53 protein-coding genes and 2 pseudogenes (1 of these 55 running past the window's edge) are annotated in these 57,671 nt (G+C 47.0%); 27 read left to right on the forward strand and 28 right to left on the reverse strand.

What is annotated here, in order from left to right; all coding sequences use genetic code 11:
- Nucleotides 1-324: the end of a response regulator transcription factor gene (locus NDI48_06280; GenBank protein MEP0830816.1), read on the forward strand. The gene continues 354 nt to the left of window position 1, outside the view; 324 of the gene's 678 nt are visible here — the last part of the coding sequence; the start codon falls outside the window, past its left edge; it ends in the stop codon at nt 322-324.
- A gap of 761 nt (nt 325-1,085) precedes the next feature.
- Entirely contained in the window at nt 1,086-1,481 is a 396-nt protein-coding gene (locus NDI48_06285) for a response regulator (GenBank protein ID MEP0830817.1), read from the forward strand.
- A 25-nt stretch (nt 1,482-1,506) separates the two neighbouring features.
- Here the strand turns inward: NDI48_06285 and NDI48_06290 are convergent, their stop codons facing one another.
- On the reverse strand, nt 1,507-2,985 hold the full coding sequence (locus NDI48_06290) for a YdiU family protein (protein MEP0830818.1): 1,479 nt from the start codon (nt 2,983-2,985) through the stop codon (nt 1,507-1,509).
- A gap of 62 nt (nt 2,986-3,047) precedes the next feature.
- Here NDI48_06290 and NDI48_06295 point away from each other — a divergent pair, with 62 nt between their 5' ends.
- A complete protein-coding gene (locus NDI48_06295) occupies nt 3,048-3,305 on the forward strand; it encodes a chlororespiratory reduction protein 7 (protein ID MEP0830819.1) in 258 nt (85 codons plus the stop codon).
- Between the two features lie 2 nt (nt 3,306-3,307).
- Here NDI48_06295 and NDI48_06300 read toward each other — a convergent pair whose 3' ends face one another.
- Nucleotides 3,308-3,868 (reverse strand): DUF2854 domain-containing protein, encoded by a 561-nt coding sequence (locus tag NDI48_06300; protein ID MEP0830820.1) that lies wholly within the window; start codon nt 3,866-3,868, stop codon nt 3,308-3,310.
- 369 nt (nt 3,869-4,237) lie between these two features.
- Here NDI48_06300 and NDI48_06305 point away from each other — a divergent pair, with 369 nt between their 5' ends.
- Entirely contained in the window at nt 4,238-4,498 is a 261-nt protein-coding gene (locus NDI48_06305) for a hypothetical protein (GenBank protein ID MEP0830821.1), read from the forward strand.
- A 44-nt stretch (nt 4,499-4,542) separates the two neighbouring features.
- Nucleotides 4,543-4,728, forward strand: coding sequence for a hypothetical protein (locus NDI48_06310; GenBank protein MEP0830822.1), 186 nt, complete (start codon nt 4,543-4,545; stop codon nt 4,726-4,728).
- 91 nt (nt 4,729-4,819) lie between these two features.
- On the opposite strand, the gene NDI48_06315 is transcribed toward NDI48_06310, so the two are convergent.
- The 3 genes from NDI48_06315 to NDI48_06325 form a co-directional block, all read right to left on the reverse strand.
- Nucleotides 4,820-5,251, reverse strand: a complete 432-nt coding sequence (locus tag NDI48_06315; GenBank protein ID MEP0830823.1) for a response regulator transcription factor — start codon at nt 5,249-5,251, stop codon at nt 4,820-4,822.
- Nucleotides 5,252-5,809: 558 nt separating this feature from the next.
- A complete protein-coding gene (locus NDI48_06320; GenBank protein ID MEP0830824.1) occupies nt 5,810-6,082 on the reverse strand; it encodes a hypothetical protein in 273 nt (90 codons plus the stop codon).
- Nucleotides 6,083-6,185: 103 nt separating this feature from the next.
- Nucleotides 6,186-7,946 carry a S8 family peptidase gene (locus NDI48_06325; protein ID MEP0830825.1) on the reverse strand — a complete coding sequence of 587 codons (1,761 nt, stop codon included), beginning with the start codon at nt 7,944-7,946 and terminating at the stop codon, nt 6,186-6,188.
- 415 nt (nt 7,947-8,361) lie between these two features.
- On the opposite strand from NDI48_06325, the gene NDI48_06330 reads away from it, so the two are divergent.
- Complete coding sequence (locus NDI48_06330; GenBank protein ID MEP0830826.1) at nt 8,362-9,828, forward strand: glycoside hydrolase family 13 protein; 1,467 nt, start codon at nt 8,362-8,364, stop codon at nt 9,826-9,828.
- A gap of 98 nt (nt 9,829-9,926) precedes the next feature.
- Here NDI48_06330 and NDI48_06335 read toward each other — a convergent pair whose 3' ends face one another.
- Together NDI48_06335 and NDI48_06340 are read right to left on the reverse strand one after the other, a co-directional pair.
- A complete protein-coding gene (locus NDI48_06335; protein ID MEP0830827.1) occupies nt 9,927-10,328 on the reverse strand; it encodes a fasciclin domain-containing protein in 402 nt (133 codons plus the stop codon).
- A 393-nt stretch (nt 10,329-10,721) separates the two neighbouring features.
- On the reverse strand, nt 10,722-11,135 hold the full coding sequence (locus NDI48_06340; GenBank protein ID MEP0830828.1) for a fasciclin domain-containing protein: 414 nt from the start codon (nt 11,133-11,135) through the stop codon (nt 10,722-10,724).
- 48 nt (nt 11,136-11,183) lie between these two features.
- On the opposite strand from NDI48_06340, the gene NDI48_06345 reads away from it, so the two are divergent.
- Nucleotides 11,184-11,456 (forward strand): hypothetical protein, encoded by a 273-nt coding sequence (locus tag NDI48_06345; protein ID MEP0830829.1) that lies wholly within the window; start codon nt 11,184-11,186, stop codon nt 11,454-11,456.
- Between the two features lie 186 nt (nt 11,457-11,642).
- Here NDI48_06345 and NDI48_06350 read toward each other — a convergent pair whose 3' ends face one another.
- The 3 genes from NDI48_06350 to NDI48_06360 form a co-directional block, all read right to left on the reverse strand.
- Nucleotides 11,643-12,623 carry an ABC transporter ATP-binding protein gene (locus NDI48_06350; protein ID MEP0830830.1) on the reverse strand — a complete coding sequence of 327 codons (981 nt, stop codon included), beginning with the start codon at nt 12,621-12,623 and terminating at the stop codon, nt 11,643-11,645.
- Between the two features lie 133 nt (nt 12,624-12,756).
- On the reverse strand, nt 12,757-15,138 hold the full coding sequence (locus tag NDI48_06355) for a transglycosylase SLT domain-containing protein (protein ID MEP0830831.1): 2,382 nt from the start codon (nt 15,136-15,138) through the stop codon (nt 12,757-12,759).
- 747 nt (nt 15,139-15,885) lie between these two features.
- A complete protein-coding gene (locus NDI48_06360) occupies nt 15,886-17,124 on the reverse strand; it encodes a pentapeptide repeat-containing protein (protein MEP0830832.1) in 1,239 nt (412 codons plus the stop codon).
- A 73-nt stretch (nt 17,125-17,197) separates the two neighbouring features.
- On the opposite strand from NDI48_06360, the gene NDI48_06365 reads away from it, so the two are divergent.
- Both NDI48_06365 and NDI48_06370 read left to right on the forward strand, forming a co-directional pair.
- A complete protein-coding gene (locus tag NDI48_06365; protein ID MEP0830833.1) occupies nt 17,198-17,422 on the forward strand; it encodes a hypothetical protein in 225 nt (74 codons plus the stop codon).
- Nucleotides 17,423-17,433: 11 nt separating this feature from the next.
- On the forward strand, nt 17,434-18,402 hold the full coding sequence (locus NDI48_06370; protein MEP0830834.1) for a putative 2-dehydropantoate 2-reductase: 969 nt from the start codon (nt 17,434-17,436) through the stop codon (nt 18,400-18,402).
- A 57-nt stretch (nt 18,403-18,459) separates the two neighbouring features.
- Here the strand turns inward: NDI48_06370 and NDI48_06375 are convergent, their stop codons facing one another.
- Nucleotides 18,460-18,942, reverse strand: a complete 483-nt coding sequence (locus tag NDI48_06375) for a hypothetical protein (GenBank protein ID MEP0830835.1) — start codon at nt 18,940-18,942, stop codon at nt 18,460-18,462.
- Between the two features lie 38 nt (nt 18,943-18,980).
- Between NDI48_06375 and NDI48_06380 the strand changes: the two genes are divergently transcribed.
- Complete coding sequence (locus NDI48_06380; protein MEP0830836.1) at nt 18,981-19,730, forward strand: cyclase family protein; 750 nt, start codon at nt 18,981-18,983, stop codon at nt 19,728-19,730.
- Nucleotides 19,731-20,098: 368 nt separating this feature from the next.
- Nucleotides 20,099-20,695, forward strand: coding sequence for a 2OG-Fe(II) oxygenase (locus NDI48_06385; GenBank protein ID MEP0830837.1), 597 nt, complete (start codon nt 20,099-20,101; stop codon nt 20,693-20,695).
- A 31-nt stretch (nt 20,696-20,726) separates the two neighbouring features.
- Here the strand turns inward: NDI48_06385 and NDI48_06390 are convergent, their stop codons facing one another.
- A complete protein-coding gene (locus tag NDI48_06390) occupies nt 20,727-22,277 on the reverse strand; it encodes a GTP-binding protein (GenBank protein MEP0830838.1) in 1,551 nt (516 codons plus the stop codon).
- A 162-nt stretch (nt 22,278-22,439) separates the two neighbouring features.
- On the opposite strand from NDI48_06390, the gene NDI48_06395 reads away from it, so the two are divergent.
- On the forward strand, nt 22,440-22,961 hold the full coding sequence (locus NDI48_06395; protein MEP0830839.1) for a DUF937 domain-containing protein: 522 nt from the start codon (nt 22,440-22,442) through the stop codon (nt 22,959-22,961).
- A gap of 111 nt (nt 22,962-23,072) precedes the next feature.
- Here NDI48_06395 and NDI48_06400 read toward each other — a convergent pair whose 3' ends face one another.
- Both NDI48_06400 and NDI48_06405 read right to left on the reverse strand, forming a co-directional pair.
- A complete protein-coding gene (locus NDI48_06400) occupies nt 23,073-24,077 on the reverse strand; it encodes an Hpt domain-containing protein (GenBank protein ID MEP0830840.1) in 1,005 nt (334 codons plus the stop codon).
- Nucleotides 24,078-24,564: 487 nt separating this feature from the next.
- Entirely contained in the window at nt 24,565-25,425 is an 861-nt protein-coding gene (locus NDI48_06405) for an alpha/beta hydrolase (GenBank protein ID MEP0830841.1), read from the reverse strand.
- Nucleotides 25,426-25,720: 295 nt separating this feature from the next.
- On the opposite strand from NDI48_06405, the gene NDI48_06410 reads away from it, so the two are divergent.
- Together NDI48_06410 and NDI48_06415 are read left to right on the forward strand one after the other, a co-directional pair.
- The gene (locus NDI48_06410; protein ID MEP0830842.1) at nt 25,721-26,029 is read left to right on the forward strand and encodes a WGxxGxxG-CTERM domain-containing protein; all 309 of its coding nucleotides are present in this window, start codon (nt 25,721-25,723) and stop codon (nt 26,027-26,029) included.
- Nucleotides 26,030-26,060: 31 nt separating this feature from the next.
- A complete protein-coding gene (locus NDI48_06415) occupies nt 26,061-26,369 on the forward strand; it encodes a hypothetical protein (protein MEP0830843.1) in 309 nt (102 codons plus the stop codon).
- 198 nt (nt 26,370-26,567) lie between these two features.
- Here NDI48_06415 and NDI48_06420 read toward each other — a convergent pair whose 3' ends face one another.
- On the reverse strand, nt 26,568-27,200 hold the full coding sequence (locus NDI48_06420; GenBank protein ID MEP0830844.1) for a phosphoribosylanthranilate isomerase: 633 nt from the start codon (nt 27,198-27,200) through the stop codon (nt 26,568-26,570).
- 158 nt (nt 27,201-27,358) lie between these two features.
- Between NDI48_06420 and psaK (NDI48_06425) the strand changes: the two genes are divergently transcribed.
- From psaK (NDI48_06425) to NDI48_06440, 4 genes and pseudogenes are all read left to right on the forward strand, one after another.
- Entirely contained in the window at nt 27,359-27,637 is a 279-nt protein-coding gene (gene psaK, locus NDI48_06425) for a photosystem I reaction center subunit PsaK (protein ID MEP0830845.1), read from the forward strand.
- Between the two features lie 150 nt (nt 27,638-27,787).
- Nucleotides 27,788-28,066, forward strand: coding sequence for a photosystem I reaction center subunit PsaK (gene psaK / locus NDI48_06430; GenBank protein ID MEP0830846.1), 279 nt, complete (start codon nt 27,788-27,790; stop codon nt 28,064-28,066).
- 242 nt (nt 28,067-28,308) lie between these two features.
- Complete coding sequence (locus NDI48_06435; GenBank protein ID MEP0830847.1) at nt 28,309-29,508, forward strand: site-2 protease family protein; 1,200 nt, start codon at nt 28,309-28,311, stop codon at nt 29,506-29,508.
- A 164-nt stretch (nt 29,509-29,672) separates the two neighbouring features.
- A pseudogene (locus NDI48_06440) lies at nt 29,673-29,804 on the forward strand (Uma2 family endonuclease).
- A gap of 49 nt (nt 29,805-29,853) precedes the next feature.
- Here NDI48_06440 and NDI48_06445 read toward each other — a convergent pair.
- From NDI48_06445 to glnA, 4 genes are all read right to left on the reverse strand, one after another.
- Nucleotides 29,854-30,606 carry a lipoate--protein ligase family protein gene (locus NDI48_06445; protein MEP0830848.1) on the reverse strand — a complete coding sequence of 251 codons (753 nt, stop codon included), beginning with the start codon at nt 30,604-30,606 and terminating at the stop codon, nt 29,854-29,856.
- 123 nt (nt 30,607-30,729) lie between these two features.
- Entirely contained in the window at nt 30,730-31,236 is a 507-nt protein-coding gene (locus NDI48_06450) for a YbjN domain-containing protein (GenBank protein MEP0830849.1), read from the reverse strand.
- Nucleotides 31,237-31,450: 214 nt separating this feature from the next.
- A complete protein-coding gene (locus NDI48_06455) occupies nt 31,451-32,353 on the reverse strand; it encodes a ferritin-like domain-containing protein (GenBank protein ID MEP0830850.1) in 903 nt (300 codons plus the stop codon).
- A gap of 405 nt (nt 32,354-32,758) precedes the next feature.
- A complete protein-coding gene (gene glnA / locus NDI48_06460; GenBank protein ID MEP0830851.1) occupies nt 32,759-34,180 on the reverse strand; it encodes a type I glutamate--ammonia ligase in 1,422 nt (473 codons plus the stop codon).
- 626 nt (nt 34,181-34,806) lie between these two features.
- Between glnA and NDI48_06465 the strand changes: the two genes are divergently transcribed.
- The 4 genes from NDI48_06465 (at nt 34,807) to NDI48_06480 (ending at nt 38,682) form a co-directional block, all read left to right on the forward strand.
- Nucleotides 34,807-35,127 (forward strand): hypothetical protein, encoded by a 321-nt coding sequence (locus tag NDI48_06465; GenBank protein MEP0830852.1) that lies wholly within the window; start codon nt 34,807-34,809, stop codon nt 35,125-35,127.
- 158 nt (nt 35,128-35,285) lie between these two features.
- Nucleotides 35,286-35,795 (forward strand): allophycocyanin subunit beta, encoded by a 510-nt coding sequence (apcB, locus tag NDI48_06470; GenBank protein MEP0830853.1) that lies wholly within the window; start codon nt 35,286-35,288, stop codon nt 35,793-35,795.
- Nucleotides 35,796-35,961: 166 nt separating this feature from the next.
- Nucleotides 35,962-36,807: a tetratricopeptide repeat protein gene (locus tag NDI48_06475; GenBank protein MEP0830854.1), complete on the forward strand. Its 846-nt coding sequence runs from the start codon at nt 35,962-35,964 to the stop codon at nt 36,805-36,807.
- Nucleotides 36,808-36,942: 135 nt separating this feature from the next.
- Entirely contained in the window at nt 36,943-38,682 is a 1,740-nt protein-coding gene (locus NDI48_06480) for a HAMP domain-containing protein (protein ID MEP0830855.1), read from the forward strand.
- Between the two features lie 428 nt (nt 38,683-39,110).
- On the opposite strand, the gene NDI48_06485 is transcribed toward NDI48_06480, so the two are convergent.
- The 3 genes from NDI48_06485 to menA form a co-directional block, all read right to left on the reverse strand.
- Nucleotides 39,111-40,538 carry a 2-succinylbenzoate--CoA ligase gene (locus NDI48_06485; protein MEP0830856.1) on the reverse strand — a complete coding sequence of 476 codons (1,428 nt, stop codon included), beginning with the start codon at nt 40,536-40,538 and terminating at the stop codon, nt 39,111-39,113.
- The gene (locus NDI48_06490; GenBank protein ID MEP0830857.1) at nt 40,523-41,479 is read right to left on the reverse strand and encodes an o-succinylbenzoate synthase; all 957 of its coding nucleotides are present in this window, start codon (nt 41,477-41,479) and stop codon (nt 40,523-40,525) included. The genes NDI48_06485 and NDI48_06490 overlap by 16 nt, the downstream gene beginning before the upstream one ends.
- Before the next feature lie 85 nt (nt 41,480-41,564).
- Complete coding sequence (menA, locus tag NDI48_06495; GenBank protein ID MEP0830858.1) at nt 41,565-42,464, reverse strand: 2-carboxy-1,4-naphthoquinone phytyltransferase; 900 nt, start codon at nt 42,462-42,464, stop codon at nt 41,565-41,567.
- Between the two features lie 145 nt (nt 42,465-42,609).
- Between menA and NDI48_06500 the strand changes: the two genes are divergently transcribed.
- A complete protein-coding gene (locus NDI48_06500) occupies nt 42,610-42,774 on the forward strand; it encodes a hypothetical protein (protein ID MEP0830859.1) in 165 nt (54 codons plus the stop codon).
- Nucleotides 42,775-42,889: 115 nt separating this feature from the next.
- A complete protein-coding gene (locus NDI48_06505) occupies nt 42,890-44,341 on the forward strand; it encodes an isochorismate synthase (GenBank protein MEP0830860.1) in 1,452 nt (483 codons plus the stop codon).
- Between the two features lie 184 nt (nt 44,342-44,525).
- Here NDI48_06505 and NDI48_06510 read toward each other — a convergent pair whose 3' ends face one another.
- Nucleotides 44,526-48,713 (reverse strand): amino acid adenylation domain-containing protein, encoded by a 4,188-nt coding sequence (locus NDI48_06510; GenBank protein MEP0830861.1) that lies wholly within the window; start codon nt 48,711-48,713, stop codon nt 44,526-44,528.
- 10 nt (nt 48,714-48,723) lie between these two features.
- Nucleotides 48,724-49,035: pseudogene (locus NDI48_06515) on the reverse strand (Uma2 family endonuclease).
- Between the two features lie 298 nt (nt 49,036-49,333).
- Here NDI48_06515 and NDI48_06520 point away from each other — a divergent pair.
- Entirely contained in the window at nt 49,334-50,569 is a 1,236-nt protein-coding gene (locus NDI48_06520) for an AIPR family protein (protein MEP0830862.1), read from the forward strand.
- Nucleotide 50,570: 1 nt separating this feature from the next.
- On the opposite strand, the gene NDI48_06525 is transcribed toward NDI48_06520, so the two are convergent.
- Nucleotides 50,571-50,729 carry a hypothetical protein gene (locus NDI48_06525; protein MEP0830863.1) on the reverse strand — a complete coding sequence of 53 codons (159 nt, stop codon included), beginning with the start codon at nt 50,727-50,729 and terminating at the stop codon, nt 50,571-50,573.
- A gap of 23 nt (nt 50,730-50,752) precedes the next feature.
- Complete coding sequence (locus NDI48_06530) at nt 50,753-53,251, reverse strand: PAS domain S-box protein (GenBank protein MEP0830864.1); 2,499 nt, start codon at nt 53,249-53,251, stop codon at nt 50,753-50,755.
- A gap of 635 nt (nt 53,252-53,886) precedes the next feature.
- Here NDI48_06530 and NDI48_06535 point away from each other — a divergent pair.
- Nucleotides 53,887-54,141, forward strand: coding sequence for a DUF1816 domain-containing protein (locus NDI48_06535; GenBank protein MEP0830865.1), 255 nt, complete (start codon nt 53,887-53,889; stop codon nt 54,139-54,141).
- A 73-nt stretch (nt 54,142-54,214) separates the two neighbouring features.
- Here the strand turns inward: NDI48_06535 and NDI48_06540 are convergent, their stop codons facing one another.
- Nucleotides 54,215-55,330, reverse strand: a complete 1,116-nt coding sequence (locus NDI48_06540; protein ID MEP0830866.1) for a carboxylate-amine ligase — start codon at nt 55,328-55,330, stop codon at nt 54,215-54,217.
- A gap of 228 nt (nt 55,331-55,558) precedes the next feature.
- Here NDI48_06540 and NDI48_06545 point away from each other — a divergent pair, with 228 nt between their 5' ends.
- Nucleotides 55,559-56,479 carry a hypothetical protein gene (locus tag NDI48_06545; protein MEP0830867.1) on the forward strand — a complete coding sequence of 307 codons (921 nt, stop codon included), beginning with the start codon at nt 55,559-55,561 and terminating at the stop codon, nt 56,477-56,479.
- On the opposite strand, the gene NDI48_06550 is transcribed toward NDI48_06545, so the two are convergent.
- The gene (locus tag NDI48_06550) at nt 56,411-57,664 is read right to left on the reverse strand and encodes a DNA cytosine methyltransferase (protein ID MEP0830868.1); all 1,254 of its coding nucleotides are present in this window, start codon (nt 57,662-57,664) and stop codon (nt 56,411-56,413) included. The two genes, NDI48_06545 and NDI48_06550, sit on opposite strands and share 69 nt — an antisense overlap.
- Nucleotides 57,665-57,671 lie beyond the last annotated feature (7 nt).

Genomic DNA, 57,671 nt, shown 5'->3' on the forward strand with positions numbered 1-57,671 from the left:
GGAAGTTCTGTCTCATCTCCCATTCTGGAGTGGGGAGAGTTGCATCTTGACCCTGCCACCTACGAAGTCAGCTACCAGGACAACACCCTGCGCTTAACCCCCAAAGAATATAAACTTTTGGAACTACTGCTACGCAATGGGCGACGGATTTTGAGCCGCAATACAATCATTGAACGGCTTTGGTCTTTTGAAAATCCGCCAGAAGAGGGTACCGTCAAAACTCACATTAAGAGTTTGCGAAAAAAACTCAAAATTGTTGGCGCTCCCACTAATTTGATTGAAACGGTTCATGGTATCGGTTATCGCCTGAAAGAACTGACCTAGAGCGTGGGAAAAGTATTCGAGCTATGAGTAGTCAAGCCGGAAAAAAGGAGAATGCTGGATAGCTTAAGTTACCCTTTTAGCCTTTGGTGGCTTGAAACAATGACTTGAGTGATGTTTTAAAGGTTTCACAAAAAAAGAAAAGAGTGGAGTCGTTTCACACTCTATGCTTCACACTTCATTCTTTATCCTTTCTTCTCGTTTTCTTTCCGAATTCTCCACGATTTTTTTACTAAATATCTGTAAGATGTGAAGGCATGATTTCTTGTCTTGATTCGACCCATGATCAGTAGATCTTCATCGGGATAAATTTTCAAGAGTCCAGCCCAATTAAACCTTAGTCTGCTTATAAGTCAGGGACTAATTGTCATCAAATCCACACCTAAATTTTTTATTAAGGGAGGTGTTTCGGTATTGAGGATAACGATAGATTGATCAGGCGGAAAGTTATCTATAGCCCTTCTCGATTGGATGAGGTACACTTTTTTGACCTCTCTGGACAACCTCTCTCCACCTCTGGGTAACCCTCTTCTGTATAGGAGAGGGAAGCGGATAATTTTTTTGAGCTGAGTGAGGCTTTGATTCTTACTCCCCTTCCCTCATAGGGACCCAAGCGACCAAAGCCAAAGGTGAGGATGAGGAGGTAGGGAGTTAGGTTATGCGGATGTACACGCGCTTAACTGAGAACTGCTATATATTTATTCGCTTCCGCCTACGGACTACAGATATCTTTAATTGACTAGTCCTGAAATTGGTGCGACTGAGTGAACAATTACGGTCAAGAGTTAAAAATCTCAACAATTCTGGTCATTGATGATAATTTTTTATTTCTAGAAACTCTTCTAGAGTTGCTGGAAACGCAAGGGTTCCAAGTGATTGGAAGTCAAAACGGTTTTTTAGGCTTGCAATTAGCGGAAGAACAGATACCTGATGTGATCATTTGTGACATCAGGATGCCTGAACTGAATGGTTATCAAGTTTTGATGAAACTGCGCCAAAATCCAGTTACAGCCAAGATTCCGCTTATTTTTATCACGGATAAACCCATTGATCATCCCCAGAAAGTGATTCAGGAGATGGGTGCGAATGGTTATCTGATTAAGCCGTTTTCAACGACCCAATTAATCTTGACCATTAAGGCTCAACTCGAAGCCCCTTAGGTTATTACCCATTAACCTTTATGGATTACTCTTTATTCTGTATTCGCTTCAACAACTCATAAAAAGGTTGCCAATTATCGTCCTCGGTAATAGCGTGCCAAATTTCCTCAATTACAGGTCGCAGTAAAGCCGTCTTCGGATTTTTATCCCGCAAGCGTTGGGCAACATGTTCCAACTCATCGGTTGACAAATCCTGCAAAATATGGTGATATAATTCTCTCCATTTCCCTAAAGATGACGGTGATTCCGTGAAGGGTAAAAAGGACTCCCCAGTGAGAATTTGACCTAAATTATCCCTCCAACTAGATTCAAACTGCTGAGCTAATTCAGCGAAGAAAGCATGGTATCCCATCTGACTATCTTGAAGGAATTGAATCGTTAACCCCAATAACTCCTCCGCTTGCGATTCCGGTAGCTGTTCAAACCCTAACTTATTAATCATTAACTGCCGATAATTCCGGTAGTAATGCTCACCAAAGGTTGCCAATGCGGCCTCCATATCCGCCTGGGGAATTACAGCCGCTAAAGGTCGCTGAAGCATTTCCAAATTCCAGCGACAAATTTCAGGTTGATAGCCGTAACAGTAGCGCCCGTAATAGTCAAAATAAGCAGCAGTAAACGCTGGGTCATAGGTCGGAATAAAGGCATAAGGCCCATAATCAAAACTTTCACCCGTAATCGACATATTGTCAGTATTTAAGACAGCATGACAAAAGCCTGCTGCCATCCACTGCGCCACCAGTTGAGCGACTCGTTGCACTAACTCGGTGTAAAACTGGATGTAGCGCTCGCATTCATCTTGACCTACTCCTGTCTCCCCAGACATAAAAGTTTCTTCTTGCTCTCCCCCCTGAACACGGGGGGTAATCTTGGGATAATACTGCTCAATAACGTGGTCTAACAGCTTTTTAATTAAATCTGGACGCTTAAAGTAGTGCAACCGTTCAAACGTGCCAAACCGAATGTGAGAACGGGTGAAACGCACCATTACAGAAGAACGGGTGGGAGACGGTTCATCACCCCGCCACAAACTTTCCCCCGTTTCAATCAAACTCAAACAACGAGACGTGCGGACGCCAAGATTGTGCAACGCTTCCGCCGCTAAAACTTCCCGCACACCCCCCTTGAGCGTGAGTCTCCCATCCCCACCCCTAGAGTAGGGGGTTGTCCCAGAACCTTTCGTCCCAAAATCATAAAGTTCCCCATCGACACCCCGGACTTGCCCATAGAGAAAACCTCTGCCATCCCCTAGCCTGGGGTTATATTCGCCGAATTGATAGCCGTGGTAGCGCAAGGCTAACAAGGGTCGCACTCCCTGAAATTGGCCAAAGGCTTGGATAAAATCCGTGTCCGTAACCTCTTGAGGATTAAGTCCCAGTATCGGTAAAACTTGGTCGTTGCGAAACCGCAGGATATGGCGAGGAAAATTGGCGGCTGCTACTTCATCAAAGTAGTCATATCCCAAAGATTCCAGAGCGGGTTCGTAGTTGAGGGAAAGAAACATATCAACGATAAAAGATGATAGCAGTACACTTGAGCATAGCGAACGTCAGCTAGGAATTGAGAATGCGAGATTCGATTATGTTCCAGGAGGACGCCTATGTTGTTCTGGAAACCAACCAGCCTGAACAAATCCTCACCCCTGAAGAGTTACTCGAAAAACTCAAGGCGGTTTTGAGCCAACGCCAGGATGATTTGCCGCGTGATGTGCAGAAGTTTAGCGCCCTACAGGAGCAAGCCCAGTATCTGATGGAAACCTCATGTGAGTTGGATGTCGGGCCGGAAGGGTACTTACAGTGGTACGTCGTGCGGCTGGAAAAGTAAGTTTAGCTCGTGACGGGTTGGGGTGTTGCAATCAGCGCCACATCCACACGGTTGTCTTCAGCTTGTGATAAATCCACTCGGATATCCGGCCCGAAGAATTTTTCAATCTTCTCTCGCTTTTGTTGCCACGTCTCGAAGGGAATCAGGGGCGACTCAAATTCTAAGATGAGTGTGTAAGCCCCATCCACTTCGGTTTCTCGTAACCCCACAAGCAGCGGTCTTTCCTCATCCGTAGGCGATAGTTTCAGGCTTTCGAGGGAGCTATCCAGATGGGCTGTTTGACCGTAACGATACCGTGTTACATCTTTACGAATTTGGTTTTGGGTGGAAGTGGCTTGAATATCTCGGAGTTTGAGTACGGACGGAGCTGTGGGTTGGCTCAAGCGTATCGGCTTTAATTCAGAGGCTTTGAGGGCAAGACCCCCCAATAAAATGGGAATTCCATAAAAGAATCCAACCAGATTCAAGGTGGCATTGCCAGTAGCATAGGCAACAAAACCCATCAGGGTGAGAATGCCACCTATCGACAAACCTAACGTTCCCAAGGAAGTTTGACGTAACATCGTAATTAAGTTATTTCTCCAGGAATCACTTCAGCTTTATTATCCTTGCCTGTGGGTGAGATCTGGAGTGTATTGCACAAAGTCAGTCCTCAGGATGCCGCTTTGTTTCTCAGGTTCGGAGCAATAGGGAGTGTACAACTGTTTATGACCCAGAGACTTTGTGTAAAGGGTAGAAATTTTTTAAGTCAGGTTTTGGGTTGCCGACGCTATTTTTCCAGAACGGCTACGCTAACGCAGCGGCTTTGTTCACAGCACGCTGATTGCAGTGTTTAGGCATTAAGCACCACGAGTCATAGCTAGAACGACTCCGATCATGATAAATCAGTCGCCTTTGTCTGCTGTCCTCAATACCAAAGTAGAGTTTTTAAAATGATCAAACAAGAAAATCAAAAAACGACAAGAAAAAATAGTGTAATTTTAGACCAGCTCAATTCTCTGCAACAAGAGGATGAAACGCTGTATAACATCTTGGCGGTGGATGTCTGGGCTTTAGCTAAAACGATGGATGAGTTTCAACCAGGCTTCTGGTCGGCTTTTATGAAAAATCGAGAGAAAGCCCTCAAGCGGTTTATTTCTGAGGTCATCAAGAACAAGCCAACGAATCCTAAGCGTCCTCCCTTCCTGCGCTAGGCTTAATTTGTAGGCAGATAAGTGTGAGGTAAAGTAAGCCCATGATGGACCCACAAACGCTTCGGGAACGGATTACTCTAATTGAAAGCCATCGGGAGTCTCTGGTGCAGCTTTTAGAGAAACCCGACCTAGGTACCCTGAGAATCGATGTGAATCAGGCGCTGGAAGAACTAGATGACTTGATTGAAGAGTTTAAGCTTACTTTTCCCCAAGGGAGAGGAACTAACTAAGATCTCATCCTTTGATCAAGCTAAAACTAAAGCTAAAGATTAAGCCGCTCTTTTCGGTTTTTTACAGAGCGGCAATTTCTTATCAGCGCTCTTAATCGTTGCAGTTCGTATTCTCTGTGCCGTCTAATGGGTTGGTTTTGCGGTCACCCAGTTGCTTGACTAAGTTGATGAGGTCTTTGGTGGCGGTGTCTTTTTTACAAAAAACATCGATTGGCGCGGTTTGGCTCATGACCTCTAACTGGGGGTCTTCCACTGAGGAGTAGGCAATGATTTGAGTGGTAGGTTCGATGCTTTTGATATGACTGGACGCGCTCAAACCATCCATGACGGGCATTTGTAGGTCGAGGATAATTACATCGGGGCGATAACGCTCAACCATCTCAATGGCTTCTTTGCCATTGCTAGCAAGACCAACGATATCGATATGGCTTTGTGCCGAAAGCGCTAGCTTCAGGCTGACACGCGTTAATTCATGGTCATCAACCACAAGTACACGTAATATGGGATTCTGACAGGACAACATAAGCTAATACTGGGGGTAATGTTAAATCACCATCTGACGCTTCTTAGTGTAAGCGGATGAAGCTTTTACTTCCTCTACCGTTCGAGTGAATCAATTGATACAAACTCGGTTTCGACTACTGTAAGTAATACTTATAAAGTAAAAGTGAAGATTATGAAACGGGTCGAGCAATAAAGTTTTGATGAAGAATTCCCTCAAGTTGTCATGATTTCTGGTATTGAGTGCAGTAATAGCTGATATTTGCCTGAATGGGTGGATGAATTTCTTTGAAGGCTGGTGCGTCCCGCTTCTGCGCTAATGCTAACCCGTCTTAGGGGTTATGCCAAGTGAGCGATCGCGATTTAGGTTCAGCCATTTTTTGCTTGCTGTAAAATTCTAAAAGTATTAGGTTTATATCAGTTGAGTTATCGCATCACTCAGTGTGGCAAATCCTCGTTGCTCTAAAAAGTCTTGATCTTGAATTACGAAGTGTAACTTTTGATGTAATCATGCTTCGCAAGATTTCCAGATTTACTCCAAATTACCCAATTAACTGCTAGACAGGGAGTGCGATCGCCTTCACTGCCTATCCAACAAGCGCAACTTCTGCGAAAGCCTAATATAGTGCACCCAAGGTTGTTCAGATAACTGTGACACCGCATTAGCAGACAGCGTTGCCGTCAACACATCCCGTCCCTTCGTAACGTTAACACCCAAGCTTTCTAAAAAAGCAGTAGCCTTTGCGTCGGGGACTGGCTCAGTGTGAATAAAGACAACTAAACTCTGTTCTTCTGAGTCTTGAACTTCATTCAGCGCCATAGCCAACGCTGTGTCCAGTTTCTTATAATTCATTGCCCATTTTTTGAATTAAATACCTTCCACCCTTCTAGCGCATTAGAAAAAAGTAGGAGTACAAAACTTTGCACTCCTACAGCATCACAGATCGATCAGAAAGCTATAAATTTAGAGCATTAATCAGTCCAAAGCCCCATTTCGGGTCAAAGGTTCCTGCGGGCTGTCCTGGAATCTGACTATTTTCTCGCAGCAGTTCCTTCACAACCTCTGGTTGAAGACTCGGATCGCGCTCTAGCAGTAGGGCAACAATACCCGCGAGGAATGGGCACGCCATACTCGTACCAGCATTCACCACATACTTAGTATTAACCATTTCCCCTCGCGACGGACTTGAATCAGTCGAAAGCGCAGAAGTAATCATCGCTCCAGGTGCGGCTAAATCTGGCTTCTCCTCGCCATTACGCAGAGGGCCTTCGCTGCTAAAGTCAGAAATGTCGTCCAAATCGAGTCCAACTTCTCGCTTCTGATTATCAATATCAGTGTATTCTACTTTCGTGGTGTAGGAGGCAACGGTGATGGCACGCTGCGAGGCTCCTGGGGAACCAATCTTCATCGAGTCCTTGGCGCTGGTTCCCGTAAAAATCACTTGAGGTATGGGTTGACCATCCAACGTCCACACATCCACCCGTGCGTCTGTTGTTGAAGGATTACGCAACCGCAACTGCCAAACCCCTCCTTTGACGGGAAGAGTTCCCACACCGCGCAGTTGAACGAAGAAATTATGGTCGCCGTTGGCTGGATCTGGGCCAGGTGTGGCAATCACAACCCGCGCATCAGTCAGCGTGTAGTCCTGCGCTGGATTGTCACTGGTGATAACCGATTGAAACGGCGTCACGTATCCGCCGGGAGTCCGCACTGATACTTCTAAAGTGCTGTTACCGGGATACCAGCCGTTTAACCAGGCGACTCCGACACCCCGGTTAGCCACGTTAAAACGCATCGTGCGCGTATTTCCTGGCAGCGCCACAGCTTGACCATGAATGTTATCATTCCCCTCATTGCCCGCCGCACAGCAGACAATCCGTCCTGGCCCTGATTCAGCGTCAATGATTTGGGAAAGCGAGTCGCTACCGTCATGGGCATCGGCATGTCCACCGAGGCTCAAATTCACTACAGCAGGGCGTCCCAGTTCACCAGCTACCCGAAAAATGTAGCGGATGCCATCGGCAATGTGGGCATCCTGAAGGTCACTTTTAACGATGACGTAGTCTGCCCCAGGTGCTACACCTGCATAGGTGGTATCGACACCGGCGGCAATTCCCGCAACGTGGGTTCCATGACCTACGGTATCGCGGGATGTAGTGAGTTGTCCTTCGGTCAATTCAATTCCATAGCCACCCTCTGCCACCCCTGAACCCGGTAACTCCTGATCCCAAATGCGTAAAATCCGTCCTTGGAAGGCAGGATGATTGGGGTCAATGCCACTGTCCACAATGCCAACAATTACGCCCTTGCCCGTTAGCCCCGTTTGGCTTTTAAACTGGGGCAGATTCACTTTAGCTGGGGCAACGTCCATCAGCAGTCGCAAGTAGCGTGATGGCTTGATGCGATGAACAGTTGGTTCTTCCGATAAGGGATCTAAACTGTCGATCGGTAAGATTGCCGTCCGCACACGGCCTGTGGATTGGTTGACATAAATGTCATATTCTGCTAGATGTTCAAGATTAGCATCCTCGTCACAGTAAATAAAAACAACGGTACGGGTTGGCTTAAGACTCTCTTCGGAGGAGATGATACCCAGCGATTGCCCAAGGGGCACCAGCAAAGCTGATCGCTTGAGTGGAATTAAAGCTTCTGCACCTTCTGCTTGGTAGTCTTCTAGGGCAACTAGTAATCCAGCAGAAATTTTTTCAGGTTGCATATCTGACCTCTTGCGTAATCAGTGTCCAATTTAAATAATCGTGAAAGCTATCAGCCCTGCTTCCCTGGGGCGATCGCTGAAGTAGATAAAGTTTATATAGACCCATCTAGTCTTAACACGACATGAGCTTCTCGTACTGATGGTGGACAACCCCCCTATAGCTGATAGCTTGCCCAGAAATGTTGTTGTGAAACCGGCTCCACAATATTTTTGCCAACGATGGGGTTTGCTGATCACCCTAGATGTTCAAAAGCTGTTTTAGTGACTACTTTGTATTCTGGAAAATCTTTTGAGCTATTGCAGGTACCCTTGAGGGTACTCTTTGCCAAACCGCTGCAATGATTTTCTACCAGAAGTTCGACACGCAAAATGCAGAGTATCTCTAATCTGGTGATGGAATACTAGAAAACCATCTATGCAGATTCAAACGCCAGATTGGGTTAAACACGCTGTTTTTTACCAAATTTTTCCAGATCGCTTTGCCAGAAGCCAGCAACCTCGCAAGCGGCTTTTAAAGAATGCCCGTTGGGAAGATTGGAATGCGATGCCGACGCTCCAAGGTTACAAGGGCGGAGATTTATGGGGCGTCATGGAGCAACTGGACTACTTGCAGGATTTAGGCATTAACGCGATTTACTTCACCCCCATCTTTCAATCTGCTAGTAATCACCGCTACCACACCCATGATTATTACCAAGTCGATCCCATGTTGGGGGGAAATCCAGCATTTAAGGAACTGCTAGACGCCTGCCACCAACGGGATATTAAGGTGGTTTTGGATGGGGTATTTAACCATTCCAGTCGCGGCTTTTTCTTCTTCCACGATGTTCTGGAAAATGGCCCTCATTCGCCTTGGGTGAATTGGTTCAAAATTCACGAGTGGCCGGTATCTCCCTATAACGGTGAGTTTCCGGCTAACTATGAAGGTTGGGCTGACAATCGAGCCTTGCCAGTGTTTAACCATGACAACCCAGAAGTGCGGGAATACATCATGGAAATTGCCGAATATTGGATTAAGTTCGGTATTGATGGATGGCGCTTGGATGTGCCATTCGAGATTAAAACGCCAGGGTTTTGGCAAGAATTTCGCGATCGCGTCAAAGCCGCCAATCCTGAAGCCTATATTGTCGGGGAAGTCTGGGGAGATTCGCGGGAATGGCTGGATGGTACCCAGTTTGATGGAGTGATGAACTACCTGTTTGCCGCACCCACCATTGCTTTTACCGCAGGCGATCGCGTAGACATTGAGCAAGTACAAGACCGCTCTTACCATCCCTACCCCCCGCTATTTGCCAAGGAGTATGGCGATAAAATCCAAGAATTGCTGCAATTTTACCCCTGGGAGATTCAGCTAACCCAACTGAATTTGCTTGCCAGCCATGATACAGCACGGCTGATTTCAATTGCTGGAGACGATAAACCCAGTGTGGAATTAGCCACGCTATTGCTCATGACGTTTCCCGGTGCTCCCAGTATCTACTATGGCGATGAAGTCGGCTTACCGGGTCGTTTAGACCCAGACTCTCGTCGTGGCTTTCCGATGGAAGCTCACTGGGAGGCTGATGTTATAGAATACCACCGGAAACTGATTGCTCTGCGGCACGCTTACCCCGCTCTTCGTACAGGTACCTATCAAGTTCTCTATGCTGAGGGAACTGTTTATGTCTTTGCTCGGATTTTGGGGGCAGAAGAAGTTATCGTCGCTGTTAACATCGGAACTGAACCGGCTAGTGCCAGTATTCAAACCGATAGTTTACAGTCCCAACCGAGTCAGATGCTCTATGGTAATGCTGAGGCATCCTGGACGAGTGAAGGCGAATCACCACACTTAGCACTGAATCTTCCCCCTCGCAGTGGCTGCATCCTGGCATCTGCGGGCTGATTGACACATCAGCAAAAAGAAATAGGAGGTACCAATCAATCAGGTGCCTCCTATGAATTTAATTAACTACAACCAAGCGGTTGCTCATCACCCCTGCCTTAGGCAGGCAGCAGCACAGAGTCGATAACGTGAATTACGCCGTTATCGGCTTCGACATCTGGGGTAACAACAGTGGCGTCGTTCACCTTGACACCGTTAGAGGCATCAATCTTGACATCAGAACCTTGAACAGTAGTCGCCTTATCAAGCTTGACGACATCCGAAGACAGCACTTTGCCAGAAACGACATGATAGGTCAGGATTTTCGTCAACTGAGGAATATCCTTGAGCAGAGAATCTACAGTCCCGGCAGGCAGCTTAGAAAAAGCCTCATCGGTGGGCGCAAAAACAGTGAAAGGACCAGCGCCCTTGAGAGTGTCTACAAGACCAGCGGCCTGAACAGCAGCCACGAGAGTCTTGAAAGAACCAGCGCTAACAGCGGTATCTACGATGTCTGCCATCTTTGTTACCTAATGTGAAGGTGTATGTGAACTATTGTAAACAGTTTTTCAGATAAAGAACGTGTTCAGGATGACAACGACCATAGATAAAATCAGCAATTATGCATATTACAAACCTATACCTCTGCTTAAAAGGAGGCGACAATGAGGTGAAACAGGTTAAAGCAAATTTAATTTTTGTAAAAAAACATCTACAGATAGGAAAAGAGAGCGCGTCTTAGCATAAAGCGGCGCTCTCTGTGCGGGAGACATCTCCCCATAGAATTGGGTTGCGGTTTAACGAGGAGTAATTAAGACAGACCCCATGCGCTGAGCGCGCACAACGAAAGGATGAAAATTCTTATCCCTTCTGCCTTCTGCCTTCTGCCGTCTGCCTTATTTTCTAGATAGCGATTAGAACTCCATAATGGCCGGCATCACGATGGAGTCAATGGCGTGAATCACACCGTTGTCGGCAAGAATATCAGCTTGCAATACGCTCGCCTGATTTACCTTATAACCGTTGGAGCTATCAATCACAAGGACTGAACCTTCAATAGTGGGGGCTTCATCGATTTCGACTAGGTTATCGCTCCTCACATCCCCAGGGACAACGTGATAAGCGAGAATTTTCTTGAGCTTGGGGATATCCTGTAATAATTCGTCTAAGGCTCCCTCTGGCATTTGATCAAACGCCGCATCAACGGGTGCAAATACAGTGAAGGGACCCTCTCCCTTCAGGAGATCTACCAAATCGGCAGCCTCAACCGCCTTGACTAGCGTGTTGAACGTACCAGCGTTGGCGGCAGTCTCGACGATGTCAGCCATAAGTTTTTTACTGTGTTAAAAGTGTGTTCTGTGTGAAGTACCCTCTAGATGCAGCATTGGCTACGTCTGGGGCTTCCTGTCTCATTCGCCGTTGCCACGTTAGGTACTATATACGAGTTCGGGACTAAACCCGATGATGGTCTTACACAGCGTCTCTGGTCTTACGACCTTTATCCCTTGTGGGGAACCCAGGCAGCAACCCGCCTTCCGCAGGTTGTTTTATTCTTGATTCGACACGCTTACCTTGGAATTACGGCAATAGCCAACCAGCCGGGGCTTGCGTCTTTCCTAGCTCCGATGTTTCTGCGGCAAGAGTCGTAACTCTACTTCGGAATCAGCCTGTCTGTTCCATACGGCTAGGCGGGTCAGCAACCATTAATATTCTATAAGGAGTATCATGCTTATTCCAGAAGAATTTGGAAATCTCCGTTCCTCGGATTTCCCGACGCTCGGAAAGCGTAGCGTGCCGCAGGCAGACTCGAAGAGAGCTTCGCCTCCCAATTCTCATCAATGACGGGTCGTTATTCCCCGTTGCTGTAACTGCTGCATGAAAAACTCTTCTAAGGTGTTGCGCTCAAGGTTCATGGCAATCAGTTTGGCACCCATCAGGTGGAGGGTAGCGAGGAATTCTTGAGGATCGCCGTGCAATTGACCGTACCAGGAATCTGCCTCAAAGGCGAGTCCCTTGACCCAGCGTTTGAGGATATCTAAATTACCGTCTTTGCCTCTGACGTGGTAAGTTTCAGTGGTACCGAGTAGGTCATCCAGGGAACCGCTACAGATTAATTCTCCATTAGCCAAGATAGCAACGCGATCGCAAATTTTTTCAACATCCGACAGGACATGGCTATTGAAAAAAATCGTTTTGCCTTGAGCTTTGAGCGAGAGAATAATCTCCCGCATCTGGTAACGTCCCATTGGATCAAGTCCAGACATCGGTTCGTCAAGAAACACCAGTTCTGGGTCATTAATCAGAGCTTGCGCCATCCCGATGCGCTGAAGCATTCCTTTAGAATACTGCCGCATCTGCTTTTTCCGGGCATCAGACTTAGACAATCCCACTAAATCGAGCAGCATAGGAATCCGCTGCTGTCGAATGTCGGGTGGAATTTCAAAGAGTTCTGCCGCAAACTGCAAAAATTCCCAGCCCGTGAGATAGTCGTAGAAGTAGGCGTTTTCTGGCAGATATCCCACTCGTTGCTTGACTTGTGTATTGCCGATGGGGCTTCCCAGTAAGGACGCTCGTCCCGATGTTGGACGTACAATCCCCAACAAAGTCTTCAATAATGTTGTTTTTCCTGCGCCATTGGGGCCAAGCAAACCAAAAGTTTCTCCCTGATAAACGGTAAGGGTGCAGTTTTTCAGGGATTCTATTTTTTGATTTAACCAGAAACCTGTACGATAGACCTTTTTCAGTTCCGATGTCTGAACAACGGGTATCCTGTCAACAACAATCTGTGGGGCTGGCAAATCGGCAGTAGAATCCATCCTGGTATCATCAATCGCGCATGTTTCCTAAGTCTGATGATTCCCTATTTTGCTGATTTTTGTGTCAATTCAGCAAATTGAGTGACAAGGAACAGTGCCCTGCTCTCCCCATGTTCCCCTCCTATCCTTACTTTCAGCGACGCATGGCAATCGATGAACTAGCAGAGTGCTGAGCCAACTGATGAGCGACTTGAGGATCGTAAAGCCGCAAGTAATTCCAATAGTTGCCAAACACCTGCTTAACATAGTCTTTGGTTTCATCAAAGGGGATGGCTTCGACAAATTCATCGGGGTCCATAGAGTCTTCTTGTCGTAGCCATCTCGCTAAATTTCCCTGACCGGCGTTGTAACTAGCAACGGCGAGTAAGGAATTATTTTTAAACGACCGATGGGTTTGGTCGAGGAACCAGGTACCCAGCTTGATGTTGTCCTTGGGATTCTCTAGAGCATATTCGTCTAAATTCAGGTTTTTAGCAGCCCAGGCTCCCGTACTGGGCATCATCTGCATTAAGCCAACGGCACCCGCCTTGGAACGAATATCGGGTTCAAATCGGGACTCTTGCCGAATTAAAGCGGTCACGAGCAAGGGATTCAAATCGCGCTTTTGTGCCTGTTCTTCAATAACTTCCACAAAGGGAAAGGGATACAAGGCGTGCCAGTAAGCGAGTTGTTGCTTGATTTCCTGGTACTGAGCTTGCTCTTCGGGGGTATCTCTATCCTCCAGTTTGGCAATTTTGGCAATTCCTTCTAGGTAGTCCCCTGCCCCGACGCGCATGATGCCATCGGTAAACTGTTCGGCTACGGTTGGCTCTAGACGGTTTTGAAATTCGGCTTGCCAGAGAGTCCAAGCGTCCTGGTCTTGACCCAACTGGTAGAGTTCTTTCAACGCTGGAGAACCCACAGGCAGTTCAGGTCGTGTGGCAGGCAACACCACTTGAGGGTCGAACTTTCGCACGGTGCGGAAGTCTCCTACATTCCAGCCTAGCTGCACAGCCGAGCGCCAAGCGTAGTAGGACTGGGGATATTTGGCAATCACCTGCTCAAACGCATGTTTCGCCTCCTGCCTAAGCCCTAGCTTGCTAGCCCATTTCCCCGCCCAAAAACCCGCCTGACGAGCTGGCTCACTGTTGGGGTTGGATACCATAATCGGCTGTGCCCATTGCAAGGCTGCTCGTATGTCTCCAGCCTTGGCTTTCACTTGAGCCATCTGCCAGCGATATTCGGCGGCGGCATCAGAATTTCCTTGTTGGGTGAGCAACAATTCACGAGCTTGGTTAGCCGCTCGGGTAATACCCAAGTGGTCTAGAATTTCAGCGCGTGCGAGCAAAGCCTCACCGGCTCGCTCTGGGAATTGCTGAATGACTTGGTCAAGTTTAGGGATTGTCTCTTCAGTGCGTTCAAGTTTGGCTAACTGAATGACGGCACTCGCTGCTTCTTCAGCTTTGGGAAAGTCACGCACCAGTTTTTTGTAGGCACGTTTAGCGGATTGCCCCTTGTGGGCATACTGAAGTGCTAGAGCCGATAGGTAGGCGTTGCGGGGGGTGTATTCGGCTTGGGCGTAAGCGGTACTGGCTTGAGTATATTTCCGGTCATTCCAGTAGCCGAGTGCGATCGCTTCCCAATCATCTGGCTTAATTTTGTCACGGTCTCTCTTTCTTGGGGAGCGACCGTATTGAGTAACGAGTCGATCTAATACTGGGGTAATTTCTGGTGAGTCAAAGGCATATCTAGCAACCAATACCATCAGTTGGGGCTGATTGGGATTTTGCTGAAGCCGTTGTCTGGCGATTTCCAGAATGCGCGGGTGAGACGGAAATTTCTCCATTGCTCGCGCCCAATATTGGGGGTCGTCGGGCGAGAAGGAATACCAGTGTCGTGAAATTTCCATCAGGGGATTCCTATAATACGCCTCGCTCGATTTTTCCCAATATTTGGGATTCCCTGAGGAGAGGGCATACAGGGCTTCAGCGGCGACTGGCTGATCCGGATAGCGTTTGAGTATATCTTCCCAAGCTGACCGAGCTTTGGCTTTATTGCCCGTGAGTTCGTAAGCTTGTGCGCGTTTGAGGGCAATATGCCCTGCCAATACAGGATAGTCCCACTCTAATCCTTCCAACCAACGAAGTGCTTTTTCCCCTTGTTTTTGCTCAATTAAATCCGCTGCTAACAGATAACGCGCACGAAGGTGGTCAAGGGATGGTGTGCCCACAGAGAAGGTGGGTTCCGCCTCCCGTTTCGCTAAGGCTTCCAGTTGTGCTGCACGCTTTTGTGGGGATAGCGATACGAGTTGCAGGACTGGAGTATTGATCGGTTTTCCCCGCAGTAAAGGGCTTTGTTCCTGGAACGGTAACCCGATTGTCCATTGGTGTATGTGCTTGTTATACTTCGTGCCTAAGAGGCTTACTCCAATCAGCAGCGCACAGAGTCCAGCACCAGAAGCAAGTGCCAGTTGTTTTCTCCGTTGCATGTGCCGTGAAGGATTGTAGCGGGAGAAAATCAGACGTGACTTTTGCATAGGACCTCTTAGTGATGCATACCCATCTCAAATTTGACCCAGGATGGTGGGAGCATAGTTATGTAGGATACCAGTTGCCAGATCAAAAACCTTAGTCTCGGCGGGAACAGGTTCATTTTACTCCTTACTTATTAGGGGATGGGGTCTGTCCTTTACGGTCTGAGGAATAGCTCAAAAGACGCAGCTTTGGCTTACAGCGTCGGTCCACAGGTTTCGTTTAATCCGAACAAGGCATCAAGGGCGAAGGGCGACTGAAAAACCCTTGGTTACTTCCCATTACGTCTGAGAAATGAGTGTTCTGAGCGTCATATTTCTGTTTCCCATCAACTCAACTGGCAAACCGAAATTATACAGTTTCCATACAAATAATAACAGCTACTTCGCAGTCCTTAAAGACAGGTTACACTCTGCAAAGAAAAATCCCAAACTCTATCCTTGAGGGGGTTACAGCTATACGAAGAATATTATTTACCATTTTATGTTCAAGATTTATAATACAATTCGGGAATTGCATCAACCTTAAGGCAGATTGGGAATGCCGAAAAATGACTGGGATATAGAAGCCAGAGAGCAGGGTTTTTGATTATTCTTCACATCACCCCGAACTAAAATCTAAAATTACAACGTAAGTCAGTTTCTAATCCCCAATCCCCCGCTCTCCCCGCCTCGGATGATCTCCAGCCCCAATCCCTCACTCTCCCCCTCCCCCTTCTTGGCACTCAGAGGTTTATGGAAACAGATTTGGTATCAAAAGGGTGGGGGAGTTTCGGGTTTAGGTCGTCTTTTTTGTCCGAGTCGCCTAAACACATATTCATACTGGACTTTATCAAACTTCGTCTCATTCGTAATCCCCCAGTCTTCAATACAGGCTGCTACAAGACGAGCTCCGGTTAGATCGGCTCCATCTAAGTGCGCTTGCATAAGCTTGGCTTTGGATAAATTGGCTGACTGTAAATTGGCTTCAGTGAGATCGGCACCCACAAAGCTAGCTTCTACTAAGTTGGCTCCCCGCAAATTGATGCCTCGTAGGAAGCAATGGTCGAAGTTTTGATTCTGTCCTTCTCCTGTAACAACTAATTGCCGCACTTGTTCGTTCTCTAGGTAAGTCCCTCCCACACAAGCCAGAGATAGCTTTTGGGCCTGGAACCAACAGGTACGAGTCAGAGTTGCTCGTCTAAAACTGGTGCTTTCGAGGGTGGCTTGAGTGAAATCGGCATCCGTTAAATTGGCTCCTCGAAAACAGGTACCACCAATCGCGGCAAAGGTAATCGTGAGTTGGCGAAGGAATGTATATTTGGGGTCTCCCGCAAAGGCTTTCCAGCTCACAGAAGCCGACAATCCTGCCGCAGCCATTGCTATAGCCACACCCACAGCCGCCGCTACACTTCCCGTCACTGCGGTTGTTTCAGAAGACGTGATGGCCACACTCATACCCGCCGCCGTGGCAGCTGCTCCTGCTACAACCACAGCCGAACCCGCCCCGGCACCCGCCCCAGCCGCTGATGCCACCATGGCGATCGCAACAGCCCCAACGGCGGTAGCCAAGGCGGAGACAATCACAGTTCCCCCCCCCAGGGTTCCTAAAGCGGCGGCTGCCGTAACCCCCACGACTAATAGTATTGAGCCTGCGTTCACTAAACCTTGGCGGAGCGTTACTGTCATGCAAACTGCTAACGTCGTTAAGACAACGACACCTGCCAGGAGTTGAATGGGGTCTTGATGAGTTAACGCACCTCCTGTAATGACCCCCGCCCAGGCGGAAGCCCATCCTGATAGAGCCGATAGCAATAAGGAAACGCCGAGAAAAATAAGGGCCCAACCCGGTTCCCGCCCCGCTTGTGCCTGACTAAAGTTAGCCTCCACAAGAAGGGTGTTGGTAAAATCGGCTCCTCGGATATCAGCGTAACTAAAGTTGGCACCGGCAAGGTCTTTCCGTCCTTTGAAAGATCGACCTCGCAGATTTTGACCGGAGAAGTCCAAAGTCATGTTGTAGATGCACTGAGCTATGGCACATTGGTTGATAAAGGCATACCATAAAACTTGTGTTTAGAGGGAACTGATGGAGCGCTCAAAAATTGTAGCCATTCTTACAGGTGCGATTTCTGTACTGCTAGCGATCGCCTATCTTATTTTGGTTCAGCTATTAGATTTTCGAGGCGAAATGATTCCAGCTCCCGTGGGTGAACTAGCGCCAACCGTGGAACTGGTGTCTCAAAACTCGCTTCATCTGCTTGCCTTTCATCCCCCAACTCTTTTACCACTAGGAGCAACTGCGATCAAGTGAATTAATTGTGTATGGTTTCTACGACTCGAAAAGGCGATCGCCGTTATGCCATCCTGGGGACGGGTGCGTTAGGTGGGTACTACGGTGCTTGCTTGCAACGAGTAGGTCTAGAGGTACACTTCCTGCTGCATCACGATTACCAACACGTTAGAGAGCAGGGTTTAGTAATTGAGTCACCCGATGGGTACTTCACTCTCCCCTACGTTAATGCTTATGGCGATGCCGCCAAAATGCCAGCTTGTGATGTGGCGATTGTGGCACTCAAGACCACACAAAATCATCTACTACCTGACATGCTGCCCCCTGTAGTCAAAGACGACGGTGTTGTTTTAGTGCTGCAAAATGGCATGGGGATAGAACAGGAAGTCGCCCAACTTGTCGGCTCACAACGGGTTATGGGGGGCTTGTGTTTTCTCTGTTCCAATAAGGTGGGGCCAGGATATATCCACCACCTGGATTACAAACAAATTACCCTGGGCGAATATCTTCCAGACTATCAACCCGGTGGCTTAACACAGCGGATGCGTCAGGTTGCCGATGATTTTGAACGTGCAGGTATCCCCATCACGTTGGCGGAAGACTTGCTGTTGGCTCGTTGGCAAAAATTGGTGTGGAATATTCCCTACAATGGGCTTTCTGTGGTACTCGATGCCACAACAAATGAGCTGATGGCCGATCAGTATACCCGATCGCTCGTTGAACAGCTCATGGGAGAAGTGGTTGCGGGTGCGGCGGCTACGAATCGTAAAATTAGCGATCGCTTTATTCAAACAATGCTCGATTATACGGAAAAGATGACGCCGTATCGTACCAGCATGAAAATTGACTACGACGAAAGGCGTCCCTTAGAAGTAGAGGCAATTGTTGGTAATCCCTTACGGGTTGCCACAGCAGCCGGTACTGATTTGCCGCTCATTTCGATGCTTTACCGTCAACTCAAGTTTCTCGATGTGCAAAACCGCCGCTTGAATGCTGATTAGCTTAAAATCTTGATTTAATCATTCATTTTCTCATTGAATAAATCACTTCAATTCGGCTCACTCTGCACAGGGTAATGAAAAGTTTTTCCACTGGCTAGAGGTTGAAAGGCTGGCGGTAAAAGCCACATTTGGATAACATTTGTATTCAATTAAAAAGGGGACGTAACTGATTTCCTTTTCGGGAGCGATAAAAACCGGTCGCGTTTGAGTTTCCTTCCAAGGGGAAACTTTTCCTGTTGCTGGTGTTGTATACCCCTTACCATCAACAACAAGTCTTATTTTCTGCGGTGGGACTAATTGGTTTGGCGGTGGAGTTTGATTTCCCCTAACCTTAACAGTGACGAGAATATCCATATCCATACCGTAGGGGTTGGGAAGTGGAGAGAGGGGAGATAGTTTATTAGTCGAACGGTCAAACACTTGAAGCGTAATGTCTTCAATTTTCAGCCGATTCTGATTTTGCTCCAAAGCGTAACCTGTTGATGCGATTAAGCCGATGAGCAACAATCCGATTATAAAAATTCGTAAGAATTTTATCATTTATTCTAATTCCTTTTCTCCCCAATCAAGGGAACTTTATGGACAGTCAATCACCCAATAACCTACCGACTAATACTCCTTTACCCTTAACCATTACCATCAGGCAAATCGTTCATCTTTCTCACATTATTGACCCCACCATTCCTCTTTGGCCTGGTGACCCACCTGTAGAATTTGAAACCGTCGCTGAGTTGGATCAACAGGGTTATAATCTGCGGCGTTTCTCACTTGGGGAACATAGCGGTACGCACATGAATGCGCCTAATAGTTTCTATCCCCAAGGCATGAGCATTGACCAATACCCAGCCGAGTCATTGATAACCCAAGCAGTAGTTATTGATATTCGCCAGCAGGCAGCAACGAATCCTGATTATGTGCTTACAATATCTGATGTTCTGACATGGGAGCAACAATACGGTCAGATTCCGCCAAAAAGTGTGGTGTTGCTGTTCACGGGATGGCAGTCAAAGTGGTCTGATAAGGCAGCATTTTTCAATGAAGATGCTTCTGGAGGGATGCATTTCCCAGGTTTTGGCAGTGAGGCAACTCAGTTTTTAGTTTCACAGCGCCAGATTGCTGGAGTAGGGATTGATACCCATGGTGTGGATTCCGGTCAGGATACAACTTTGGCTACCAATTATTTAGTTTTAGAACAGCCTCGCATCGTGCTAGAAAATTTGACGAATCTAGACCAATTACCTGCGATCGGTACAATATTAGTGATTGGTATTCTGCGTCTCTTGGGTGGTACTGGCTCCCCTGTTGCAGTGTTGGCATTGCTGCCTTAATTTCATGTTAGGACTTACGCAAAGCCTCTATTTGTAGGGTGTGTTAGCGCAGCGTAACGCACTCTAAGCGCTATAGATGGTGTAGCTGCGTAAGTCCTGATGTGTCAGCTTCTATCAACAAGATAGTAGAAAGAAATATAAGCTGTGTTTTAAGCGGGGAGGACTAACTATCAAACGAGTCAATGCTATTGAGATTGAAACAGTTTGGTGAGACAAAACGTTTGGGCTTTATCCAGGGGACAGGACATCACTTCAAAGTACAAAATCCTTGACAAAAACATCTGAGCAGTTAGGCTGAAACTACCGTTGCACCAATTTTTTCCTGCGAAAGTTTTTCCTACTGATAGAAAATTGGCTCAGACAACCCCATGCTCAAAAACGTTTTTGTTCCCGATCGCATTTTTACCGTATCAAACCTTCTATCTCCAGAAGAGTGCGCTGAGTATATCACCTTAACCGAGAACATTGGCTACACCCCTGCGGGTCTTACCGTTGGCAAGGATGAATATATGATGGCTCCTAATGTTCGCAATAACGATCGCGTAATCCTGGATGACGAACAACGTGCAGCAGACTTATGGTGTCGTATCGCGGAGTATGTTCCCACCCGAATCGATAACTGGACGGCAATCGGACTGAATGAACGTTTACGATTTTACCGCTACGACCCCGGTCAGCGCTTTGCACCCCATGGGGATGGTTCTTATATGCGGAGAAATGGTGACCATAGCCGATTAACGTTTATGATTTACCTCAATGATGGCTTTGAAGGGGGCGACACTCGCTTCTATCTGAACCACAACTACTTTGAATTACTCGATCCGAATGTGATACCTGATGTATCTGTAGTGCCTGAGACAGGTATGGCTCTGTGTTTCCGCCATGAGCTACGGCATGAGGGTGCTCGCGTGATCCAGGGTAGAAAATACGTCCTACGCTCAGATGTAATGTACGCTGTGATGTGACGCGGCAAGTGAGTTAAAGAAACAGAAATTTTTACCAATCACTGGGTTTATTGGGTTCTTCTTGTTCCGTCGATTGGCTTTCTAACGGTTTGATAACTCGTGCGATCGCTTCTTGCACAAATGCCTTGATAAACTCATCCTTACGGTTGAGCTGAAATTGTCGCTGCACCACTTCAGTAATCCCCCCATCTCCCCAATCTTGATCGTTGCGGAAGTATTCAATAAAACTCTTCCCTGCAATTCGCGTCAGATAAGCGGCGGTAACTCCCTGAATTGCCTTTCCAATCACTATCGTTGCCACATTCAATCGCAACGCCGTCGAAAGCAGCTCAATCGCACCTCGGACAATCCCCAAACTCACCATGGTTTTTCCCAAAGATAGCGCCAGTTCTTTGCCTCGCTCCATATTCAGTTCACAACCGTAAATTTTGCCAATTTCCACAACCATTTGGGCATTCACCGCAGCGGCGGCTAATAAATCCAATCCTGGTAAGGGGGTTACAGCAATTACCCCCGCGCTAATCCATTGGAAGCGTTCCACCACCTTCTCCGCTTGTCGTCTGCGCTGGTTGTCGATCAGGCGTCGAGCTTCTTCCCCTAAGCGCTGAGATTGCAGCAGAATATTGTCAGCGACTAAGTCTTCTCCTTCTGAGCGCAGCACCGCCGCAAGGCGTCGGATTAACGGCATCACATCGGGTTCGGGTTGAAAGATTTCGCCATTTTCTAGACGAACCGCTTGGGGATTAGCGGCAATTGCCACCACATCCATCACAGCAATAAACCCCTTGACTCGCTGCCGCAACCGCGCCAGAATCGTTTCTTTATCGTCTTCAGAATACAGGTCTGTTTTGTTGAAGACTAGGATACTGCGCTTGCCAATCTCTGCCAAGCGGCGCAGGGGTTCATATTCCGACTGCCGCAAGTCATTATCGACCACAAACAGCAATAAATTGGCTTCGGTTGCCAGTTCTCGTGCTAATTGCTCTCGTTGGGTACCGACGACACCCGCTTCTAAAATTCCGGGTGTATCAGTAATCAAAATCTGACGTTCTAATCCCTTCAACTTCAGACTATACGTCTCTCCCTCCCCCGTCGTCCCCATGGGTGCACCCACTTTCCCCACCATCCGCCCCATCAAGGCATTCACCAGTGAGGTTTTACCCGCCGAACCTGTCCCAAATACCACCACTTGGATTTCTCCACGGGATAGGATGGATGCAATTTCCCGCGATCGCGCAATTAACTCTTGCCGCACCACCTCATCCTGAATCTGTGTTACCTGTTTTTGCACTGCCTTCAGGGTTTCTTCTGCCGCCTCAGTCTTCTCTTCTGGGACTCTTGGTGTTCTGCGGCGTTGGCGTGATTTCTGTTTGGAGCGCCCAAACAGCCCCAAATAATAGATAAAGGCAAAGATTAACAGCCCTAGCAGGACAATCACCACAAATAGCAGTAAATTGGCTAGCAGAGGGGATGTCCACGAAATTTGGGTATATAGGCTGCTAAGAGAATAAATCAGCCATAGTATTAGCACCAGAATTAGGCTAATACCAATAATGAGCGTCAATAAGCGCGACAGAGGCATGAATCAGTTCGGCTGTTTGTTCATATTCTAAAACGCAGCCGTCAGAGCGACCCTCTTTACTGAGGCTGGGAATTGACGCAGATGAATTTGAGTTCAAGCTCTTTAAAGCCGAGGATTAGCTATACTCTGTAGTTGGCAGTTGGCGAAAACAAAGGAAATATCATGAGCTTGTTCGACCAAATCCTCGGCGCGATCGACAATCCCTCTCAACAAGCGAGTCCTGGTCAGCTAGGGGAGATTCTCAGTACCGTTCAGCAGTTAAGCAATAATGCTAATACTGACCCCTCAACGATTCAATCTGTATTATCCGTTGTGGGAAGCTATGCTCGTTCTGCTCTGCAACAAAAGCGAGCCAATGAGGGTGAGCAGCAGACTCAATCATTTGTTAACCAATTCGGCGGTACTCAGCCTAGCAATCAAGCCGTCCAATTGCTATTTGGTGCGCCTCAAATCCAGCAGATCGTTCAGGAAGTCGAACGCCGGACGGGGCTAAGTTCGGGTACGGTTCAAGCCATGTTACCCATCTTGGTTCCCATCGTGTTAAAGTTCCTGCAAACGGGTAGCAGTACTGCACAATCCCAAGGGTCAAATCCCGTTTTGAATACGTTCTTAGATGCGGATGGCGATGGCGATGTCGATATCGCGGATGCCTTAGGGATGGCAGGACGCTATTTCGGACAATGAGGAGACTGGGTTGAAGGTTGGAAGGCTAGAAGGTTGAAGGTTCTCTCCAAGTCTTCTAATTTGCTCACTCGCCAACTTTCTAACTTACCTCTTCTGCCCCAGCCTTTATGATCAGCCGCGAGTCGCTTGAGCAAGTAACTTAACCAATTGCACCAGTTGCGGCTTGTCAAACGCTTTAACAAGCAGCTTGGCAGCAGCTTTGGGTTCCAGTGGTAAGGTAATTTGTTTGGGGGTGGTAGTTGTCTGTTTGGGGGTGGTAGTCGTCGCTTTTGTTGCAGCCGGTGGTTTCTCCTTCTCCTTACCGGGAGTAGGCGTTGGTGCAGAAGAAGTAGCCGCAGCTACCATGGCGAGTTTTTGTAATTGGGGAGTTGGTGTTAATTCATTGGCTTTTCCTTGTTGTAATTTATCGCTAGCTTGCTTGAGTTCCTTGATCACTATGGGGGCTAGCGCTGGATAGGAATTCTTGGGATTCGCCATGGCTTTATAGGAGATTTGGATCAGCGATTGCCAAGGTTTAATCCCCGCCCCTAGCTGTAATAACCGCTTGCACATCGCCTGAAGTTGTTGGCGACTGGCGGGTGTGTCCTGTTGTTTAAATAGCTGCAACATCTGCCTCAAAATTTCTGTTACCTGAGGCACAAAATTCGGAGGAAGCGACCCTGACTTTTTAGCTTCTGGAGGCGACGCTCCACCACCCTGCGATAAGCTGTTGAGGTAATCCTGTAATTTGGCAAAATCGGGTTCTGCCGCTTGCATCTTTTTCTCAGCATCCTCTTCCCGCAAGCCAAAAGGTCCTTGTAGCTGTTCGATTAAGTCTTTGAGTGTGTCGTATCCCTGTAAAAATAAAGTCTCTAGCTTTTGGTCAACCGGGATGGAATTCTCTTTGAGAATTTTAAACGAATCCTCGAAACGGTGGGCTGTTTTTTGAATACTGGCAAAGCCTAGCATTGCCGCCCCTCCTTTGAGTGAATGGGCGGCACGAAACATTTCATTCACCCGCTCCGGATCTTGCACCACCGTGCGTAGATCTAATAGCCCTTTTTCCAGGGTGTCGAGGTGTTCTTTTGCTTCTTCAATGAAATAACCTAAAATCCTTTGCTGGTTACCGGCATCCACGGCAGTGTTTCCTAGATTAGAACGGTTATGTGTACTCAGGTCTGGAAGGACTACCTCGGTCGATGTTGGCACCGGGCAGTATCAAGTGTAAGCTTTGCCAAATCTACCAGTCAGACTCTATTTTTTAGAGTACCTCCAAACCGGCTAATGATTGTTCCTAGCAACCAGAGTTTTGCTTTCTTAGGAAGAAGCTGTTACCACAAATATTCTTAATAGTCAATGCTTAAACCGTGGACAAGCATGGCGAAGCGCATGAACCTAAACTTTCGCGGCTCTGGAAAAGCTCTAGGACGCTAGACGCCAGCACCAGCCATATCGATAAAAAACCCCCAGCAGCAAGCTGAGGGGAAACTCGAAGGAGCTTTTATGTCTTTCTATATTCGGTGAAGTTCTCGCTATATCCGCACAAATTGAACACAGAGGACTCTGACAAAACTTGGGTCTATTTCTGTACAAAAGCTGATTGAAGATGAGAAAAACACAAAATCTATCTCCCCAAGAACTCGCGCATATACTGATTGACTAACTCCGGCTTTTCCTGCTGCACCCAGTGGCTACAGTTGGGAATATAGCGGATTTGAAAATCTCTAACGAATTCTTGTGTCCCGTAAGTCAACTCCTTACCCAAGGCCGTGTCCTCCTCACCCCAAATCATTAACGTTGGCACATCGAGTAAACTCCAATCCTGGGGTCGCGCACTCGTAAAAATATTGCGGTAATAGTTAACCATCGCCGTCAGTGCACCGCGCTTCGCCGCCGCATTTTTATAGGCTTCTATATCTGCTGGGGTGAAGGTGCTTTTATCAATCGCCATATTCACGAGCGCATTGCCTAACGCTTCGTAGTCGAAGGCTTGTAACCATAGTTCTGGTAGGATTGGGATTTGGAAGAAGAAGACATACCAACTCCGCATCAACTGCTGAGGATTCCGCAAGCCTTCCACAAATTTGGCGGGATGAGGAATGTTCAGCACAATCAGCCGCTCTACCATGTCTGGATGAGCATAGGCAAAGTTCCAGGCGATCACACCACCCCAGTCATGAGCCACTAACACGCAGCGCTCATATCCCAATCCTTTAATTACACCCTCAACATCTTTCATCAGCTCACTCATTACATAAGCCGATTGCTCTGGTGGCTTGTCGCTATCGTTGTAACCGCGCAGATCGACCGCAACCACCTTATAATCTTTCGCAAATTCTGGGATTTGGTGACGCCACGAGTACCAAAACTCTGGAAATCCATGCAACATGAGCATCAGCGGCCCTTCACCTTGGGTGACATAATGCAGCCTCACGCCATTGCTGACAATATAGTCGTGTTGCCACGTTCCTTCGATTACAGCCATTAGTATCTCCTCAATATTTTCGGTAATCCTATCAACTTTATTTATTGTTGTTTAACACGCTGCTTGCAGGTGAGGACTCTGTAAAACAGGGGGGATCGCTTCAGGAATGGTCATTTGTCTAAAAGTAGGATTTTTGACTCTCTTCATTTAGACAGACGAGTTGATTAGTTTTTCTATCTCCTCAGTGCCAGCAACAGGGGTTTAGGGTTTATAGCTAAAGATTGATTGAACTAATCTTGGCAAAGCTTAAGCTAGTGAGCATTAGAAACAGCTTAAAACAAAAGGAGATTAACACATGAAGCTTTCTAATCTATCGAAAGTTGTTAGTGCTGGTGCGATCGCTGCAAGTTTAGCCATTGTGCCTTTAACGGCTCCTGTACAAGCCCAAACCCAAGATACAGCTCCTAACACTAACACCTACAACCAGGGAACTACTGGAGATGTAAACAGCACTGATACTAACAATGATTTTGATTGGGGCTGGTTAGGTCTACTCGGTTTGGCCGGATTAGCGGGTTTACTTCCTAAAAAGCGTCAAGAAAGTGTTCATTACACCACCCAAGACCCGGATGTAGTGGCTCGTTCTCGCTCTGATTTTCGGTAGTCCAGTTGGTTGAATAGAGGAGAATGTCATCATGAATATTTCTAGTGTTTCCAAATTGATTAGTGCTGGTGCGCTCGCCGCAAGTTTAGCTGTTGTACCTTTGGCTGTTCCCGCACAAGCTCAAACACAAGATACAGCTCCGGATACGACTTCCAGTCAGCGAACTGGTGATGTGGATAGTACCAATACTAACGACGACTTTAACTGGGGTTGGTTAGGTCTGTTGGGTTTAGCGGGATTAGGCGGTTTGGCGCGGAAGAATCATAGAGAAACCGTTCATACTCATCCTATCAATAACCCTGATTTAGGAGTCCGTTCCGGTTCTGACTATCGACGGTAATCTCATTAGGCTTCAGGTATGGGGCTAGCGCTACGAACCAAATAGTAGTTGTTTCCTAAAACTTTAAAGGTTCACTACTCTTTATGGATGCGGGTGTAGTAGTTACCCACCTTGAAAACAAGTAAACATCTACTTGCCCCATAAGGCAACAGTACCTCTCAGAATATAGGTAAGGGAGGTACTGTTGCTTGTTTATTGCTAATGAAGGCTTCCCAATCGCTGGAATAGCAAGGCAACTTGAGCTAAATCTTTATCTCCAGGCGATCGCTCCACGCCACTGGATAAGTCAATCCCACTGGGTTGCAACTGCTTTAAAGCATCTAAGATGTTATCTGGCGTCAAACCACCCGCGAGTAACCAGGGAATGCTAGGCTGAAATTCTCGCAGAATCGCCCAATCTAAGGTTTTCCCCGTACCGCCCAGCAATTGAGGATGATAAGCATCCAGCAGCAGTGTATCTACACAATGGGTATAAGTCACCGCTGTGTCTAAACATTCTGGAGTCTTCACCCTCAGGGCTTTGATAATTTCTATCTCAGGCAGAGCATAGCGTAACTTTTCGCAAAATCCCGGGGATTCATTGCCATGCAGTTGCACAGCCGTCAAACCGGCGTCGGCAACAATTTGACAGATTTCCTCCCAATCCGCATTAGCAAATACACCAATACAGTCTATGGATGACTTTAAGGAATCCACGACTGCCCGGATTTGACTGGGCGTCACATAACGTGGGGAAGCTTGTACGCAGATAAAGCCGAGGGCTGTTGCTCCCAGTTGGGCGATCGCTTGACCTTGCTCTGGTTTGGTAATACCACAAATTTTGACCCGCATGGACATCCTTCATTAATCTTTGCTAATTCTTGAATTTTGTTGAGTTTTATATCAAAAATGAGGGTGAAAGTGTTAATTCTTAAAACAAGTTGTGAAATTGTAACTAAAGCTTTTTATGATTTTTTTGTTTGTATCGAACTTATCAAGCAAGGAAATCAATGTTTATTAACTCACTTTTATTGACCCTCCAAGCTACTGTGCCATCGACACCCCAATGGAGTCCTAGCGTAGGGCTAGTCATGATTTTGTGCAACCTGTTTGCCTTCGCCATTGGTCGCTTCGCGATTCAGAAAAAAGGCGTAGGCCCAGATTTACCGGGTTCCAAGCCTGCTATTTTGAACAAATTTGGTATTCCTGAACTTTTGGCAACCGCCAGCTTTGGTCACATTCTGGGGGTTGGTGTGATCTTGGGACTGAGCAACGCCGGTGTTCTCTAGAAGCCTACTATTGTTGATGAAGTTGTCTAAAACATCCTTGGCGTGAACCGTAATCATTCCCAAGGGAGACGGGAGAACGGCTGTTACTCGGTAGCCTTCTGGTATTGGACTTATGTTTAGTTTAGGTTGATCACGAAAGGAGAGGACATCTTGATTCATTCAATAATACTTGCAGCAGTACAGGAAACCGTTCCCGCCACACCTGCCGCGACCGGTAATCAGTTTTTGGTGATGGGTATTTGCATCATCCTTGGCCTGATCATTGCCCGTGTTGGTATTCAGAACAAGGGCAAGGGGCCTTCCCTACCCTTACTAGAGCCTGTTTTGGGTAAAAATTTTGGTCTCCCGGAATTACTCGCGGGTATCAGCTTCGGTCATATCTTGGGAGTGGGTTCCATTTTAGGGTTGACCAACACCGGCCTGTTTTAAACAACACTTCCCGTTGAGGAAAATAAAATAGTCTCGAACAGACGCCCAACACTTGGGCAGCTTGCTGCTCAACCTGGGCGTTTTAATTTTGGTCGTATCCTGGTAATTAGAGGCACGATAACGATTGGGGAGGATGGGAGAAATTTTCAATATGTTTCTTTGCTCCACAACGGGTTCGTAAGCGCAGGTGAATCGCTCACCTCTAAAATCGGGTTCAAACGTCGAAGGGAGGGGAAAAGCTGATGCAGGCAAACTGGCGAATTGGCTCTTTATTCGGAATCCCGCTGTTTTTAGATCCATCGTGGTTTTTGGTGTTAGGGTTAGTCACCCTACTGAACGCCTTGGATTTTTCTCGCCGCTTTGAGTTGGTTTGGGCTTGGAGTGCTGGGTTGGCGATGGCGCTACTGTTGTTTGCCTCGGTTGTGTTGCATGAACTGGGTCATAGTTTAGTGGCGCGATCGCAGGGCATCAAAGTTAACTCGATTACCCTGTTTATCTTTGGTGGGGTAGCCTCGATTGATCGGGAATCCAAAACGCCTGGGCAAGCCTTTCAAGTGGCGATCGCTGGCCCCGGTGTGAGCTTACTGCTGTCTGGACTGCTTTATGGGGTGGCTCAGGTCGTGGCGAGTAATAGCATAGGACAGGTTTTAGCCCTGGATCTGGCGCATATTAATTTGATTTTAGCGATATTTAATTTAATTCCGGGACTGCCCCTGGATGGGGGACAAGTGTTGAAAGCCGCGATTTGGAAGCTGACGGGAAGTCGCTTTCAGGGGGTGCGATGGGCGGCTCAAACGGGTAAATTTTTGGGGGGATTGGCGATCGCGATCGGGCTGTACTGGATACTCAAGGAGGGTCAGCTATTGGCGCTGTGGCTGGTGTTGATTGGTGGGTTTGTGTTTCGCAATGCCAGCGCCTACCAGCGATTAACGACTCTACAAGAAGCCTTACTTCAGATTACGGCATCAGAAACAATGACCCACGAATTTCGTGTGGTGGATGCCAATCAAACCCTGCGTTCCTTTGCCGAAGATTATATCCTGGCAGACATTCAGGCGATGATGCCTTACTACGGGGCGGCTAATGGACGTTATCGTGGCTTGGTGGCGATTGAGGATTTACAGATTATTGAGCGCAGCCAATGGGAAATCCAGACTCTCGAAAGGATTGTGCATCCCTTATCCGAAATTGCCACTGTGGAGGAGAAGACTCCGTTAGCTGAAGTGATTCAGCGCTTGGAAACCGAACCGCGTAATCACTTGACGGTTCTCTCTCCCGCTGGTGCCGTTTCGGGTGTGATTGATCGGGGTGATATTGTTCGCGCTGTTGGCAAAAAGCTGAATATGCTGATTGCCGAGGCAGATATCAAACGGATTAAAGCGGAACATAGCTATCCTCCAGGATTACAACTCCCAGCGATCGCACAAGCCATCAATAATTAGCCTTTCCAAGAGATGAGAGGGGGAGTGGGGGAATGGGAGAGTGGGAGTCTAAGATTACGACTTACTGAAAGCCTCTATTTGTAGCCTCCATTTGTAGGGTGTGTTAGCGCAGCGTAACGCACCATAAATGCTATAGATGGTGTAGCTGCGTAAGTCCTAATATTTTGATTAATCCCCAACAGCAGCAAGTGGAAGTTTATCGCCCAAGACAAGACGTAGAAGTACGAAATTTGCCTACAGCATTATCGGGTGAAAATATATTGCCTGGATTTAGCTTGAGTCTTTCCGGGTATTAAGACTTTTAGCGGATGCCAAATCTCCACGGGTGCATTCCAGGAATTAGCGTTATACAGCTAAAGGAGGCACTGTCAGAATCTCTTGCCACTCTATCTCCGATAAAGGCTGCGTCACCAACTCAATGCCAAAACACCGACAGGCAGACTCCGTTAACGCTTCTATGACAGTGGGAATTACGTTGTTTCCCTCCATCTGCATGGGGAGTTGGACGGGCGGGGGTACGGGTTCAGCAAAAACTTGGGTAAATAACTCGGAGTTTCTTGACAAAACCATCGAGCCATGCTGTAAGATAGCTTTTCCCCGTTGCAATTGGGCACTACCAATCAGCTTATAACCTTCAGATGAAAGTAAATCGGCACCTGTAGCTGTGCCAAAACAGTTGGGATTGTGAATATAGTCTCGTCCGGCTGCACCATAGTGGAGTTCTATACCTAGCGATCGCCAACCTTGAATCAAAAACTCACAAATCGCTTGATAGATGTCCTGGCGTTTCCCGGTCAATCCAGACGTAACCACCATGTAAGTTAAATCCCCTTGATGCAACACCGCTCGTCCCCCGGTGGGACGACGCACCAAAGGAACTGGTTGTCCTGCCCAAGTTAGTTGCTGCCAGGATGCAGGCCATCGACGTTGATGATAGCCTAATGAAATCGTGGGTGAAGCCCAAGTGTAAAACCGCAACACGGGCGGCTGCTTTCCCGCTTGGTGCTGCTCCAACAGCCAACGGTCAATTGCCATCTGAACTTGTCCCGACGCCTGCAATAAGGGAATCAAACGCCAAGATGGTTGAGGATTTGACATTGAGTCGTCTGGAGGCATCCAATCTGATTCTGTTCTCCCCGCACTGCCCTACGCGGACAGTGGGGATTTCTCGGCAAAAAGGGTTAAAAATTCAATAAGTAAAACATCTTTTGCCTCTGGAATTTATGAGGCGGCACCAAACTCAGCCTGTAAGGCGTCATCGTTGTCATCGGCAATGGTGGCTACAACCGTAATGGCGCGAGAAATTTCCCCAGCCGATAACTCGGCAACCGTTCGGGAAGATAACACGACCACTTGGCTATTGACAATTGCAAAATGGGCTTCAAACGTATCAGACCAGTTCATTTCTAGCAGCTTACGCATCAACTGTGGCTCCTTGTTCGCGGGAAGCGGAAGCACGGAAGACCAAACCGTGAAGGTGTCATCATCGCTGGAACCCGTCAATTGCACAAATACTTCAACGCTACCGTATCTAAATTTCCACATGTAGCCCTCTTCATTTTGGCTCACCATCGCCGTGTTTTCTTGATCGAGGCTGGAAATCACGGTTTCAATGATTTCCACATGATTGACGGTAGCACTATCCTGCACTAACTCAGTGGCAACGATTTCTTCGGTTGATAAGGTTTCGGTGGAAAGCGTTTCGGGGTTTGGCTCTTGGGTAGTCATAAGCGTCAGTGGTTTCCTCCGATTGGGATTTGCTCAAAACCCAGTATCCCCCGTGAGTGAACTTCTTGGTAGATGGGAGTTTGCCTTAATCTGAGAAAAAATTAAGGCGATCGCACTTTTTGGCTCTTATTTAGGCTTGTAAATTGATTAACCTCCAATTTTGCGTAGGGGCATGGCATTGCCATGCCCCTGTAGAAATTCTCAATTCAGGAGGTTATGACGCTTCTACCTTCTTCTTCGGGTTCTGCGTGCGATTGAATCCGTTTAAGAACATCGGCACAAACTTCTCCATAAACGCCTGTGGATCACGCTGCCAAGCTCTCTGTGCTGCTGTAATTCGCGTCATCTGTAGCTCTGGGGCTATCAATGTTTGCGGTAAGCGTTCCATTAAGTACTGTGGACGCTCCCAAACTGGCATGGTGTTAGCAATTTCCAGCAGATGATTCATCCGCCGCAGTTCGGCACCTGCCATAATATCCATGCCCGACTCAAAAGCCGCCTGTTCAATTGCAATATACTTGCGCTTTGCCTGTTCTACCTTCTGCCGATGTTCTGGGCTTTTCTTGGCGATTTGAGCCAACCAACGGTTCCCCCAGCGCACATGACCGGCTTCTTCGGGGAAAATCCGCTCGATGGTTTCCCTGATTTTAATGTTTTCCTCAGTTTGCGGTGCTTCTTTCAACGCCTGAATGTGACCCGAGAAATACTCACAACCCCGCTTTTCGGTGACATTAATGGCTGCCAAAGCTGCAATAATAGCCTCTTCCCTTTGATGTTCTTGCTGATATTTCTCTTGGTCTAGGAGTCGCTCAAATTCGCCAATATATGATACTCCAGGCGGTGTGCCAATGTCTGCGCCCAACTCCACCAGCAGATCTGTTAGCCACACAGCATGACGCGCTTCGTCACACACATGATGAGACAAGTCACGCACCAATTCCACCGGCTTACCATCCAATTTTTCAATGACATCGGTGAGGTCTATGCAGCTATGTTGCTCGTTGAATCGATAGCGGTTGAGGGTGATCAGGTGGATTTCGCGATCGCGCACCACGTTCCTCATGATGTCACGCGCACTCATCGAATTGTTGAATTTGCGGGGATAAGCAACTGTCATCTGTATTATGTGTCGTTTTGTAAATCTATTTATCTGATCGTAACGTGATTTTCCGCAAATGGAGGCGTTTAAATTCAGCCATAGGTAAGGTTTTTAACCCAATTTAATGCGCTAAAATTACATCAATCACCCCTTCATTTCTCACTCATTTTTGGCACCAAGGCTCATGACCTGTTTTTTCTCAGGAAAAGGCTATTTTAGAGGCACTTGAGAGTGCTACTCATCGCTCAATTGCTGAGTCAGCTTTACAATCTGTTACTCAAGGACCATCAATAATTGTGAACTAGGGACACAAAAAAACCACCCCTAAAGGTGGTTAATTGGGTCTTTTTTACCGAACGCTACCCAACTTCAAACTCAAGGATATTAAAGTTGAGCGTTCGGCCAATCAGCTAAAGGTTGAAACTAGACATCGTAGTAAAGAGAGAACTCATAAGGATGAGGACGCAGCCGCATCGGGTTGACCTCATTATCGAGTTTGTAGCTGATCCAATTTTCGATGAAGTCTTCGGTGAACACACCAGTGCTGGTCAAGAACCCATGGTCTTTCTCCAAGCTCTCTAAGGCATCTTCCAAAGAACCAGGGGTAGAAGGAATCTTGCTCAATTCCTCTGGGCTGAGGTCATAGATATCCACATCCAGTGGCTCGCCCGGTTCGATTTCATTCTTAATCCCATCAATACCAGCACAAAGCATCGCAGCAAAGGCGAGATAGGGATTGCAAGTCGCGTCAGGGCAACGGAACTCTAAGCGCTTCGCCTTGGGATTTGTACCGGACAAGGGAATCCGAATCGAAGCCGAACGGTTACCTTGAGAGTAAGCCAAGTTCACGGGAGCTTCAAACCCAGGCACCAGGCGCTTGTAAGAGTTAGTCGTCGGGTTCGTTAAGGCCAACAGTGCCGGGGCGTGCTTGAGAATACCGCCGATGTAATTCAACGCCATCTTACTCAGGTTGGCGTAGCCATCACCCCAGAATAGGGGTTGCCCATCTTTCCAAATGGACTGGTGGGTGTGCATCCCGGAACCGTTATCGTTAAACAGCGGTTTGGGCATGAAGGTAACGGTTTTGCCATATTTTTTGGCAACGTTTTTGATGACATACTTATAAGTCATCAAATAATCAGCCGCCTCAACGAGGGTGGCAAAACGGAAACCCAACTCGTTTTGTCCGCCTGTCGCCACTTCATGGTGATGCTTTTCAATGGGTACGCCGCACTCTGCCATCGTCAGCAGCATTTCGGTACGCATATCTTGCATCGTATCTGTTGGGGCGACGGGGAAATAACCTTCCTTATAGCGAGGCTTATATCCCAGGTTGCCGCCGATTTCTTCCCGACCCGAATTCCAGCGTCCTTCGATGCTGTCTACGTAGTAGTAGGCTTTGCTCTCGGTTTGGTCAAAGCGCACATCATCAAAAACGAAGAATTCGGCTTCTGGGCCGATGAATACCGTATCTCCAAGCCCTGTTGACATGAGGAAGTCAATGGCTTTCTGAGCGATGGTACGAGGGTCGCGGTTGTACCATTCCCCGGTACGCGGCTCTTTAATGCTACAAATCATGCTCAGGGTTTTTTCTTGCATGAAGGGGTCGATCCAAGCGGTTTTTGGATCGGGCACCATGCACATGTCCGATTCGTTGATGGCTTTCCAACCCCGAATACTGGAACCGTCGAAGGGAACGCCTTCTGTGAAGGAACTCTCATCGATTTGATTGTAGTAGAACGAGCAGTGCTGCCAGATCCCTGGCATGTCAATGAATTTCAGGTCAATGATTTTGATGTCTTGGTCTTGAATCAGCTTTAAGACATCTTGCGGGGTTTCTGGCATGAAAGACTCCTATTGTTAGTTGGATTTTCGTTTAAAAAGGGCACAAATAATTTAACGATATTGCTAGGTAGAGGATTACTTAGTCAAGCTCTGCGTCACTCAAAATCGGGTTGATCAGGGAACGGTTATTGGCGGCTTGGTTTTTGACACGACTCCTCTACGGTTATCCAAGGAATAGAAAGTATCCATCCATTCGTTGGTGCGTTTGACCTAACTGGATGTCCGGCCTTCTATGTAGATTAGATAACGGATGGTTGAGACTATTTCGGGTTTCTTCACGCTGGAATTCAGAATTGCTGAATGCACCCTAATCAACCAGGGATAGCCCTGTTAATTTTGCATTTATATAGCATCCTTGTTTCCATCCCCTAGCTTTAGACACGGGGTGGTTGGAGCATTCATCATTCATCATTCATTGTTCCCCCTTAACTCTCTCTCTCCAATGCACCTGACTCATCCTAGGGAGAGAGTGTGGGAGCTTTTGTATCCTACACTACAGAATCTCTAGTGCGAGTTCTGCGTATTCCCATAAAAGTTAAAAAATGTAGCAAAATTAACCAAAAATCCTAAGGTTCATTACTCTTAGAATAATGCTGTATCAAAAACTACATTTTTTTTTAGGACCTATGAACTTTTACTTTAATACTCCAAGTTTTGACCAGGAAGAGGCACTCAGATACCAACCGGGACAGCGCGTAGAGTTAAAAGCTCGCCCTGGAATGGTGGACGTGATTGCTGAATATGATCCGATGATGGTACCACCCATCTGGTTAGCGAATGATCCAAAACCCCGATATCCCCACGAATTGAATGTGCTGCCAAAAGCCGTGGTAGGCAATGCTTGGTTAAGAGTATCTAGGCGTAATCAGCTCAAGCCTCTAGCACAACCGCCTCGCTGCCACTTGACCCCTGCCGGTCGGGTGCGTTGTGGCAGCGCTCACGGCTAGGGCGAGTTCTGCTTCCTAAAAAGTTGCTTTGTATTTGACGCATTTGCGGGTCAAGCCTGTGTGATGATTAATAAATGCAGGACTTATGCGATTGAAAAGGGTGTGTAAGTCCTATAAATCTATAAATATAAGCAGATTGTTGTTGGGAGAATAATTTAATGCGGGATGCAGTCACAAGCCTGATTAGGAGGTATGACGGCACAGGTCGTTACCTGGATCGGAATGCGATTGATTCACTCAAGTCCTACTTTGAAACCGGTACGGGACGGATTGCGGCAGCAGCGGTAATTAATGGCAATGCGGCAGCGATTGTCAAACAGGCCGGCTCACAGTTATTTGATGAATTGCCCGAACTGATCCGTCCTGGTGGAAATGCCTATACGACTCGTCGCTATGCGGCTTGTTTGCGGGACATGGACTATTACTTGCGCTATGCCAGTTATGCCTTAGTGGCGGGTGACATGAATGTGTTAGATGAGCGGGTGCTGCAAGGGTTGCGGGAAACCTACAACTCTTTGGGAGTGCCCATTGCTCCAACCGTTCGCGGTGTTCAGCTCATGAAAGACATTGTTAAGGACATGGCAGCGGAAGCTGGGGTGCAAAATACTGGGTTTATCGATCAGCCGTTTGACCACCTGACTCGCGAGTTGAGCGAACAGGATCTCTAGGCTTTACATAACAAAAACACGGACAAAACAACATAAGCGATCGTGACTTGAAGCCATCAAGAGCGATCGCTTAATTTTTGGGTTTGACCGATTTGTGCATAAGTTCTCCCCTCTCAGAGGTAGATGAAATCGATGAGATGAAAGCGGTTAAGCGAGGACTGATTCAATGCAACTCAAGTCAATGGGATTGATAGCAGTGGTTACGCTATTGGCGGGTATCTCGACCCCAGTTTCAGCCCTGACAGTCAACAGACATACCCCACAAGCGCAACAAACGGAACTTTTGGCAATGTCTGGCCCCCAGTTGGCACAAACCCAATCCGCTGAGTTTGAGCAGTGGTTTAACCAGGGGAGTTCCCTTTTAAAACAGGAAACCTATGCAGAAGCCCTGAAAGCCTTTGCACAAGCCATCCGGCTCAATCCCAATAGTGCTGAGGCGTGGGAAGGGCAAGGCGCGGCGCTGTATGGGTTAGAGCAGTATCAAGAGGCGAGTGTGGCTTTTCAAAAAGCCGTTGAACTCGATCCTAAGTTTATTGCAGCTTGGGTGGAACTGGGTAATGCGCTTGATGATGCAGGTCAGCCAGTGGAGGCGCTGAAAGCCTATGACGAAGCGCTGCGACTCGACCCCAACGACGAGAGTGCTTGGTACAATCGGGGAGTAACGCTGGGACGTTTAGAACGCTACGAAGAGTCTGTGGCGGCCTATGACCAAGCGGTTCGCATCAACCCCAACGATGAGAGTGCTTGGTACAATCGCGGCAATGACTTGGCGAAGTTGAAACGCTACGAAGACGCGATCGCTTCTTATGACCGGGCGATTGAAATCAATTCTAAGATTGAGAAAGTTTGGTTTAATCGGGGAATTGCCCTGGCAAATTTGCAACGGTATCAGGATGCGATCGCGTCTTTTAATGAAGCCTTGCGAATTAACCCCAATAATGCTAGAGCGAGAGAGAATCGCGATCTGTTGCAGCAACAGGTCGGACAACATTCAGAATCTGAAGTCGTTTAATGGCTATCCGAATTTGCCATCAAACGCAGAATATAAACATAAATAAAGTGGCTTTATAGGTCATAATCGCGATAGTCATCTACCGGGTGGCTGATATTCCTATCTCGCTACCTACTTGTGGGATAGCGCCTGACTATGAACCTACGCCAGAAAACGCTGCTACTGATTGGTCTGACTCTTGCGGGTTTAATTGGAGTCCTTTACGCTAGTTTATCTACAATCTTTCGGGCTAGTTTTGCGGAACTAGAGGAACGAAACGTTCACCAGAATGTGCGACGGGTGCAGGAGGCTTTTTTCGATGAAGTTGAAACGTTAAACACCACAGCGGCAGATTATGCGAAGTGGGATGATACCTATACCTTTATTAATCAGTTCAATCAGGACTTTGTTCGAGCTAATTTATTAGATGAAAATTTTGTCCGCCTTCGGCTCAACATGGTTCTGTTGTTTAACACTCAAGGACAACAAGTTGTCGGCAAAGGTTTCAATCTGCAACAGGAGAAAGAAGCTCCTATTTCAGACAGCTTTCAAAAATACCTGAATCCCAATAGCTTGTTATTAAAGCACTCCAATCCCAGGAGCAACATTACGGGTATTGTGCTTCTGCCCGAAGGTTTTTTGATGATGTCTTCCCATCCCATTCTTAATAGCCAAGGCACGGGTTCGATTCGCGGTTCTCTGATCATGGGAAGCTACCTCAACGACAAGAGAATCAAAGAATTGGCTAAACGGACTCAATTATCTCTGAGTGTATACCGAGTAGATGATACTCAGTTGCCGCCCGATTTTCAAGCGGTGCGTTCTGCCCTGTTCGACTCTTCCCGCAGAACTCAAGCATCACAACTGAACAATCAACCAATACCGATTATTATCCGACCACTCAGTGATGATGCGATCGCCGGCTACACCCTACTCCGAGATATTAATGACAAGCCTGCTTTATTGGTGCGGGCAGATATGCCCAGAGAAATTTATCAACAAGGACAAGTAAGCCTGCGTTATCTGATTTTTTCCCTTCTTGGCGTGGGTATTATCTTTAGCGTCGTCGCTTTATTCCTCTTAGAAAAAATGGTGCTGTCTCGGTTGGCAAATCTCAGCGCCAATGTTGAACAAATCGGCACCAGTACTGACTTATCGCTGCGTGTATTTGTAACGGGTAAGGATGAATTAACGACGCTGGGAAACACGATTAATTCCATGTTGGATGCCTTGGAATCTTCCGCCCAAAAAGTCGTAGCCGAACGGGAAAGGGCGGAGCGTCTGCTGCTGAATATTTTACCACCATCGATCGCCAAGCGTTTGGGACAAAATCAGGATACGATTGCCGATAGCTTTGAGGAAGCCACTGTTTTATTTGCCGATATCGTTAATTTCACCAATCTTTCCAGTCAGATATCGCCTACAGAAATTGTGAGCCTGCTGAATGAAATTTTTTCTAGATTCGATCGCTTGTTAGAACAATATGGTTTAGAAAAAATCAAGACAATTGGCGATTCTTACATGGTCGTAGGTGGCTTGCCCTTAATTCGCCCCGATCATGCTGAGGCGGTTGCAGGATTTGCCTTAGATATGCAACAGCAAATTCAGGAATTTAATGCGGAAAGAGGTCAAGCGTTCAGTATGCGAATTGGCATTAATACAGGACCTGTTGTCGCTGGAGTCATTGGTCTGAAAAAGTTTATTTACGACCTTTGGGGCGATACGGTGAATACAGCCAGTCGTATGGAATCTCACGGTATTCCGGGCGCTATTCAGGTTTCCAGTGCCACTTATGAGCGATTGAAGGATAAATATTTATTTGAAGAACGGGGCACTATTGATGTGAAAGGCAAGGGAGAGATGACCACGTATTTACTCAAGAGTAAGAAACTTTAAAATTGCTCATGGCTGATTGAAAATCGATGGAAAAATTTATCGAGATGCTCCCAAATATTTCTTGGGAAAAAAGAAACGGTGACCCGACTCTTCGATAAAAGTTAAACCCTGAGCTGTCCATTCTACTTGAGACTTTTTGATATAGGTTTCTATATCTTCAACTATTGATATTGGCGTAAAGGAATATTCCTTATAATGTCCGTGAGTTGGAGTAAGACCAAGTACGAAATAATATCGTCTCTTTAAGGTATAAGGGAAACGTGACCAATCTAGATTCCCTTCACCGACAAATAGGCAATTGTAGGAACCATAATTCACGGATTCTGGTTGACAGGATTGCCAAAGCACTCGATCAGAAGCGCGATTTAAGAGTACAGTGAATATGAGAGCCAAGAGAAATGAAGCAACAAGAACTCCTAGCATCGAAATCAGAAATTTTGGCGTTCTAAGCATGTCATGACTAAGTTGTGAAGTTGCTCATAGTCCACTTTCCCCTGAGTATTGCGAGGTAGACTGGCAACGGGAACCCAATGTTTAGGTTGCTTGTACTTACTTAATTTATCTTTCAGCGCAGCTTGCAATAATGTTGTAGAAGTCGTTTCTGAGTGGGGAACATACACAGCGGTAACCGCTTCACCCCAATGTAAATCGGGAATAGCCGTTACGCAAACATCATTAACTAATTGTGTCGATTGAATAGCGGCTTCCACTTCAGCGGGGAAGACATTTTCGCCGCCCGTAATAATTTTACGGCTACTACGTCCGACAACATGTAAATAACCTTGGTCGTCAAAAAATCCTAAATCATCCGATTTTAGATTTGGGATTGGGGATTTGGAATTAGGAAGATTCTTGCCCTGTCCCCATCTCTCACTCATCCTGATGGGATAGTAACCTAATGATAGAGAGTTGGTTTGGATGGAAATCATCCCAGTTTGGTTACTTGCCAATATTTCACCAGTGGAACTGCGAATGGTGACGTTAGCATGAGGCAGAACTTGACCACAACTATTGTTACCTATGAGAAAATCTTTGGGCTTCAGCGTAACCACTTGAGAGGCTGTTTCTGTCATCCCATAAGTGGGGGCTAAAGGAATGTTGTGTTGTCTTGCCTGTTCTAACAGTGAATCCCAAGCGGGTGCACCGCCTAAAAGCACTGTCTGGAACTGAGATAACCAATGAGTTAACTCAGGACTTTGCAGACAACGTTGTAGCTGGGTTGGAACTAAAGAGATGAAAAATTCAGCAGGATTCATCTTAAATTCCTCACCCGCTTCTACCTGTTTGAAGGATGTAATAATTAGTTGTCCGCTTGTCGTCAAGGAACGCAAAAATTGCATCAATCCGCTGACATGATATAACGGCAAGACACAGAATGAATTCACCTGATTGTTGCCAAAATATTGGTGAAATCCCTGCACCGATGCCATTAACGTCTCCCAAGTGTGAACAGCGAAGCGGATTTTTCCGGAGGTTCCTCCGGTGGGAATCATGATGTGATTGGGAGATGGGTAATGGGTAATGGGTAATGGGGTGTGGAGTGTGGGAATATTTGCTCCTTGCCCAAAAATTAAATCGGGTTGGATTAATTCAAATACTTGTTGCCATTCCTGTTCTACCCAGTTGGGATTGCATAAGAAAACGGGACAATTAGCTGCAACGGCAGCGAGGAAAGCGGCAAGAAATCTCTGGGGATTTTGTTCGGCTATCAGGATTCTGGGAGGGATTTTCCCCTGCGAGAATTGAGTTAAATGCTGGAATAATTCTTCAGTAAGGGTGTTCAATGAGTGACTGTCATCATCAATGAACCAATCGTCATTAATACGTTGTTTGAGATACGCTAGAGGTTGTTCCATAGATGCTTCAACCAGGTTTCATCGTCTTCGTTGAACCAATGATTCACCCCAAAACCGACAGCACGATTTGGGTTAGAGAGTTCAGCGGCTAGTTGGAGGGCGGATTGTCTGGCGATCGCACTTTCAAAAACCGATGAAAAAATCATATCAATTTCGTGTTGTTGGCAAAACTGACGTAGGCGTCTGGGAGAACCTGCGATCGCCGCCTTAATCACACAAATGCCCTGCCATCCTCTCTGGTAACAATCTTCCAATTGGTCAAGGGTTGCCACCGATTCATCTAAGGCAATCGGTGTCGAATATTGAGTACTCATCTGCAACATAGTGTCGAATTGTTCAGGCGGTAAGGGTTGTTCCAGAAACTCAACGATTCCCGCCGAATCCGTTACCCTCAGCCACTGATGTGCTTCTTCCGGAGTGAGTCCCCCATTAGCATCCAAGCGTAACTTTGCCGATGTGGGTAGCGCTTGAATTAACTGATGAAATACTTTAAGTTCTTCCTTAATGGAGGCAACGCCAATTTTCCATTTAAACGTTCGACTTCCCTGATGCCAAGGAATTTGCCATAACTGTAACACCGTCTCCCCACTGGGTAAAAGATAACTAAAGGGGAGTTGAGATTTGGTAGTGGGAATATTCTCCCCATCGCCCCATATAAACGCTGATTCAAAGCCAAATTGACAAGCCGGAAGTTCAGGCGGAATGGAAAAAATATCGGTTGCTGTAATTTTCGCAGGTAATTGTTGACAAAAATCCAAAGCTTGTGCCAAAGTTTCAGAACCAAACCAGGGAATTGGAGCAATCTCGCCCCAACCGATTCGTCCCGTTTCATGGGTGAGGCGCAGAATAATTCCCTCGCGGACATTCCAGTTCCCGTGATGGGTAGAAAGTACACGCTTAAAAGGACGTTGGTAAGGACGAAACTCAAATTGATAAGTCATGAATGATTCAGTCAGGGTACGGCATTTCCAAGATTGAAACAAGATCCAAAATCTGATAATTACCGTACCCCTTGGTCGCCAACTATTAACCCATCAAGAAGCCCAATCCCAACAGTAACCCGCTAAAAAAATGCATCCCTACCGCCAGAAATTTAGAATTACTCACCTTCTCCGGTTGGTCATGATGCTGATGGACATGCCAACCTAACTTTAGCGCAACGGGTAAACTGGCAAATGTGAATAACGTCCAAATCGGGAAATTTCCCAACAGGACAAATAAACCCGTCAAAGCATAAACGCTTCCACCAAAGCCCCATAAGACTTGAGCACCGCGTTTTGTACCCAAACGGACAATGGGCGATCGCTTTCCGGCGGCGATGTCATCTTCTACCTGATGAAAATGGGAGCAAAATAAAATGATACTCGTAGCAATACCCACAACAACCGACGCCGCGAAACAGTTGATTGACCAACTTTGCGTCTGAGAGTAGTAAGCTGCTGCCACTGCCATGGGGCCAAAAGTGACAAAACAAATAATTTCCCCTAACCCCTGGTAACCAAAGCGAAAGGGCGGCCCTTGGTAGGTGTACCCTAACGCACAACACAGAAGGATAAGGCCAATTACAGTGAAATCTCGCTGCCACCACGCGATCGCCACAATGCCCAGGATACCAACGGCTAAAAATAAATTACTCAGCCCAAAAATTAGCTGTTTGTTTCCCGTCAAATTCACCAAAGAATGGGCTTTATTTTTATCAATCCCCGTTTCTGAATCAAACACATCATTGCTGCAATTGAGCCAAGCAATAATCAAAATCGCTGACATTAAGAAGGTTGAAAAAATTGCACCATTAATGATTCGAGTTTCGGCATAAGCCACAGCCGTTCCTACCCAAATCGGGATGATAGCAACGCTGTACATGGGTGGCTTGATAGCCGCTAGCCATAATTTACTGTTTGACTGTTCAACCAGACTTGTAGTCATCAGACCGAATGAATAAACTGAACTAAAAACAACTTGCTACAATTTTTAACGTTCTTTGTAAGGATGAAGTTCGGGTCGGAAGTCTGTCAAGTCCGTTACGTCCTCCTACCCTTGTGTGGCATGGGGAATCCATTGCACCATAGCCGTGGGACGGGCAACAGTCAGTATCATCCAGTATCAACGAGTGGGTGAGCCTTTCTTCGGTACGATAAGTAAGTCGGCATTACAGAACTGCTCATCTGTGCTGTCGGTAGAGCCTTCAGCCACTCAGCCGCTTTGGGATGACTGGGTGGCAGTCGAGTCTAAATAAGTGTCAATTGACACTAGGGGTTAGGTAAGGAGCAAGTATCTCCCTTTAGACATCCCACCATTGTTAATGAGACTTTAGAACAGAACTTCAAAAAACTTTACTATCTGAAGCTTCTATGCCAGTCACCCCCTATCGCACCAATCTCTTTCAAGACCGCAAAGAGCTGCATCAACTTCTCTTGACGGGAAAACAGCAGTCCCTTGTCAAAGGCTGTCCTCAGATTGTTAGTATCTCTCAAGAAATTGAACCCCTCGATCCACTAGCGGTGCTTCAAGCGATCGCTAAACCTGAGCAATTACAAGTTTATTTTGAGAAAGCCAGTAAACGAGAAGCGATAGCCGCCATTGACGCTACCCTTTGCCTCAAAACGGAAGGGGCAAATCGCTTCACAAAAGCACAACAATTTATCCAAGCAACACTGGATAATACCCTCCCCGGTGGGAATCTTAACTTACCCTTTTCTGGCCCCCATTTCTTTTGTAGCTTCACCTTTTTTGATAAAAAACAGGCCGTTCACTCTCCCTTTCCAGCCGCTACAATTTTCTTGCCTCGCTGGCAAATTTCTTGTGTCCAGGGTAGCTGTGTTGTTGTTGCCAACGTTGAAATCAATCCTCAGACCAATCTGCAATTATTAATAGAACGATTATGCAATCAACTCAGACGGATTAGCTGGTACGAACGCAGAGTTTCCAACATTTTCGAGATTTCCCCTCATAAAATAATTAAGCAAGCCCCTAAAAATGCAGAGCGCTTCAAGTCATCCGTCTTATCTGCCTTAGAATCCATCCGAGCGAATCAATTGAGAAAAATTGTGCTGGCAAGCGCCATTGATGTCCTCTCGCCAGAGCCTTTTAATTTAGTTGATTCTTTGGATACCTTACGTAAACGTCATCCCGATTGTTACATCTTTTCCAGTAGTAACGGGAATGGACAAAACTTTATAGGGGCAAGTCCCGAACGCTTAATTAGTATTCGCCACCATCAGTTAGAAGTGGATTCCTTAGCGGGTTCTGCACCACGAGGCAGAACAATCACAGAGGATGAGGCGTTGGCTTACCAATTAATCAGTAGTGAAAAAGAGCGCAGAGAACATCAATTTGTGATTAATTTTATTGTTGAACAGCTATCCGAATTGGGCTTAATTCCCCAAATGCTGCCAACTCCCCAACTCCTCAAACTTTCCAATATTCAACATTTGTGGACGCCGATTCAAGCTCAAATGTTGGGAGATATTCATCCCTTAGAAATCGTTGCCCAACTGCATCCCACTCCAGCCGTCGCCGGCGTTCCCACAAAGATGGCTCAAGAACAAATTCGCCGCTACGAAACCTTTGATCGAACTCTCTATGCAGCACCTTTAGGTTGGGTGGATTATCAAGGAAATTGTGAATTTATTGTTGGTATCCGTTCGGCTTTAATTGAAAGCGAAAAACCAGCTAGACTTTTTGCCAATGCCTATCGCGCAAGACTATACGCGGGTGCGGGTATCGTCGCCGGTTCCGACCCGAACAAAGAATTCGCAGAAATTCAACTTAAATTACAGGCTCTCTTAAAAGCTTTGTTGTAACTAGAGTTACCCCTTTCTTCAAGGTTAATTAGATGGTTTTGACTGAAAAAAGTAGGGATTGAGAATCTCGTCTCAATTTTTAAAGTTATACCATTTCTCTGCAACAATGCACTGAATTTATTACCCCCTGTAGTCCCCCTTAATAAGGGGGACGGCGATAGCCGGGGGTTCAAAAAAGGCAATTTTATAGAGAATTGATATTCGCTATCCGTGCCTGTTCAAGGCATACTTTGAGCTGGTTGGCAAGAATTTTAACATGGGGTTTTCTCAACATCGTTAGGTGATTACCAGGAACCTGATGAATTTCCACTTTTCCTCCAGCTAATTGACTCCAGCCTAAGCTTGAGTCTTGATCAGCCATACTAGACTGAACGCTTGTTTTTAGCAGAGTAATCGAGTTCGGATAAACTTGCGGCACATAGCTGAGAGTTGCTTGACTGTTAGCTTGGTAAATACGCAGCATCGGGCGAATGTTGAGTTCGCTCAATATCTGCTTTCTAGATGACTGAGGTAGGGTATTGGCTAAAACCGCTTCTCCCAAAATAGACTGCCAAAATTGTTTGTTTCTCAACCTGTGAAGTAGCTTATTTATATTAGCCAAATGAAAGGGTAAATGATTAGCTTGGGGTTGGCTAGGAGTGGTTATTAAATAGAAATAATCGAGTAAAAATGACCAAATATATCGCGCTGCGGCGGTGAACATAAATTTTAAACTATCCCCAAAATTAGGTAGATTACCGGGAATAGGTGCAAGCGTGTCAAATATAGCGAGTAGAGCCACTTGATGCCCTGCACTAAGGAGTTGTTGAGCCATTTCAAAAGCAACCAAACCTCCAAAAGACCAACCTCCTAGAAAGTAAGGGCCAGACGGTTGAACCTGACGTAGCGCCTCGATGTAGTGAGCCGCCATCTCTTCAATGCGAGTGAATGGAGATTGTTTTCCATCCAATCCTAGGGGTTGCAGTCCATAAAAGGGTTGATCAAACCCCAACGAATAAGCCAATTCGTAATAAGGAAAGACAACACCGAGGATTGGATGAACACAGAAAAAGGGTGGCTTGGAGCCAGATGGTTGAATCGGAACTAAGGGCGACCAAGACAGAGAATCAGTTTGTTGCGCTAGAATCTTGGCTAAACCTTCAACCGTTGGATTTAAGAAGAGAGTTGATAAGGGTATCTCCCGCTCAAACTGCTGATGAATTTGAGCCATAAGTCGCACGGCGAGGAGGGAATCACCTCCTACTTCAAAGAAGTTATCTTGAATTCCTACACGATCATAGTTCAGAAGCTTTGCCCAAATTTTTGCGATCGCTTCCTCTATGGGTGTACGAGGAGCCATGTAGTTTTCTGTTAGTTCGGTCTTATCTACATCAAAAACTTTTAGGTTACGACGGTCTACTTTTCCATTTGGCAAGTGCGGTAACGCGTCCAGCATTACAAAAGCTGAGGGAATCATGTACTCTGGCAGCTTCTCTTTTAAGAAACAGCCTAGTAAGGGGGCAAAGCCTTGCGCCCCTACCCTCATTAACTGCTCTTGGTTTGGGACAATATAAGTTACTAGGCGCTTGTTACCTGATACGTCTTCTTTCGCCATCACAACCGCCTCTTTCACAACCGGATGTTGCTTCAGTCGCGCCTCAATTTCGCCCAACTCAATGCGAAAGCCACGAATTTTTACCTGTTGATCAATTCGACCTAAAAATTCAATGTTTCCATCCGGTTGATAACGTGCTAAATCCCCAGTTTTGTACAGACGTTCACTAGCAGACAATCGGCTATCACTATCAACAAAAGGATTAGAAATAAATGCCACAGCCGTTAATTCAGGTTGATTAAGATAACCCCGTGCCACTCCCTCACCGCCGATGTACAACTCTCCGGAAATACCAATCGGTACAGGTTTTAGGTGGGAATCTAAAATATAAACTTGTGTATTAGTAATGGGGCGACCTATTGATGGCTTCTCGCTGTCATCAGTCTCTGCGACAGTAGACCAAACCGTTGCTTCAGTTGGCCCGTAAGCATTGAAAAACTGACGATTGGAAGCCCAACATTTTACAATATCCATCGAGCAGGCTTCTCCGGCAGAAATAATTGTCTGTAGTGCCGGAAGTTCTGGTGCAGGTAGAACCGCCAACACCGATGGCGGCAGGGTGACGTGAGTAATGGCTTTATCACGCAGCAGATGGATCAGATTTTGTCCGGGTAAAAGAGATTCTTTCTGGGCTAAATAGAGTGTGGCTCCTGTTCCCAATGCCATGACAATTTCAAAGATTGAGGCATCGAAGCTCAGTGAGGCGAATTGTAAGATGCGGTTACTTGGCTGTAAGTTGAAAGTCTGAATTTGAGCTTCGGATAAATTGCACAATCCTCGATGTTCAATTAGAACGCCTTTGGGCTTTCCTGTGGAACCAGAGGTGTAGATGACATAAGCCAGATTTTCAGGTGTTACGCTTACGCTGCTGATTGGGTTTTCCTTATTCTGGGAAGCGATCGCATCTGCCTCTTTGTCCACACAAACTACAGACAAACCATGCTGGCGAGCGCTGCATTGGGTTCGATCCCCCCAACCCCCCTCATCCTCACTAAAGTCCTCGTATGAGCTTTGGCAGTCGCTCCGGTTAAAAAGAGGGGCTAAAACAGAATGAGTTAGCAAAATGGATACTTGTGCGTCTTCAATCATGAAATGAAGTCGCTCTTGCGGATAAGTGGGATCTAAAGGGACATAGGCTCCACCCGCTTTAAGAATGCCCAACACTCCCACAATCATTTCCACAGAACGCTCTAAGCAGATACCGACTAAAACTTCTGCTTCTACCCCTAGTTTTTGCAGGTGATGTGCTAATTGATTGCTGCGATGATTCAACTCACGGTAGGTTAGTTGTTGGTCTTCAAACACGAGAGCGAGCGCATCGGGTGTCTGCTCTACTTGCTGTTCAAACAACTGATGAAAGCACGACTTGATTGGGGATGGATTCGGATTGAAATCTACCAATAATTGATGCTGCTCCGCCTGGGTTAAAATGGGTAATTCACAAAGGCGTTGCTGAGGATTAACGATAATACCTTGTAGCAGCATTTGGAAATGTCCCAGCATCCGGGTAATGGTGGTGTCATCCCATAAATCGCGGCTGTAGATGATTTGTCCTCTCAAACCCTCCGGGGATTCCCACAGGTGGAACTCTAAGTCAAATTTAGCGCTGGGGCGATCGAAGTCCAGTGGCGAAAGGCTTAACCCAGGCAAGGCTAGTGCCTCAATCGGCGTGTTTTGCAGACTGAACACCACCTGGAACAAGGGATGATGGCTCAGGTTGCGCTCTGGATGCAGTTCCTCCACGAGCTTCTCAAAGGGTAAGTCTTGATGGGCATAGGCTCCTAATGCAACCTCCCGTACTCGATCTAGCAGTTCTAGGAATGTTGGATTACCTGATAAATCAGTACGCAGTACCAAACTATTGACAAAAAAGCCAATTAACCATTCTATTTCGTGACGATTGCGATTGGCGATCGCAGAACCCACGACAATATCCTCTTGCTGGGTGTAGCGGTAGAGTAAAGTCTGAAATGCCGCTAAGAGTGTCATAAACAGAGTCACCCCATGGCGCTGCGAGAGTGCCTCTAGTTGCTCACTCAGACTTTTCGGCAACTCTAGAAATTGCGTTGCCCCTCGGTAGGTTGGAGTCGCAGGGCGGGGGTAATCCGTGGGTAAATTCAGCAGGGGAAGATTGTCTAGTTGCTGCTTCCAGTAAGCTAGTTGCATCTGTAGGGGCGACTCATGAGTCGCCCCTACCCCTTGTAACCACTCGCGTTGCCAGTGGGCAAAGTCTGCATATTGGATGGGCAAATCCGGCAGGGGCGATCGCTGGTTGTTGGCAAAAGCTGTGTAAAGTGTGCCGAGTTCCCGAAGTAGCACGCCAATCGACCAGCCATCGCAAATAATGTGGTGTAGATTCAGTAGGAGTATGTGTTCTGACGAGTCTACCTGTAGCAGCATGACTCGCAGTAAGGGTTCAGATGATAAATCGAAAGGATGCGATCGCGCCTCAGTCGCTATTCGTCGAATTTCAGTTTCCTGTTCCGCTGCTGGTAAAATCCGCAAATCTACCACTGGCAGGGGTAGGGTTAAGGCGGGAGCAATTACCTGAACGAGTTGCTCTTCCAGCATCCTAAAGGTAGTACGCAACGCTTCATGGCGACGCACGATTTCGTTGAACGTTTGCTCTAGTGCAGCTAGGTTGAGCAAACCTGTCAGGCGAAGTGCAGCCGCAACGTTATAGAAGGGATTGCCTGGGAATAGGCGATCGAGAAACCACAACCTCTGCTGGGCAAAGGATGCAGGGAAGACGAAAACTTCTGCTTCTTCAGCTTTCATTTTGTTGCTCTTACTGTTCGGGAAGTGCCCCAACCCTAAAAACCTGTTCAGCAGTCAAGTTTAACTCTGGAAACGCTGGCGACTCAATGCAATCAGTACCTCTAAACTGACTCACCTGGTACTCCTCCTCAACTAATGAGTAAACCGAGATAGTTGGTTGCTTGGGGTTGCCAATAAATCGCCTACCGCCCAAACCCAGATAATCAACAATCCAGTATTCAGGAACACCAATTTCTTCATAATCTGCAACTTTGAGCAGGTAATCATCCCGCCAATTGGTACTGACTACTTCTATTACTAAGGGGATTGACGCACCTTGAGTGGCTTCTGCTTTCCCAGAATCAATGTTGTTCTGATTTTAGGGTATGGGTGCTGCGGGGGCTGATTGAAAGAGGGGCGATCAAAAGGATATATCGCTCCTCGGCAGCTAGTCGTCGCCGACACTAGGGCTTGGAGTAGTTCAGCAATGATCCCAACCATGTCTCCTTTGACATTTGCTTAGAAATCGGCTAACGTCTATTACCTAAGTGCACTGATGAACTTACAAGTCTCCCTGAGCTTGTGAGTCAGCGCACGTAAAGGCAGCGATTTTGTGTCACTGCTAAAAACAAGGAAAAAAAATGACAAAACAAGAATTTCTGCTTAAAGCAGACGAATTTCGTTCGCTTCCAGTACCGTTTTCTGGAAGGCAAATTAAGTTATGCACTTGCTTCGTCAAAGTGAACGAAGTGCCGGAAGAGTGGTGCGACTGGCTTGAAGTTAACCCGCGAACGCCGCAGCGAAAAAAGTCGGGAGAGCTGAAGGGGACTGTTGTAAACGGGATGATCGATACCCTGAGTGACGAACCAGAGATGTTTGCTCTCAAGAACCAGGGTATATTTGTTACTGCCGAAACCGTTCAGTTTGAAAAGGAGACTGGTGGGCAAGGCGTTGTCAAGATTGTAATGACTGACCCTAAGAAGCACGGTGTCGTCAACGGAGGTCACACCACACAGGTGCTTATGCAGGCTCGGAGTGAGGCTGATTCGTTTCCGAGACTGGATGAAGCCTTTGTGCGTTTGCACATGTACATGGCTGAGGATGTGAATCCAGCTTTTATTGCAAGCCTTGCTGAGGGTCTAAATCGTTCTCTACAGGTGAATGATCCTAGCTTGGAGAACCTAAAGGGCACATTCAACAAAATTAAAGATTCCCTCCGAGGCAAGAGAGGAGAAGATCAGATTGCCTACCGTCAAGGGGATAGTGGAGATGTTGATATTACGCAGGTGTTGACATGCCTCGCGATGTTCAACTTGGACTTATTTCCAGACCGCAGCACCCATCCTAATAAAATCTTTGGTCAGACAAAGGAAGTGCTGAGAATTTTCACGGACGATCAAATGGATTCTAAAACATTGATTTTTGATCGTATAATTCCTCACACCCACGAAATCCTTATGCTGTCTGACCACATTATGCAGAGGGGAATCAGTAATCTCGGTAAGCTAAAGGTCAGTAACGCGAAAAAAGGAAACAGAGCTCGGTCGCCAAAAAATCTAAATCGACCAGCTCACTTTGCTGGAGGTAGTATTGATGGTCGCTTTCACTTGGGGTGGCTTTATCCTCCTCTAGCTGCATTTCGAGCTAATCTTTCTAAAGAAGCTTGGGATAAGGGTGAATTTAGCTGGCTTTATGATCCGTTCACGCTTCTCGATAACACAATCGACGAAATGATAGAAATCGTGAAGCAGGAACACGCTGATAACAACAGAAAACCTGCCGAAGTTGGACGCAAAGAAGCAGCCTATCGAGGCTGCTACAGCGTAGCGATGATGGAGCTAGCTAAGCTTGGAAAGCTAGAGTTAGCCAAAGTGTAATCTAAGATTCCGCTATTTTTTTAGTTACTTTGCCGCCTGGTGCATGACATCGGGCGGATTTTTTGCAAACTGAGTAAGGCACAACGATCGCTAGTTCTTCCTGCCAAATATCCAAGCTTGGCTGTCCATGACGTTTGATCGCTCGAACTTGCGATCGCACCGACAAGTTGCCTCTGCTATTGTTTACTTACTGCTACCTCTAATGAGCGTTGCAACCATCGTAATTAATTCGGCTGGCTCTACAGGCTTAGCTAGATGTCTCTGAAAACCTGCCGAGACAGCCTGCTTGGAGTCACTCTCACCAGCATAGGCAGTCAAGGCGATCGCTGGAATCTGTCCTCCTTGCTCTGGCGGCATGGCTCTGATTTCACGCATCAACATATAGCCATCTTTTTCGGGCATTCCAATATCACTCACCAGTAAATCTGGCTTCAAGAGAGCTAGTGCTGCTAGTGCCTCTCCTGCCGATGCCACTGCTGTCACCACTGCCCCACACTCTTCAAGTGCGAACGTGACAAATTCCCGTGAATCAACATCATCATCTACAACCAGAATCTTTAGCTCACTTAAATCTAGGGGACAATCGGGCTGAGTGCCGTCCTCTTGTGTCTGAGAGGGAATCCTCTGGAGCGGTAGCCTGAGGGTAAAAATTGCCCCCTGATCTTCTCCAGGACTCTCTGCCCAAACAGTCCCGCCGTGGAGTTCTACCAAGTGACGGACGATCGCTAAGCCCAATCCCAATCCACCAAATACCCTTGTAATACTGCTATCCGACTGACGGAAGTAATCAAAGACATGGGGCAGAAAATCCGGGCTAATCCCTTTTCCTGTATCAATAACTTGAATTTGAGCCTGAGAGTCAACGCACTCCAATCGCACTTCCACTCGACCTCCATCGGGTGTGAATTTAACGGCGTTGGAGAGCAAATTCCAGACCACTTGCTGCAAACGGTTTGGATCGCCTGCAACCAGCCCCACAGAGGAGTCAATCACACTCTGAATCTGAATCGACTTAGCTTGAGCTGCCAAGCGCACCGTTTCCATCGCCGCTTCAATTGTGGTTGTCAGAGCAACCGGACAGACATTCAAACTGAGCTTGCCTCGCAGAATCCGAGAAACATCCAGCAAGTCTTCAATCAGTTGAATCTGCAACTTAGCATTGCGCTCGATGGTTTCTAGAGCGCGATCGGCAGTTTTCTGATCAAATGTGCGCGATCGCAGAAGTTTTGCCCAGCCGAGTATGGGATTGAGTGGCGTTCGCAACTCATGGGAGAGGACAGCGAGAAACTCATCTTTGATGCGATTTGCCGCTTCTGCTTGTGCGCGTGCCTCCTGTTCGCGAGCGAGTAGTTGGTTGCGTTCGTCTTCCGCTTGCTTGTGCTTAGTAACGTCGCGCATGATTTTCGCAAACCCCCGCAGCTTTCCCCTCTCATCTCGTAGAGGTGTGACGATGCCACTCCCCCAGAAACGGGAACCGTCTTTCCGCACATGCCAGCGTTCATTCTCAGCCCGACCTTCTGCCTCTGCCTTGTCTATTTCCCGCTTGTCTTCGCCCTGCTCCCGGTCTTCAGGTGTAAAGATAATGGAGCCAGATTGACCCAATATCTCGGCTTCCTGATAGCCTAAAATGCGTTCTGCTCCTAAATTCCAACGGGTAATACGCCTCTGGGTATCGAGGAAGAAAATGGCGTAATCTTTGACATTCTCCAACAACAGGTGGAACCGCTCTTCACTTATCCGCAGCGCCTCTTCTGACTGCTTGCGATTGCTGATATCCCGAAAATAAATCGAAAGCCCTTCTGCACAGGGATAGGCGTGAATTTCAAACCATTTATTTAACGGCGGGTATAACTGTTCAAAATCAACCGTGACCCGACCTACCATCGCTTGCTGAAATTTTCGCTCAAACGCCGTCCCCACCGCCTCTGGAAACGCCTCCTGCCAAACCTGCTTGCCAAGCAGTTCTTCACGAGGTGTCTGCAAAAGCCGTCCTGCTTCTTCATTGACGTAGGTGAAGTACCAATTGCGATCGACAGTGGTGAAGCCGTCAGTAATACTTTCGAGAATGCTTGTGATTCTCTCCTGTGCCTGATGTGCTTCATCGCGTGCCCTTGCCAATTCCTCATTGGCGGCTTGTAGCTGTCTATTGACCTCCTGTAACTCTTGCGCCCTCATATAGATGTCGGCTTCCATGTGCTCGGTACGTTTTTGCAACGCTTCGCTGAGCTTGTGTTCCTTGATTTCCTGCTGCTTGAGGCGGATGAACTCCGTTACGTCCTCGACACGATGGATGATATAGGTGAGCTGTCCGTCCGTTCCAAAGACCGGTGAATTCACGGGACTCCAATATCGTTCTTCAAATCCACCCCCCTCGGATTCGGGGCGAGGAATGTCGTACTTCTGCACTGCCATTGTATGCGACGCCCGATTTTGCCGCACGCTCTCCAGTGAGGCTCGCAGGTTACGAACTCCCGTAGCAGTTGGTTCGTCAGGATTATTAGGGAAGACATCAAAAAGGCTACGTCCCAGAATCTCCTCACGTTTCGTCATCGTTGCCCACAAGTAAGCATTACTCGCCGCCACGATTGTAAAATCTGGTGTCAATACAAGATATGAGCCTGGTGCTGACTCAAACAGAGCTTGAAAGTCAGGTGTTGGCACAGAAGTTGAGCTGTCGGTCATGGTTGACTGAGCATTGCTTCTACTTGCTTTCTTTGTTAAGGAGAATAGCTTCATAGGACGAGTCTCACGAGAAACGGGTACTAAAGCTAGAGCTTTAGTTTTAGCACGGCTGGCTTTTACGCTTTTAATTACTCTAGATAATTGTGCGAGCGCCTTCCCAACGCCAGGAACTACCGTTGGATAGGAAACGGGTTCTCGTCCAAGACTTCCTACCTGCGTTCCTCAGATACGGGTTCTGCTCCGCACTAGGGAGACCCTTTTGCTACAAGTTGAATTATCAATCCCTAGGCTCCTGAATTTGAGGCAGCAATGCATCCTCCAGACGCGAATTGCTTTCCTATAACAGAAAAACGATTAAGTTACTGTATTCCTTTACACAATTTGCATTAACAGAATAGCACATCTCCAGATAGATAGGTGGAAAGGATCAGGAATGGTAAATTTGGATACATATACAAGAGAAATGCCTATTTATTCATTTGGTGAAGATTAGTTAAGAAATAGAAATGATCATGCTCAACGCCAAACCATCAAAAGAACACTTGCAATTAGGCTCTTCAATACCAAATTTAAAGCTGTTGCAAGCCATTATTAACAAATTTTTAGAAAATACCGAAGAGTTTTTTACGTCTTACTTGGAGAAGACGGGAAAGGCTTGGTGGGTTGAAATTGTCACCAAAAAGCCCGACTGCACTTACTACTTCGGACCGTTTGCTTCTCACAGGGAGGCTCAAGTTTCTCAACTCGGCTACATTGAAGACTTAGAACGGGAAAGACCCCAATTAATTGCGATCGAAATTAAGCAGTGTCAGCCAAAATATCTCACGATTTTTGACGATGAAGGGAGAGAGAAAATTGACAGGAATATTTCACGAGACATTAGCGCTTAGTTAATTTATGGCGGAGGTGGCAAACTCCTAATCCGCCATAATATGAACTAGCCTAAAATCCTCTTTTCTAGACTCACGCTACCTCTTTTGCGGTTTCTTGGACGATGAAATCGACGACATCCTCTAAACGCCCTGTTCGCTTATAAACTTCACGCTGCCGTGTTGCGCCCGTCCCGCGCTGCATCGTTTCACGCACAAGAGACGAAACTTCCTCCCATTCTCCATACTCCTCAAGCGCTGGTCGCACAAAGGTGAGAAAGCTCTCAACCAGCTCACGCGATGGGACAGTTTTCATAGTGCCAACGTCGATTAAATCCTCATCTAATCCATACCGTGCCGCACGCCAGTGAGCAGCGCGGATCAGCTCGTGGCGCACAGCGGGAAACGGTTTATCATGCATCGCTTGTTCGTAACACGTTCGTGCTAAAGCACGCACAAGCCCCGCCACCATTACCGCTTCGTCCACTGTCTGGCAGACATCCGTGACTCGAAACTCTACTGTCGGGAAGCGCTCTGACATACGCACGTCCCAGTAAATCTTCGTCGCCTCCTCTACACTTTTCGTCTCCACCAGAGCTTTTACAATCGCTTCGTACTCGGCTATTGACTCAAAAATGAGCGGCGGTCCGGATAGGGGCCATCGGCTCCAAATCTCGGTACGATAACTTGCATAGCCTGTATCCGTACCCAACCAGAAAGGTGAGGATGCCGACAGCGCCAGGAGTGGGGAGAGCCACACACGGGAACGGTTCATCACCTGGATGGCTAATTCGCGATCGCTTATTCCCACATGCACATGACAGCCAAAGATGACCAGCTCGCGTGTAAGTTGTTGATAATCTCGCATCAACGTGACATAACGTTCTTTGGATGTGATCTGCTGTTCATCCCAGTGCGAGAACGGGTGCGTCCCGGCAGCCGCGATTTGGTTTCCGTCTTTTTCGGCTGCCGCAATCACTTCCCGCCGCAAACGGACTAGCTCAGAACGCACCTCTGCTAGTGTTTTACAGATTGGTGTACCAATTTCAATTTGCGATCGCTGAGCTTCCGGCTGCACTTCTTCACCCAGTGCTTTCTGGGCTAGAGGGAGAACTTTTTCTACACGCGAACACAACTCACGCGTCACGGGGTTGATAATTTGATATTCTTCTTCGACACCAATGGTGAATTCTTCAGTCTGGGATGACATGCCTGGTGTCTCCTTTGCTTAGAAAGCGAACCCTGTCTACCGGGAGCCGCAACTCTTGTGTCAATGGCAGCTATCCTACCCTCGAATTCTCCACGGCTTCCTTATGCTTAAGTTAATCGCTACTACAGAGCATTCACATATACCGGATGACATAAAGCGAGATCGCTTTTAGGGCGGAAGCACTTACTCAACTGATAACCTGATTGGAAGTGAAGTTCGTTCACCCCCATGAACTCAGAACATCCTGCATCTAGAGCCTTACTCGCCTTCCTTGAATCAGAACTATCTCAGAATCGCGCTCTTGGCGATTACCAAACCATGCTGAGGGCGCTATGGAACAAACGAGAAAATCCCGCCTTAACTCAGACTCCAACAAAATTGCCAGTGGGGTATCGGAGTCTTGCTGTACGAGAGTATGTGCGCCAAAACTTCGGCGCTTTACTGCCGTACTGGGGGCCAACTGCCATTCGGGGCGATCTAACCGAGAAGAAAGCGCATATCAGTACTTTTATTAGCCTTGTCAACGAATTACCTAACGATGCTGCTGAAATTAATAGAGTATTCGAGTCGGCTGCGAAAAGGGTGGCAGATCACATTAATGCCAAGTCTCCCATTATCCAATTACCAACGGCTGGTAAACCGCAACAGATATTGACCCAGTTGCTTGCTACAAAAAGCCGAGGCAGAGTTCAGCAAGGCGTCGTATATGCACTGCTAAAATTTTTATACGATGGAGTTCCTAATATCACCGTGCGTACAAAAGCAGTATTTGCTGGCGACGCCCAAAGCGGACCAAGAGGTGATGTTGAGGTAATTGAAAATGACGGTAAAATTCGGTCGGTATTCGAGGTTAAAGCTCAACGGCTTAATCTATCTATTTATGAAGAAGTTGTCCGCACCCATAGCGTCACTGGAGAGCGCGATTACCCGGTTTTTATTCTGGCTGATAATTTTCAAGCTGATTTGTTTGAAGAATACCAAGACGTTTTTATTATCAGGCTTCGAGACTTCTGTCTCACTATCTTGGCAGAGATTGTTTCATCCAAGGGCTTGTCCTCGGATGAATCAATTCGCCGTGTATTAGACGTTTACAACAGCGATTTTTGCGACCTGATTCAACAAGACAGAACGCTGCGAGTTGACTACTAAATGGCGCTTGATTTCGTGACCAACCCAAGCGACAACAGGCACTGCAACAGCATCCCCAAAAGCATAGCGACCAACGCTCTGGTTTTCTGGAATCCAAAAGCTATCTTCGACTCCTTGAAGGCGTCCATACTCTCGCGCTGTCATATATCGCATTTTGATTTGAACGGGTGACACAACGATGAGAATTTGCCGACTGCTACCACCCGATCCAGTTCGCAAGCAACCAGCAATTCCGTCGTCTCGTGTCTCCAGGCAAACTAAACCTTTACGCATCCGGCGGTAAGCCGTTAAGTACACAGTTTTTCCGCTTGTTCGCGCCAATTGCTTTGCGTTCTCTAAGCGCTTTTTGCTGTTGTCCCTGATGTAGGATAACTCTCGTATCAGCTCAGTATCCTTAAACCACTTCTGGTGGTCGTTTGTCTCCACTAAGTCGGCTAAAATTGTCTTCCTTGTTGGTAAGGGCGATAGCTCCAAAAAGTTCCAAGATAAATCTGGGTTAGCGATAATCAGCTTTTGAACAGCTAGCGGACGGCAAGGATGCTGGAAATAAACACTGTGATTATCCTCCAGGGTCTGAGTTACTCTTCTAGATTCAGATGTGTTCAAACCGATAATGAAAACACGCGGACGGCTTTGCGGTACGAAGTAGACCGCATTAATAATCAGAACATCACATGAATAGCCTAATTTGTTAAGTGAAAAAATAACTTCTCGAATATCCTTTCCGTTACCTGAGTTCAAAAGACCAGTAACGTTCTCGATCAATACTGCTTGCGGCAGTCGTTTCTCAGTGGCAAGCTCATTTAGGATACGAATGAATTTAAAGAAGGTGGTGCTGCGATCGCCTGTCAAACCTTGACGGTTGCCTGCTAAGGACAAGTCTTGGCAAGGAAATGAGGCTGTTACCAGCGTGACATCTGGAATATTACTGCCGTGAAGATTGGCTATATCGTCAATCTGAAGGTGAACATTGCCGAAGTTTTTGGCGTATATTTCACCTTTAACTTGATTAATATCATTGGCAAACACGCAGTTAAAGCCAACCTGCTCAAGCCCCTTACGCACTAAACCTATGCCTGCAAAAAATTCAGCAAATTGCAGGTGGTTTTGACGGGTGGCTGATTGCAAAGTTTCAATCACTAGGAAATCTTCTGCTCGGTTTCCATACAGTATCACAAGCGCCATCAACTGC

Source organism: Microcoleus sp. AS-A8 (assembly GCA_039962225.1).
Taxonomy (GTDB): Bacteria; Cyanobacteriota; Cyanobacteriia; order Cyanobacteriales; family Coleofasciculaceae; genus Allocoleopsis.

What these genes read in the sequence shown, in the direction of transcription:
- NDI48_06375 (MEP0830835.1), bottom strand. Translation starts at nt 18,942, where the DNA reads ATGATAAAATTCTTACGAATTTTTATAATCGGATTGTTGCTCATCGGC.
- NDI48_06455 (MEP0830850.1), bottom strand. Translation starts at nt 32,353, where the DNA reads ATGACAGTTGCTTATCCCCGCAAATTCAACAATTCGATGAGTGCGCGT.
- NDI48_06315 (MEP0830823.1), bottom strand. Translation starts at nt 5,251, where the DNA reads ATGTTGTCCTGTCAGAATCCCATATTACGTGTACTTGTGGTTGATGAC.
- glnA (MEP0830851.1), bottom strand. Translation starts at nt 34,180, where the DNA reads ATGCCAGAAACCCCGCAAGATGTCTTAAAGCTGATTCAAGACCAAGAC.
- NDI48_06465 (MEP0830852.1), top strand. Translation starts at nt 34,807, where the DNA reads ATGAACTTTTACTTTAATACTCCAAGTTTTGACCAGGAAGAGGCACTC.
- NDI48_06335 (MEP0830827.1), bottom strand. Translation starts at nt 10,328, where the DNA reads ATGGCAGACATCGTAGATACCGCTGTTAGCGCTGGTTCTTTCAAGACT.
- NDI48_06370 (MEP0830834.1), top strand. Translation starts at nt 17,434, where the DNA reads ATGGTTTCTACGACTCGAAAAGGCGATCGCCGTTATGCCATCCTGGGG.
- NDI48_06415 (MEP0830843.1), top strand. Translation starts at nt 26,061, where the DNA reads ATGAATATTTCTAGTGTTTCCAAATTGATTAGTGCTGGTGCGCTCGCC.
- NDI48_06345 (MEP0830829.1), top strand. Translation starts at nt 11,184, where the DNA reads ATGCAGCATTGGCTACGTCTGGGGCTTCCTGTCTCATTCGCCGTTGCC.
- NDI48_06395 (MEP0830839.1), top strand. Translation starts at nt 22,440, where the DNA reads ATGAGCTTGTTCGACCAAATCCTCGGCGCGATCGACAATCCCTCTCAA.
- NDI48_06445 (MEP0830848.1), bottom strand. Translation starts at nt 30,606, where the DNA reads ATGTCAAATCCTCAACCATCTTGGCGTTTGATTCCCTTATTGCAGGCG.
- NDI48_06355 (MEP0830831.1), bottom strand. Translation starts at nt 15,138, where the DNA reads ATGCAAAAGTCACGTCTGATTTTCTCCCGCTACAATCCTTCACGGCAC.
- psaK (MEP0830845.1), top strand. Translation starts at nt 27,359, where the DNA reads ATGTTTATTAACTCACTTTTATTGACCCTCCAAGCTACTGTGCCATCG.
- NDI48_06520 (MEP0830862.1), top strand. Translation starts at nt 49,334, where the DNA reads ATGACAAAACAAGAATTTCTGCTTAAAGCAGACGAATTTCGTTCGCTT.
- NDI48_06305 (MEP0830821.1), top strand. Translation starts at nt 4,238, where the DNA reads ATGATCAAACAAGAAAATCAAAAAACGACAAGAAAAAATAGTGTAATT.
- NDI48_06435 (MEP0830847.1), top strand. Translation starts at nt 28,309, where the DNA reads ATGCAGGCAAACTGGCGAATTGGCTCTTTATTCGGAATCCCGCTGTTT.
- NDI48_06360 (MEP0830832.1), bottom strand. Translation starts at nt 17,124, where the DNA reads ATGACTTTGGACTTCTCCGGTCAAAATCTGCGAGGTCGATCTTTCAAA.
- NDI48_06485 (MEP0830856.1), bottom strand. Translation starts at nt 40,538, where the DNA reads ATGGAACAACCTCTAGCGTATCTCAAACAACGTATTAATGACGATTGG.
- NDI48_06290 (MEP0830818.1), bottom strand. Translation starts at nt 2,985, where the DNA reads ATGTTTCTTTCCCTCAACTACGAACCCGCTCTGGAATCTTTGGGATAT.
- NDI48_06380 (MEP0830836.1), top strand. Translation starts at nt 18,981, where the DNA reads ATGGACAGTCAATCACCCAATAACCTACCGACTAATACTCCTTTACCC.
- NDI48_06450 (MEP0830849.1), bottom strand. Translation starts at nt 31,236, where the DNA reads ATGACTACCCAAGAGCCAAACCCCGAAACGCTTTCCACCGAAACCTTA.
- apcB (MEP0830853.1), top strand. Translation starts at nt 35,286, where the DNA reads ATGCGGGATGCAGTCACAAGCCTGATTAGGAGGTATGACGGCACAGGT.
- NDI48_06320 (MEP0830824.1), bottom strand. Translation starts at nt 6,082, where the DNA reads ATGAATTATAAGAAACTGGACACAGCGTTGGCTATGGCGCTGAATGAA.
- NDI48_06300 (MEP0830820.1), bottom strand. Translation starts at nt 3,868, where the DNA reads ATGTTACGTCAAACTTCCTTGGGAACGTTAGGTTTGTCGATAGGTGGC.
- NDI48_06550 (MEP0830868.1), bottom strand. Translation starts at nt 57,664, where the DNA reads ATGGCGCTTGTGATACTGTATGGAAACCGAGCAGAAGATTTCCTAGTG.
- NDI48_06350 (MEP0830830.1), bottom strand. Translation starts at nt 12,623, where the DNA reads ATGGATTCTACTGCCGATTTGCCAGCCCCACAGATTGTTGTTGACAGG.
- NDI48_06330 (MEP0830826.1), top strand. Translation starts at nt 8,362, where the DNA reads ATGCAGATTCAAACGCCAGATTGGGTTAAACACGCTGTTTTTTACCAA.
- NDI48_06365 (MEP0830833.1), top strand. Translation starts at nt 17,198, where the DNA reads ATGGAGCGCTCAAAAATTGTAGCCATTCTTACAGGTGCGATTTCTGTA.
- NDI48_06295 (MEP0830819.1), top strand. Translation starts at nt 3,048, where the DNA reads ATGCGAGATTCGATTATGTTCCAGGAGGACGCCTATGTTGTTCTGGAA.
- NDI48_06480 (MEP0830855.1), top strand. Translation starts at nt 36,943, where the DNA reads ATGAACCTACGCCAGAAAACGCTGCTACTGATTGGTCTGACTCTTGCG.
- NDI48_06510 (MEP0830861.1), bottom strand. Translation starts at nt 48,713, where the DNA reads ATGAAAGCTGAAGAAGCAGAAGTTTTCGTCTTCCCTGCATCCTTTGCC.
- NDI48_06310 (MEP0830822.1), top strand. Translation starts at nt 4,543, where the DNA reads ATGGACCCACAAACGCTTCGGGAACGGATTACTCTAATTGAAAGCCAT.
- NDI48_06390 (MEP0830838.1), bottom strand. Translation starts at nt 22,277, where the DNA reads ATGCCTCTGTCGCGCTTATTGACGCTCATTATTGGTATTAGCCTAATT.
- NDI48_06540 (MEP0830866.1), bottom strand. Translation starts at nt 55,330, where the DNA reads ATGTCATCCCAGACTGAAGAATTCACCATTGGTGTCGAAGAAGAATAT.
- NDI48_06545 (MEP0830867.1), top strand. Translation starts at nt 55,559, where the DNA reads ATGAACTCAGAACATCCTGCATCTAGAGCCTTACTCGCCTTCCTTGAA.
- NDI48_06410 (MEP0830842.1), top strand. Translation starts at nt 25,721, where the DNA reads ATGAAGCTTTCTAATCTATCGAAAGTTGTTAGTGCTGGTGCGATCGCT.
- NDI48_06420 (MEP0830844.1), bottom strand. Translation starts at nt 27,200, where the DNA reads ATGCGGGTCAAAATTTGTGGTATTACCAAACCAGAGCAAGGTCAAGCG.
- menA (MEP0830858.1), bottom strand. Translation starts at nt 42,464, where the DNA reads ATGACTACAAGTCTGGTTGAACAGTCAAACAGTAAATTATGGCTAGCG.
- NDI48_06405 (MEP0830841.1), bottom strand. Translation starts at nt 25,425, where the DNA reads ATGGCTGTAATCGAAGGAACGTGGCAACACGACTATATTGTCAGCAAT.
- NDI48_06530 (MEP0830864.1), bottom strand. Translation starts at nt 53,251, where the DNA reads ATGACCGACAGCTCAACTTCTGTGCCAACACCTGACTTTCAAGCTCTG.
- NDI48_06325 (MEP0830825.1), bottom strand. Translation starts at nt 7,946, where the DNA reads ATGCAACCTGAAAAAATTTCTGCTGGATTACTAGTTGCCCTAGAAGAC.
- NDI48_06340 (MEP0830828.1), bottom strand. Translation starts at nt 11,135, where the DNA reads ATGGCTGACATCGTCGAGACTGCCGCCAACGCTGGTACGTTCAACACG.
- NDI48_06490 (MEP0830857.1), bottom strand. Translation starts at nt 41,479, where the DNA reads ATGACTTATCAATTTGAGTTTCGTCCTTACCAACGTCCTTTTAAGCGT.
- NDI48_06505 (MEP0830860.1), top strand. Translation starts at nt 42,890, where the DNA reads ATGCCAGTCACCCCCTATCGCACCAATCTCTTTCAAGACCGCAAAGAG.
- NDI48_06385 (MEP0830837.1), top strand. Translation starts at nt 20,099, where the DNA reads ATGCTCAAAAACGTTTTTGTTCCCGATCGCATTTTTACCGTATCAAAC.
- NDI48_06475 (MEP0830854.1), top strand. Translation starts at nt 35,962, where the DNA reads ATGCAACTCAAGTCAATGGGATTGATAGCAGTGGTTACGCTATTGGCG.